Origin of the sequence: Paracoccus beibuensis (genome assembly GCF_026162625.1) — a bacterium.
In the GTDB taxonomy this organism is placed as follows: Bacteria; Pseudomonadota; Alphaproteobacteria; order Rhodobacterales; family Rhodobacteraceae; genus Paracoccus; species Paracoccus beibuensis.
This window is the reverse complement of sequence record NZ_JAOTBD010000017.1, coordinates 1-55,035: the sequence shown is the minus strand read 5'-3', so window position 1 is coordinate 55,035 and position 55,035 is coordinate 1. Positions and strand designations below refer to the sequence as shown.

The window sequence follows — 55,035 nt, the reverse complement described above, 5'->3', positions numbered from 1 at the left end:
TGCGGCGGCCTCCGCTGCCGTCCAGAGGGTCATATCCGCCCGTCCAGTGCCGCAACCGCGACCGAGGCCTGCTCGGCATCGTCGAAGGGATAGACGTCGTGGCCGACGATCTGGCCTGTCTCGTGGCCCTTGCCGCAGATCAGCAACGCGTCGCCCGGCTGCAGCGCATCGACGCCGCGCAGGATTGCTTCGGCCCGGTCGGGAACCTCGGTGGCCTCGGGTCCGGCACCTTCCATGACGGCGGCGCGGATCAGGGCCGGGTCCTCGGTCCGGGGGTTGTCGTCGGTGACGATCACCACGTCGGCATGTTCGCGCGCGGCCTGCCCCATCAGCGGGCGCTTGCCTCGGTCACGGTCGCCGCCCGCGCCGATGATGCAGACGATCCGGCCCATCACGTGCGGACGCAGCGACTGCAGCGCCGCGATGACCGCACCGGGCTTGTGGGCATAGTCGACGAAGACCGCGGCTCCGTTCTCGCGCTGCGCAGCCAGCTGCATGCGCCCACGCACCGTGGTCAGGCCGGGCAGCACGCGCAGGATGTCGTCCGCCGCATCGCCCGTCGCCAGGCACAGACCCACCGCCGCCAGCACGTTTTCCGCCTGGAAGCCGCCGATCAGCGGCAGCCGCGCCATGTGCGCCTGGCCCATCAGCGAAAAGCGCAGGTCCTGGCCCGTCGCGTCGTAGCGCTGCCCCAGGATGCGCAGCATCGCCGCGCCGTCCGTGCCGACCGTCGTCAGCGCCAGCCCGCGGTCCGTGGCGACGTCGGCCATGCGGCGCCCACGCTGGCTGTCGATGTTGATGACGGCCGCCGCGCCGTCCTCCAACACGCGGTTGAAGAGCAGCGCCTTGGCGGCAAAGTATTCGTCGAAGCCCGCGTGGTAGTCCAGGTGGTCCTGGCTGAAATTTGTGAAGGCCCCCGCCTCGACCCGAACACCATCCAGGCGCCGCTGGTCGAGGCCGTGGCTCGAGGCCTCCATGGCGGCATGGGTGACGCCCGCGGCCACCGCATCGGCCAGGACCGAGTGCAGCGTCAGCGGATCGGGCGTGGTATGGGCAAGCTTCGCGTGGTGATCGCCCTCGACTCCCATCGTGCCCAGACTTATCGTCTTGTGACCAAGCGCCTGCCAGATCTGGCGGGTAAAGCTGGCGACGCTGGTCTTGCCGCTGGTTCCGGTGACGGCCACGACATGGTCGGGCTGATCGCGGAACCACAGCGCGGCCGCGCCGGCCAGCGCCGCGCGCGGGTCCTCGACCACGACAAGCGCGCCATCCCATCCCCCCAGTTCGTCGGCGGCGATCTCGGCCCCCTCCCGGTCGGTCAGGATGGCTGCGGCCTGCATGCGCAGCGCGTACTGGATGAACTCTCCGCCGTGGACCGCCGAACCGGGCAGCGCCGCGAACAGGTGCCCCGGCTTGACGGTCCGGCTGTCGACGGACAGCCCGGTGATCGCGGGGTCCCGCCCGTCCCGTGCCCGCAGCCCCAGCTGCGACAGCCTCACATCGTCCTTGGTCACAGTCCCACCCGTCATTGATTTGCAACGAGCTTTATCTCAGCCGCTTCGCCGGGTTCAACACGCGGCGCGAACCGCGCGGCTATCGTCGGCAGGATTTCGTCGGTCGCGGGCTCCAGCCCCAGGAGCGGCGCGACGCGGCGGATCACCTCGGCCGCGACGGGAACGGCGGTATAGCCGGCGGCGCGGCTCTCCCCCGCGGCGGTTTCCACGGACGGTTCGTCCAGCGCGACGATCAGCACGTATTCGGGATCGCTGGCCGGAAAGACCGAGGCGAAGGTCGCGATGACCTTGTTCTTGTAGTACCCGCCCGACGCGCGCGGCTTGTCGGCGGTGCCGGTCTTGCCCGCAACCTCGTAGCCCTCGACATTCGCCTGGCGCGCGGTGCCCCGCGTCACCACCTGGCGCAGCATGTCGACCGCCATGGCCGCGGCGCGGGGTGACAGGACCTGTTCGCCCTCGGGGCGCTGGCGGCCGTGGACCAGCGTCGGCGTCACGCGCCTGCCGCCGTTGGCGATGGTCGCATAGGCCGCCGCAAGGTGCAGCGGGCTTGCCGCGAGGCCGTGGCCGAAGCTGACCGTGGCCGAGGTGACGGCGGGCCAGCGCGACGGAACCAGCGGCTGGCCGGTCGCGCCCTCGACCATCTCGATCGGTGTGGGCACGAACAGGCCCAGTTTTTCCAGGAAGTCCTTTTGCCGGTCCACCCCGATCATCTGCGCGATCCGCACCGTGCCGACGTTCGAGGACTTCACGATGACGTCGGTCGCGCTCAGCTCGTTTCCATAGTGGTGGAAGTCGTTGATCAGAAAGCGACCGATCCGCATCGGCGCCTGCGCGTTGATGCCGCTGGAGGGGTTGATCAGCCCCAGGTCCAGCGCCTGCGCGACCGGGAAGATCTTGAAGGTCGATCCCAGTTCGTACTGGCCCTGGACCGCGCGGTTGAAAAGCGGGCTGTCCGACGGCTCGCCCGTCAGCAGGGGGCGGGGGCGGTCGTTGGGATCGAAGTCCGGAAGGCTGGCCATCGCCAGCACCTCGCCCGTCTCGACCTCCATCAGGATGCCCGTCGCACCCTTCGCGTTCATGACGAGCATGCCCGAGGCCAGGACATCCTCCATCGCGTGCTGCAGCGTCAGGTCGATCGACAGCGACAGCGGCGCGCCTTCGTTGGCCGGATCGCGCAACCAGGCGTCGAAAGCCTTTTCCACGCCCGCCACGCCGATCACCTCGGCGCTGCTCACGCCCTCGTTGCCGAAGCCCGACCCGCCCAGGATGTGGCTGGCGATGTCGCCGTTGGGATAGATCCGCATCTCCCGCGGGCCAAACAGCAGTCCCGGCTCGCCCAGGTCATGGACGGCCTGCATCTGTTCGGGGCTGATCTTGCGCTTGATCCACATGAACTTGCGGCTGCCGGTGAAGTCCTTCGTCAGCCGCTCCTCGTCCAGGTCCGGGAATATCTGCGCCAGGCCCTGCGCGGCCGCCATCGGGTCGACCATCTGGTGCGGATGGGCATAGACGGAATGGGTCAGCAGGTTCGTCGCCAGCACCCGGCCCTGCCGGTCGGTGATGTCGGCGCGCTGCGACATGATCTGGGCCGACAGGACCTGCGTGCGTGGCTCGGCCGGCTCGCTCGACGCCAGCGCCCCCATCCGGACGCCCACTGTCCCGAAGGCCAGGATGAAGCAGCCGGCCATCACGATCAGGCGCCCCTCGGCCCGGCGGCGGGCGCGGTCCTGGATCTCCTCGTGGCGGCGGCGGCGGTTCTCGGCCTCGATGTCGTCGGGGTTCTCGCCTCGTTCGCGCGCACGAAGAATGCGGGCCAGTGGGCGCAAGGGCGTGCGGATCATGGCTGAGGCTCCGTGTTGTCAGGCAAGGTTGAGAGGTCGACGATGGGTTCGGGTTCGGGCGGCTTGGGATAGTCGACCTGGTCCAGGTCGATGAACTGGTCCGGCGCGACCGGCACCAGCTGCAGCCGGTCGAAGTTCAGGTCGACCAGCTGGCGCAGGCGCTCGGGGCGGTTGAGATAGGCCCATTCGGCCCGCAGGACGCCCAGCTCTTCGCGCAGCTCGGCGATCTCGCGCCGGACCTGTGCCATCTGGCCGATGGCCGCCTGCGTGGCGTAGTTTTCGCGATAGGCCCAGAAGGCCAGGCCCATCACCACCAGAACGCAGGCCAGATAGGTCAGTGACCGCATCAGGACACCCCCTTGGCCGGAAGGCTGGGCATGGCCAGCGACCTTGCGTCGACCTGCCCCGCCGGAGCGTCAGTCCGGATCGCGACGCGCAGCAGCGCCGACCGGGCGCGCGGATTGTCCTGCAGCTCTTCGGGATCGGGGCCGATGCCGCGCCGATGGGGCTGGCGGAAGGCCGGCTGCACCGCCTCCTGCACGGGGGCGTAGCGGTTGCCGCCGCCGCCGGCATCCGACCGGGCCTGCATGAAGCGCTTGACGATCCGGTCCTCGAGCGAGTGGAAGCTGACGACCGCCAGCTGGCCGCCGGGCTTCAGCGCCCGTTCGGCGGCAGAGAGCCCCGCGACAAGCTGACCGAACTCGTCGTTGACCCAGATGCGGATCGCCTGGAAGCTGCGGGTGGCGGGATGGCTCTGGCCCGGCTTGGGGCGCGGCAGGCAGCCGGCAACGATCTCGGCCAGCTCGGCCGTGCGGGTCAGCGGTCGCGCCGCGACGATGGCCTTCGCGATGCGACGAGAGGCGCGTTCTTCGCCATAATGGTAAAGCACATCGGCGATGGCGGCTTCATCCGCGGTGTTCAGCAGGTCGGCGGCCGAGGGGATGTCGCCCCCCATCCGCATGTCCAGCGGCCCGTCGCGCAGGAAGGAAAAGCCGCGATCCGCCTGGTCCAGCTGCATCGAGCTGACGCCCAGGTCTAGCACCACCCCGTCGACAGGTTGCCCGGCCAGGCGGTCCAGGTCCGAAAACGTGCCCTCGACCAGGTGCAGGCGGTCGCCATATTGGGCGCGCCAGGTTTCGGCCATGCGGAAGACCGACGGGTCGCGGTCGATGCCGATGACTCGGTCCGCCCCGGCCTCCAGCAGGCCGCGGGCATAGCCGCCGGCCCCGAATGTGCCGTCGACCCAGGTGCCGCCGACGGGCGCCACAGCGCGCAGCAGCGGCCGCAGCAGGACGGGGATATGGGGCACCGACATCGCCTACCCCTCGTTCGTCTGCTGCAGGAAGACGCGCGGGTCGAATTCCGGACCATAGCCAGAGGCGAAGTCCTCAAGCGCCTCGACGTCCTTGGGACGCGAGTCCGGGTGATAAACCTGAACATAGTCACCGCGCGATTCGAAGATCGTCTCGGCACCGTCGGACAGGTTCAGCTTGTCGCGCAACCTGGCGGGCAGGACCAGGCGTCCCTCACGGTCGATCTCCAGCTCGACCGACTGGCCGTTCATCAGAAGCTCCAGCCAGCGGCGCTGCTGGCTGCCGCGCGGAAGCTGATCGATCTGCTCGTCGATCTGCTCCATCGCCTCGATGCTGTAGAGTTCGAGCCAGTTCCACCAGTCGGGGCCATAGACGGCGACGATCTGCGTGCGGGCCGTGGCCGAGCTTGCGAAGGACGGGTCGCCGGCGTCGAAAACGCGACGAAGGCGGGCCGGGATCGACATGCGACCCTTGCCATCCACCTTGACGGTTTCGGTGCCTCTGAACTTCCGCGCCACCTTGCGCCCGCCCTCACTGTCCTGCTCTTTCGACCAGCCGAAAGAGAAAGGGCGGATCGGGCCGCTGCCACTGCCCGATCCGCCGCCCTCGTTCCCGATTACCCGGGCCCCTTTGCGGGGTTGGTTGCCGACCCGTCACGCGCCACCTGGGGGAGGTGCTGCTCGCGCATGCGGGTCGGCTATGTTGGAAAACGGATGCCTGTATGAAGTCTGCTTCGCCTTCGTTGGGGTCTTGGCGCCCCGTTTTGCTGCCCGTTTTCGTGATCTGGTTTTGACACGGGAATTCACGGGAAGCAACGGTCTTCTTCGCCGCCAACAGAAGTGAAATATGCGTCTCGACCGTAGATTTTGGTTGCGAATCGCCCAAACACGCCATTCAACCACCAATTGTGGTGCAGTTGCTGTAAAGTCACACCAGATTTAGAAGATGTTGCGCAGGTAGCTTTTTGCGCCACCTGCGGCGAGATCGCCACACATCCCGCCGATGCAAGCAGGGAAGGCAGTGACTTTAACATTAAATGCGGAAGATGCTCACGTATTCTCACGGATCCGTGAGCTGGTTCCGATGGCGTTCCCGCGCTTTCCCAGATGTCCCGGAAAATCCCGTGGTCCGGCAGGTGGTCAGGCGATGCCGCCCTTGACCAGACGGTCCGCCAGGCTTGCATAGGCCGCCGCGACCGCACTGTCGCCCAGGGCGGCAGGACGGCCCGAATCGCCGGCCAGGCGAACCTCGAGCTGCAGCGGCAGCGCACCGAGGAAGGGCAGGCCCAAGGCATCGGCCTCGGCTGCGACACCGCCATGGCCGAACAGGTGCGCCTCGTGGCCGCAATTGGGACAGATATAGGTGGACATGTTCTCGACCAGCCCCAGGACCGGGGTTTTCAGCTTGTTGAACATGTCAATCGCCCGGCGCGCATCCAGAAGCGCCACGTCCTGCGGTGTGGACACGATGATCGCCCCGGTGACCGGCGCCTTTTGGCACAGGCTCAGCTGCACGTCGCCGGTGCCGGGCGGCAGGTCGATCAGCAGCACGTCCAGCTCGCCCCAGTTCACCTGCTGCAGAAGCTGCTGGAGCGCACCCATCAGCATCGGGCCGCGCCAGACCAGCGCCTCGCCCTCCTTCAGCATCAGGCCGATGGACATGACGGTGACGCCATGCGCGTGCATCGGTTCGATCCGCTGGCCGTCGGGGCTGGCGGGACGGCCCGACACGCCCATCATTCGCGGCTGCGACGGGCCATAGATGTCGGCGTCCAGCAACCCGACCCGGCGTCCCGCCCGCGCCAGCGCCACCGCCAGGTTCGAGGTCACAGTCGACTTGCCGACCCCCCCCTTGCCCGATCCGATGGCGACGATGCTGCGCACGCCCGGGATCGCCTGGGGACCGGCCTGGGGCTTGGGATGTCCGCCCACCTTCAGCGACGGCGCAGCACCCGACACGGCCTTGGGCGGCTCCGGACGCGCGGGGGCGGTCATGACGATCTGGACCTTGCCGACTTCCGGCAGCCGCTCCAGCCGCGCACGTGCCTCGGCCTCCACGGGCTGCATGGCGCGCGCGGTGGCGGCGTTCTCGACCTCGATGACGAATCGCACGGTGTCGCCGTCTACCATCACGGCGCGAACAAGGTCCGCCTCTCCCAAGGTTCCGCCCTGCGGCAGGGCAATGCCGGAGATTGCCGTAAGAATCGTTTCGCGGGTGACGGGCATGTTAGCGACCTCTGTCTTGTGTGCCCGGCAGCATGAAGCATAGATGTGCGGGTCTCAACACCCCCTGCGACATTGCGTACCGCGCGAACGTAACCACCCGAAGATACGCGGCTTTTCGCAGCCGCAGCGTGATCGCTAACGGATGTATCGTGTCAATTTTGTGACGTATTTTCAGCACACAAGCACGTGAAAGGTCAGCCTTACCCATGCATTTGCTGCATGGCAGCATTCCGAAACCGTCCGTTGTGCATCCGCGGCGTTGGGGCCATCTTGGGTTCAACGAAGCGCCGGGCCAATCCGGGAACGGCGAAGACGAGACGAAAGGATAGAACGATGGCTGTTATCGCACATGCACAGAACGCCGCCGCCGACTCCGGCCTGCGTGGCCGCCTGCTGACCGCGATCCACCGCGTTCAGGAAAACCGGGCCCGCCGGGCCGTGTACCGCCAGACCGTGCGTGAACTGAACGCCCTGACGACCCGCGACCTGGACGATCTGGGCATCAACCGCTCGATGATCACCCGGCTGGCCCACGAAGCGGCGTGGGGTTCGGCACAGTAAGAATTCCCATTCCCGGCCCTCTCCTCCTCCCTGGGTCCGGGAACGGCGACATCCTCCCCTCCTCCTCCCTGGAGGATGTCGCCCAAAGATACGCAGGAACCCACTCCTCCTCCCAGGGTTTCGTGCGGACCGCGGCGGCTCCGATCCTCCTCCCCAGGGGCCGCCGCATGTAACATAGCCGCCCCATCTGCGGCACCCGAATGCGCCGGACCCTCTCCTCCTCCCTCCCCGGGTCCGCGCAAGCGGTGAAAGCCCTCCTCCTCCCTGGCTGACACCGCACCCCATACGCGGCCCCTCCTCCTCCCTGGGCCAGCGTTGCGCGGCGACCCCCTCCTCCTCCCTGGGGTCGCCGCATCACATAGCCGCCCCGTTTGCGGCAAAGCGATGCGCCGGGTCCCTCCTCCTCCCTCCCGGATCTGGCGTTCGCGGTGGTGGCCCTCCTCCTCCCTGGCCGGCACCGCACCCCATGCGCGGCCCCTCCTCCTCCCTGGGCCAGCGTTCAGCGGCGGCACCCCTCCTCCTCCCTGGGTGCCGCCGCGTTTCGTTTCAGCACCCGGAACCCGATCGCGTCCTGCGCATTTTCCTGCGACCATCGCAGCAGGGGACGCAGCAGGGGACGCAGCATGTTTCGCAAGGGAACCAAGGTCGAGTGGAACTGGTCGGGCAGCACCGCCACCGGCAAGATCACCGAGGTCTTCACCGACGACGTCGAACGCACGATCAAGGGCAGCAAGATCAAGCGCAAGGCCAGCAAGGACGAGCCGGCCTACATGATCGAACAGGACGACGGCGACCGCGTCCTGAAGAGCAGGTCCGAACTGAAACGCGTCGACTGACCGCTTCCCCCGCCCGCCCCGCCGCGATAAGGCTGTCCGATGCTCAGCTATCAACATGCCTATCACGCCGGGAATCTGGCCGACCTGCACAAGCACGCACTTCTGGCGTCGGCGCTGGATTACCTGACGCGCAAGGACAAGCCATTGTCCTATATCGAGACGCATGCGGGCCGCGGACTTTACGACCTGCAAAGCGAGCAGTCTCGCAAGACCGGAGAGGCCGCGACAGGCTTTGCCCGCGCCGAGGCCGAAGGATGGCTGCCCCGCGACCATCCGCTTCTGCGCGCGGTGGCGAATGTCCGGGCGGTTCACGGACCGCGGTCCTATCCCGGCTCTCCGCTGATCGCGGCGCAGTTCCTGCGCTTCGAGGACCGCACCCACCTGGCAGAGCTTCACCCCGCCGAATACGAGGCGCTGCGGCAGGTCGCGGGCTTTGCCACGCTTCATGCGCGCGACGGCTTTCAGGTGGCGCAGGCCGTCTGCCCTCCGACACCCCGCCGCGGACTGATGCTGATCGATCCCAGCTTCGAGGTGAAGGACGACTATGCCGCGATCCCACGCCAGATCGCGCTGATCGCCCGCAAGTGGAACGTCGGCGCGATCGCGCTGTGGTATCCGATCCTGACCGACCATCGCCACATGGCCATGACCGCGACGCTGGCCATCCAGTTCCCCGACGCCCTGCTGTCAGAGGTCCGCTTCCCGCCGGCGCGCCAAGGGCATGGGATGCTTGGGTCGGGAATGTGGGTGCTGAACCCGCCCTGGGGTCTTGCGGACGAGGCGAAGCGGATCGAGGCGATCTTCCGCGACCGCGCCTGAGGGGGATTCCCCGCCGGCACGGGCTGTGGCATGATCCGTCCACAAGAAGGAATCCCCGATGCCCCAACGCCTGTCGATCGGCGCCACCGTCTTTCTGGTCCTGACCGCCGCGCTGGGGCTCTATTTCGCCTTCGCCGCCGTGCAGGGACCGTCGGGCATCCTGCGCCGCATCCAGATCGACGCCGAGACGGCCGAGTTGCGCATCGCCCGGGACGACTTGCGCGACGATGTTTCCCGCATGCAGAACCTGACGCACCGCATGTCCGACGACTACCTCGACATCGACCTTCTGGACGAGCGCGCGAGGGAGGTCCTGGGCGTCGTCCGCGCCGATGAAATCATCCTGAAATAGCGCCCGCCGACCCGGCATCCGGTGGCATTGCACGGCTGGCGGCGATGCGCTACGAATTAGTTTAACGCTGAACTATCCCGACCACCCTGCCAAGAGGACATGCCGCATGGCCAGGAAACCCAGCCCCCAGATGGAGGCACCTTCGAACATCTCGAAGGACGAGTTGCTGAAATACTATCGCGACATGCTGCTGATCCGGCGATTCGAGGAAAAGGCCGGCCAGCTGTACGGCATGGGCCTGATCGGCGGTTTCTGCCACCTCTACATCGGCCAGGAAGCGGTTGTCGTGGGGCTGGAAGCCTGCGCCAAGGATGGCGACAAGCGGATCACCTCCTATCGCGACCATGGCCACATGCTGGCCTGCGGCATGGAGGCCCGCGGCGTCATGGCCGAGCTGACCGGCCGCGAGGGCGGCTACTCCCGCGGCAAGGGCGGCAGCATGCACATGTTCAGCCGCGAAAAGCATTTCTACGGCGGCCACGGAATCGTCGCCGCGCAGGTGCCGCTTGGCGCCGGCCTCGCCTTCGCCGACAAGTACCTGGGCAATGATAACGTCACCTTCACCTATTTCGGCGACGGCGCGGCCAACCAGGGCCAGGTCTACGAGACCTACAACATGGCCGAGCTGTGGGACCTTCCGGTCGTCTTCGTGATCGAGAACAACCAGTATGCCATGGGCACCTCGGTCAAGCGGTCGACGAAATCGACGACCTTCTTCGGTCGCGGCGAGGCCTTCGGCATCCCCGGCGAACAGGTGGACGGCATGGACGTCCTGGCCGTGAAGGCCGCCGGCGAAAAGGCCGTCGCGCACTGCCGCGCCGGCAAGGGCCCCTATATCCTTGAAATCATGACCTACCGTTATCGCGGGCACTCGATGTCCGACCCGGCCAAGTATCGGACGCGCGAGGAAGTGCAGAAGATGCGCGACGAGCGTGACCCGATCGAGAACGTGCGCGAACTGCTGCTGCAGGGCAGCCACGCCTCCGAGGAAGAGCTGAAGGCGCTCGACAAGGAAATCAAGGACATCGTCAACGACTCCGCCGAGTTCGCCAAGGAAAGCCCCGAGCCCGCGCTGGATCAGCTGTGGACCGACATCTATGCCGACGAGCTGCCGCAGGGCAGCGCCGAAGAGAACGCCTGAGGGGGTGACGTAACATGGCAACCGAAATCCTGATGCCCGCCCTGTCCCCCACGATGGAGGAAGGCACGCTCGCGAAATGGCTCAAGAAGGAGGGCGACGAGGTCAAGTCCGGCGACATCATCGCCGAGATCGAGACCGACAAGGCCACGATGGAGTTCGAGGCCGTCGACGAGGGCATCCTCGGCAAGATCCTGATCGCGGAAGGCACGCAGGGCGTCGCCGTCAACACGCCGATCGCCGTCCTCGTCGAGGAAGGCGAATCCGCCGACGACGTGCAGGCCGAGAAGGCCCCCGCGCAGGTCGCCTCGCCTTCGACCAAGGAAGGACCGGACGACAAGGGCCAGCCCGGCGAATCCGCCGTCGAGCAGGTCAGGACGCCCGAGCCCGACCGCAGCCCCGACTGGCCCGAGGGCACCAAGATGAAGACCATGACCGTGCGGGAAGCCCTGCGCGAGGCCATGGCCGAGGAAATGGAGCGCGACGAGACCGTGTTCCTGATGGGCGAAGAGGTGGGCGAATACCAGGGGGCCTACAAGATCAGCCAGGGCCTGCTGGACAAGTTCGGTCCCCGCCGCGTCGTGGACACGCCCATCAGCGAAATGGGCTTTGCCGGCATCGGCACCGGCGCCGCTCTTGCCGGCCTGCGCCCCATCGTCGAGTTCATGACCTTCAACTTTGCCATGCAGGGCATCGACCACATCATCAACTCGGCCGCCAAGACGCTTTACATGTCGGGCGGGCAGATGGGCTGCCCCATCGTCTTCCGCGGCCCGAACGGCGCTGCCGCCCGCGTGGGCGCACAGCACAGCCAGGATTACTCGGCCTGGTATTCGGCGATTCCCGGCCTCAAGGTCGTGATGCCCTATTCGGCGGCCGACGCGAAGGGCCTGATGAAGCAGGCGATCCGCGACCCGAACCCGGTGATCTTCCTTGAGAACGAGATCCTCTATGGCCGCTCTTTCGAGGTGCCGGATCTCGAGGACTTCACCATCCCCTTCGGCAAGGCCCGCATCGCGCGGTCCGGCAGCGACGTGACCATCGTCAGCTTCGGCATCGGCATGGCCCATGCGCTGGAGGCCGCCGACAAGCTGGCCGGCGAAGGCATCGAGGCCGAGGTCATCGACCTGCGCACCCTGCGCCCGCTGGACTATGACAGCATCTTGGCATCGGTGAAGAAGACCAACCGCCTTGTCACGGTCGAGGAAGGCTTCCCCGTCGGCTCGATCGGCAACCACATCTCGGCCTGGGTGATGGAGAACGCGTTCGACTATCTGGACGCGCCGGTCATCAACTGCACCGGCAAGGACGTGCCCATGCCCTATGCCGCGAACCTTGAAAAGCATGCGCTTATCACGCCTGACGAGGTCGTCGAGGCGGTGAAAAAAGTCACCTACAAGTAACGGAGCGACGCGATGCCCACGCAAATCCTGATGCCCGCGCTGTCGCCCACCATGGAGGACGGCACACTGGCCAAGTGGCTGGTGAAAGAGGGTGACGAGGTCAAGTCAGGCGACGTGATCGCCGAGATAGAGACCGACAAGGCCACGATGGAGTTCGAGGCCGTCGACGAAGGCCGCATCGGCAAGATCCTGGTCGCCGAAGGCAGCGCAGGCGTGAAGGTCAACACGCCCATCGCCGTGCTGCTGGAGGACGGCGAGGACGCGTCCGAAATCTCGGACGCCCCACCCGCCAGGACCGACAAGGAACCCGAGCCGGCCGAGAAGGGCTATGGCGGTCCCATCGACGCCCCCGTTGCCGGTGAAGACGGCAGCAAGGCGCCGGGTGGCGGCAAGCCCGCCCCTGCGGCGACATCCAAGGAAGGCGGCCGCATCTTCGCGTCGCCGCTGGCGCGGCGTATCGCCGCCGACAAGGGGCTGGACCTTGCCGACATCGTCGGATCGGGCCCGCGCGGTCGGATCGTGAAGGCGGACGTCGAGGTTGCGAAGCCCGGCGCCAAGCCGCAAGCCGGCGACAAGGCCGACACGTCCCCCGTGGCCGAACCCGTCGCCGCCAAGGAACCTGCCGCCGCGCAGGTGCCCAAGGGCCTGTCCACGGATGCCGTCAAGAAGATGTTCGCCGACCGCGAGACCGAGGAGGTGCAGCTGGACGGCATGCGCCGCACCATCGCGGCCCGCCTCGGCGAAGCCAAGCAGACCATCCCGCACTTCTACCTGCGCCGCTCGGCCAAGCTGGACGAGCTGATGGCGTTCCGCGCCACGCTGAACAAGCAGCTGGAAGGCAGGGGCGTCAAGCTGTCGGTCAACGACTTCGTTATCAAGGCATGCGCCCTGGCACTGCAGCAGGTGCCGGACGCGAACGCGGTCTGGGCCGGTGATCGGATCCTGAAGCTGAAGCCGTCCGATGTCGCGGTGGCCGTCGCGGTCGAAGGCGGCCTCTTCACCCCGGTCCTGAAGGACGCGCATCAGAAGACGCTGTCGACCCTGTCGGCCGAGATGAAGGACCTGGCCGGACGCGCCAAATCGAAGAAGCTCGCGCCGCACGAATACCAGGGCGGCAGCTTCGCGATCAGCAACCTGGGCATGTTCGGAATCGAGAACTTCGATGCGGTCATCAACCCGCCGCATGGCGCGATCCTGGCGGTCGGCGCCGGCATCCAGACCCCCGTGGTCGAGGATGGGCAGGTCGTCATCCGCAACGTGATGTCGATGACGCTGTCGGTCGATCACCGCGTGATCGACGGGGCGCTGGGTGCGCAGCTTCTGCAGGCCATCGTGGAGCACCTGGAAAACCCGATGGGCATGCTGGCCTGACCTGACGAAAAGGGCGGCGGACCTGTCAGGTTCCGCCGCCCCCTCAATGGCCCGCTGCCGCAGGACAGGAAAATCCCGCCCCGATCAGGCCACGGCCTTTTCGATGGCGGCCACGAAGTCGTCCAGGTCATCGGGGTTGCGGCTTGTGATCACGCCCCGATCCTCGACCACCGACTGATCGACCACCTCGGCGCCGGCGTTCTGAATGTCGCTGCGGATCGACTTGAAGCTGGTCATCCGGCGGCCCTGCACCAGCCCCGCCTCGACCAGCAGCCAGGGCGCGTGGCATATCGCGGCGACGGGCTTGCCGGCATCGGCGAACCCCTTGATCAGCGCGACGGCCTTGTCGTCCACCCGAAGATTGTCGGGGTTGATCACGCCGCCCGGCAGGACCAGCACATCGAACCCGTCCGGAGACTGGTCCGAAATCGCCAGATCGGCCTCGACCGTCTTGCCCCAGTCATCCTTGTCCCAAGCCCTGATCGTTCCCGCCTTGGGGGCGGCGATGTGGACGTCGTGGCCCGCTTCCTTGAGTTTCTCCAGCGGCGTGAACAGTTCGGACTGCTCGAACCCGTCGCTTGCCATGATCAGAATCCTGGCCATCCTGGTCTCCTTTCGCATTGCGATCGTCTGCCAATGCAAACTGCCGCGACGCGGTTCCTTTCAGAACGAGACCGTGACCCCCGGCAGGTTCAGTTCCGCGATCAGGTCGCGCAACTCTTGCCGGGCGGCGATGTGCGACATGCTCATCGTCTCGGTGCCGGCGTCCTTGAGGTCCAGAAGGGTCAGGCCGCGCGGGAACAGTTCGCGAAAGATCACGCGTTCGGAAAAGCCCGGCGCGACGCGGAACCCGATGCGGTTGGACAGGCTGGCCAGGGCGCCGCCGACCTTGCGCTTGTTGTGCATCTGCTGCGTGCCAAGGCGGTTTCGCAGCACCAGCCAGTCGATGGGACCGGCGCCGGCCTGGGCGCGCATCTGGCGCGCGCTCCACACCATCTCGGCATAGATGGACGGCCCCAGCACGTCTCCGTCAGGCGACAGGCGGGCCAGCAGGTCAAAGTCGACGAAGCTGTCGTTCAGCGGCGTGATCAGCGTGTCGGCCAGGGTGTGGGCCATCTGGCTCAGCTTGGTGTGCGATCCAGGACAGTCCAGCAGGATGAAGTCGCATTGCTGCTCCAACTGCTCCAGCGCCGGGGTCAGCGGGTCGGACCCGTCGCCCAGCCCGGCGATGGCCGGCATCGGCAGGTCGATCCCCGACCGCGCGCAAAAGGCGGCACGGTTTTCCAGATAGCGGCCGAAGCTGCGCTGCCGCACGTCGAGGTCGAGCCCCCCGACCCGGTGCCCCATCCGCGCCAGCGCGGTCGCGACATGCATCGTGGTGGTCGACTTGCCAGAGCCGCCCTTTTCGTTCCCGACCACGATGATATGCGCCACTGGCGGCCTCTTGTCCTGTCCCGTCGCGGAAACCTAACGATCGCGTGAGGCGAAGGGAACCCGCGCCACGCGACCGGGCCGCGAATGGCCGGCGCTGTGTCGCGCCCATCACGCCGCTCAGTTCGGCGGCGCCTGCCGCCCGATCAGGCGCCCGTCGATCATGGCCAGCCCCAGCCCGATGACGCCCATTCCCAGGATCTGCGTCGGCCCCAGGTTTTCATCCAGGAACAACCACCCCAGCAGGATCGCCGACACCGGCACCAGAAACGTGACCAGAGAAATGTTCGTCGCCCCCGCCCGCGCCAGCACCCTGAAGAACAGCACATAGGCCAGCCCCGTGCAGATCACGCCCAGCACGGTCAGCGCCAGCCAGACATGCCCCGGCGCGGCCGGCGGCGGCCCCGCCGTCAGCAATGCCAGCGGCAGCAGCACCGCGCTCGATCCGCTGACCATCCCCGCCGCCGTCACGAAGGGGTCGATCCCCCGCGCCCTGAACCGCCGCCCGTATGCGGCCGCGCAGGCATAGCTGAGCGCGGCGCCCAGCATCGCCAGCTGTGGCAGCACGCCATGGCCCTGCCCCGCAACCTCGTCCACGCCGATCATGACCGCCACACCGCCAAGGCCCAGGCCCACCCCCGCCAGCCGCGTCAGGCCGGCCCTCTCGTCCGCCAGCGCCAGCGAAGACACCAGCACCGTGAACAGCGGCGTCGTCGCGTTCAGGATCGAGGCGAGCCCCGACGGAATCGACGTCTGCGCCCACACGATCAGGCCGAAGGGGATGGCGTTGTTGACGATGCCCATCACCAGGAACGCGCCCCAGAGGCCGGGGCCGCGCGGCACCGCCCGCCCGGTGATGCGGACGATGATCCAAAGCACCAGCGACGCGATCGACACCCGCAGCGCGACGATCCACAGCACCGGCAGGTGCCCCACCATCGTCGCGATCAGGAAGAACGATCCGCCCCAGATCAGCGACAGCAGCAGCAGAAGCGACCAGTCGCCCGCGCCCATCCGCGCGCTGATCGTGGGCGAGAGCGTCATCGACCCAGCATCAGGAAGTCGTCGTTGGGGCGGATGTCGCCCGCGTTGACCAGCCGGTTGGACATGGCGAAGAAAGCCGCGATGGCGCCGATGTCCCACACCTCGTCCGGGCTGAACCCCGCCTGCGCCAGCGCCTCGTGGTCGCCGTCGACGATGTCCTGCGCGGCCAGCGCGACCTTTTCGGCAAAGGTCAGCATTGCCCGCTGCCGGTCAGTCAGGTCGGCCTTGCGCCAGTTCACCGCCACCTGGTCCGCGATCAGCGGGTTCCCGGCCCGGATGCGCAGGATCGCGCCATGCGCGACGACGCAGTACTGGCAGCGGTTCAGCCCGCTGGTGGCGACGACGATCAACTCGCGCTCGGCCTTGGTCAGGCCCTCGTCCTTGTCCATCAGCGCGTCGTGATAGGCGAAGAAGGCGCGAAACTCGGCCGGGCGGTGGGCGAGCGCCAGGAAAATGTTGGGAACAAAGCCCGACTTCTCCCCGACCGACAGGATGGCATCGCGGATGTCGTCGGGCAGATCGGCCAGATCGGGCACGGGAAAGCGGCTGATGGGATGGGTCATGAGGTTTCCTCCGGCGCGCAATCTGCCCGGCGGACGTGCGGCCCGCAAGTGGGATCAGGCCGGTTCCCGCAGCGCCGCCAGCGCGGCCTGGACCTTGGGCGTGCGGTGCAGGTCGACATGCGTGACCAGCCACAGCTGCGATTCCCATTCCGGAAGCGACAGCGCCGGAACAAGGCCCGCGGCCCGGTCCTTCGACAGCGCACCGACGGCCAGCCCGGCGCGGATGACCGCCTCGCGCGCGGCTTCCTCCTTGGCGACCAGCAGAACGTTCTCGGGGTCGATGCGGTCGTGCAGCCAGCGCATATAGGGCGCGCGCTGCGCCTCGGCACCGGGCAGCGCGAAGACGTGGCGGCGCGGGTCGCTTACCTCTCCGTGCCGCGCAAGATAGTCGGCCGAGGCATAGAGCATCGTGCCCGCCCGCCCCATGTCGCGCACGACATAATCCGGCTCGGTCGGGCGGGCGCCGCCACGGATGGCGACATGGGCCTCTCCGGTGTCCAGCCGGAACAGGCGCACGTCGGTGGCATAGGTCAGCCGCAGGTCGGGATGCCGGCGGATCAGCGAAACCAGGCGCGGCATCACCATGTCGGTCAGTTCCGGCAGCGCGGTCACCACCAGGTCGCCCTCGACGCGGTCACCGGCTCCGGCGATCTGAGCGGCCATCTGGGCGAAGCGCTCGTCGGCGGCGGCAGCGGTGGCCAGAAGCGTGCGCCCGGCCTCGGTCAGGGCATAGCCCCGCGGGTGGCGCTGGAACAGGCGGGCCCGCAGCGCCGTCTCCAGTGCGTCGATGCGGCGGATGACGGTGGCGTGGTGGACGCCAAGCGCGGTCGCGGCGCCGCTGACGGTGCCCGTGCGCGCCACGGCCAGCGCCACGCGGATATCGTCCCAGCTTTCGATCTGCATGTGCATCCCCGCACAGATGATGCGCAGTTATCGCCCTTACGTTCGCGCTTTCATAGCCCTAAATCAGTCCCAACAAAGCCATGCAGACGACGGAGATCATCATGCACATCCTTCACCTCGACAGCGCCATCACCGCCGACGCATCGGTCTCGCGCCAGCTGACCGCCGACATCGTCGCCCGCCTGAAGGACGGCGACCCCCAAGCGACTGTCAGCTATCGCGACCTGAACGAAGGCGTGCCCGCCATCGACACCACGTGGTTCAGGGCCGTGCGCGTCGGAACGGAGACCCCCACCCCCGAGGAAGAGGCCCGCGTCGAGACGTCCGACAAGCTGCTGGCCGAGGTGCAGGACGCCGACGTCCTGGTGATCGGCTTGCCGGTCTACAACTTCTCGATCCCGGCGCAGCTGAAGAACTGGCTGGACCAGATCGCGCGGGCGGGCGTCAGCTTCCGCTACACCGCCGAAGGCCCCGAGGGGCTGTTGAAGGGCAAGCGCGCCTTTGTCGCCTATACCGCCGCCGGCACGCCGCTTGGTTCGGATCTGGACCACGCATCGGGGTACCTGCGCCACATGCTGGGCTTCCTCGGCATCACGGACGTCACCTTCGTTCCGGCCGACGGGCTGGCCATGGACCGCGCGGCCGGAATGGCCCGCGCACAGGCGGCACTGAACAAGATCGCGGCCTGATCCCGCTTCGACGGCCCCCGAGGTTGACTCGGGGGCCGTTCTTGCGTAAGTCGACCCTCAATTTCCGGAAGCATCGTCTTCCGGTCCCTGCACTGCGCGGGGATCGCCCCCCGTCAGCGCGTTGCGCCCACGGGGGCAAAACCGTTTTGGACCTTAAGGAGGCCCGGCCATGTTCGAGAATCTCTCCGACCGTTTGGGCGGCGTCTTCGACCGGCTGACCAAGCAAGGCGCGCTGACCGAGGACGACGTCACCGCCGCCATGCGCGAGGTGCGCGTCGCCCTGCTGGAGGCTGACGTGTCGCTGCCGGTGGCGCGCAACTTCGTCAAGGCCGTCACGCAGAAGGCGACGGGCGCGGCGGTAACCAAGTCGGTCAGCCCCGGCCAGCAGGTCGTCAAGATCGTCCATGACGAGCTGATCCGCGTCCTGCAGGGCGACGACGCGCCCGAGGCGCTGCGCATCGACAACCCGCCCGCCCCGATCCTGATGGTCGGCCTGCAGGGTTCGGGCAAGACCACGACCACGGCGAAGCTGGCCCTGCGCCTCAAGGACCGCGAGAAGAAGCGCGTCCTGATGGCGTCGCTGGATACCAACCGCCCCGCCGCGATGGAGCAGTTGGCGATTTTGGGCCAGCAGATCGGCGTCGACACGCTGCCCATCGTGCCGGGCCAGACAGCCCCGCAGATCGCGCAGCGCGCCAAGACCCAGGCCAGCCTTGGCGGATACGACGTCGTGCTGCTGGACACCGCCGGCCGCCTGCACATCGACCAGACCCTGATGTCCGAGGTCCAGCAGGTCCGTGACATCGCCCAACCGCGCGAGACGATCCTGGTCGTCGATGGCCTGACCGGCCAGGACGCGGTGAACGTGGCAACCGAATTCGACGGCAAGGTCGGCATCTCGGGTGTGGTGCTGACGCGGATGGACGGCGACGGTCGCGGCGGCGCCGCCCTGTCGATGCGCCAGATCACCGGCAAGCCGATCCGCTTCGTCGGTTTGGGCGAGAAGATGGACGCGCTGGAAACCTTTGATGCGCAGCGTGTCGCAGGCCGAATCCTTGGCATGGGCGACATCGTGGCACTGGTCGAAAAGGCCCAGCAGGTGCTGGAGGTCGAGCAGGCCGAGCGCATGATGAAGCGGTTCCAGAAGGGCCTGTTCAACATGAACGACCTGAAGGGCCAGCTGGAACAGATGCAGAAGATGGGCGGCATGCAGTCGGTCATGTCGATGATGCCCGGCATGGCCAAGATGGCCAAGCAGGCCGAGACCGCGGGCTATGACGACAAGGTCGTCCGCCACCAGATCGCGCTGATCAACTCGATGACCAAGAAGGAACGGGCGAACCCCGACCTTCTGCAGGCCAGCCGCAAGAAACGCATCGCGGCCGGTGCGGGGATGGAGGTCGCCGAGCTGAACAAGCTTCTGAAGATGCAGAAGCAGATGGCCGACACGATGAAGAAGCTGGGCAAGATGGGCAAGGGCGGCATGATGAAGCAAGCCATGCGCGCCATGACCGGCAAGGGCGGCGGGCTGCCCGACATGGACAACCTCGACCCCGCCAAGATGGCCGAGGCGCAGAAGCTGCTGCAGGACCCCAAGGGACTTGGCGGTCAACTTGGACGCGCCGGCCTGCCCGGCGGCCTTGGCGGGCTGTTCGGCAAGAAATGACCCGCGTGCTGTTCATCAAGCGGCAGCCCCTCGTGGCAAGACGCGCCGGGACCGGCGCGCAAGGCCTGCGGCGCGCGCAGTCGATCAGGGGTGAAGCATGATCTCGCTGGCCCCCACTCCCATCCTGCAGACGGAACGCCTGACGCTGCGCGCTCCGAAGGGCAGCGACTGGCCGCACTGGCGCAGCTTCCACCATTCGGACCGCGCCCGCTTTGTCGGTGGCGGTCCTGATCAGGAAGCCGGCGCCAGCTGGCGGGGCTTCGGCCACATCATCGGCCACTGGGCGATGCGCGGCTTTGGCATGTTCGTCTTCACCTTGAAGGGCGACGACACGCCGCTCGGCCTGACCGGACCCTGGTTCCCCGAGGGCTGGCCCGAACGGGAACTCGGCTGGACCGTCTGGTCCGAGGCCGCCGAGGGCCGCGGCCTCGTGTCCGAAGCCGCCCGCGCCGCGCGGCACCACGCCCTTGCGACGCTCGGCTGGGACACGGCGGTCAGCTATATCGACCCGGACAACGCCCGTTCGATCGCGCTGGCCGAACGGCTTGGCGCGACGCTGGACCGCGATGCCCGACGCCCTGCCTGGGACAAGCCCTGTCTCGTCTATCGACACCCTTCGGAGGACGCATGACCGACGCCGCCGCCCGCGCCGCAAGCCTTCTGAAGGACCACCGCGCCAGCATCGACAGGCTGGACGCGATCCTCGTCTATACGCTGGCCGAAAGGTTCAAGCACACCCAGTCCGTCGGTCGCCTCAAGGCCGACCACGACCTTCCGCCGTCCGATCCGATGCGTGAATCGCAGCAGATCCAGCGGCTGGAACGCCTCGCGCGCGAGGCCGATCTCGACCCGGAATTCGCGCGCAAATTTCTCAACTTCGTGATCGCCGAGGTTATCCGGCATCACGAGCAATACCAGTCCTGAGGGGCCACCGCCCCCGACCGCCATTTCAAAGGAGAAGACCCCAATGGCCATGAAGATCCGCCTCGCCCGTGGTGGCAGCAAGAAGCGCCCGCATTACGCGATCGTTGCGTCCGATTCGCGCATGCCGCGCGACGGCCGCTTCCTCGAGAAGCTGGGCACCTACAACCCGCTGCTGGCCAAGGACAGCGAAGACCGCGTCAAGATGGACATCGAGCGTGTGCAGTACTGGCTGGGCCAGGGCGCGCAGCCGACCGACCGCATCGCCCGCTTCCTGGAAGCCGCCGGCGTCAAGGAAAAGGCCGAGCGCGCCAACATGAAGAAGGCCGAGCCGGGCAAGAAAGCCAAGGCCCGGGCCGAAGAGCGTGCGAAGAAAGCCGCCGCTCCGGCCGAAGCCGAGTAAGACATGGACGGCCCGCCCCATCTGGCGGGCCGTCTTCCCCCGAGGGGATGCCCTGGACGCAAAATGCGGCGTTTTCGGCCGCGGGCGGGTATCCGCGGCCCTTGTTCAGGCCCGGCGGCCTGAACAGAGGTTCATCGATCAACAGACATATCGGCAGCCGCGCCGGTGATATCCCGGGGCGGCACGATCCAGAGGCCCAGTTTTGCGAGGATTGGCGTGACAAGTGAACGTATCTGCGTAGGCGCCATCGCTGGGGCCTTCGGCGTCCATGGAGAGGTGCGGCTGAAAAGTTTCTGTGCCGAGCCTGCCGACATCGCCTCCTATGCCCCCCTGACGTCCGAGGACGGCAGCCGCGCCTTCACCGTCACCCTGACCCGTCCGGTCACCGGCGGCCTGGGCGCGCGCGTGTCGGGCGTCGGCACGCGGGAAGAAGCCGAGGCGTTGAAGGGCGTGACGCTCTGGGCGCCGCGCAGTGCCCTGCCCTCGCTTCCCGACGACGAGTTCTATCATGCCGACCTGATCGGCCTGCAGGTCGTGGATACCGGCGGCGCGCCGCTTGGCCGCGTGCGGGCCATCTATGACCACGGTGCCGGTGATATTCTTGAAGTCGTAGGCGGCCAGCAGGTGCTGATGCTGCCCTTCACGCGGGCGGTGGTGCCGACGGTGGATCTGGTCGCGGGCCGTGTCGTGGCCGATCCTCCCGGCGACGGCGAATGACCGACGCGCCGAAATCGCACGGGCGCCTGTCGATCCGCCCCAGCCTCAAGCCGCGCGAGCTGATGGCCGAACCGCAGGTGCAGGGCGCTTGGACCGCACGAATCGTGACCCTGTTCCCCGAGGCGTTCCCCGGCATCCTTGGCCTGTCGCTGACCGGCAAGGCGCTGTCGCAGGGTCTGTGGAACCTGCAGACGATCCCGCTGCGCGACTTCGGCGTCGGCAGGCACCGCAACGTCGACGACACCCCCGCAGGCGGCGGCGCGGGTATGGTGATCCGTGCCGACGTGATGGACGCCGCGCTGCGCGAGGCCGGTCCCGGCCTTCCGGTCGTCTACATGTCGCCCCGCGGCAAGCCCCTGACGCAGGCCCGCGCCCGCGCGCTGGCCCAGGGCCCCGGCGTCACCCTGATCTGCGGCCGGTTCGAGGGCGTCGACCAGCGCGTCTTGGACGCCCACGACGTCGAGGAGATCAGCATCGGCGACTATGTCCTGACCGGAGGAGAGATCGCCGCTCAGGTCTTGATCGACGCGACGGTCCGGCTTATACCGCGCGTGCTGGGGAATCAGGATTCTCTGGCCGAGGAATCCTTTTCCATCGGCAATAGGGGCCTTCTGGAAGCCCCCCAGTTCACGAAGCCCGCCCTTTGGGACGGCCGCGAGATCCCGCCGGTTCTGCTGTCGGGCAATCACGCGGCCATTGCCGATTGGCGGGGACGTGAGGCCGAAAGGCTGACCAAGGAACGCCGCCCCGATCTGTGGCGGGCACATGCGGAAACGTCTGTGGACCCGGCAAAGGACCGACAGCGCTCGGGCGCATCAGACCAATCGCGGAACCACCGCGAGCAACCATAGGAACCAGCGATGAACTTGATCGCAGAACTCGAAGCCGAGCAGATCGCCGAGCTTGGCAAGACCATTCCCGACTTCAAGGCGGGTGACACCGTCCGCGTCGGCTACAAAGTGACCGAAGGCACGCGTTCCCGCGTCCAGAACTATGAAGGCGTCTGCATCTCGCGCAAGGGCGGCAGCGGCATCGCGGCCAGCTTCACCGTGCGCAAGATCAGCTTCGGCGAAGGCGTGGAACGCGTGTTCCCGCTCTATTCGACGAACATCGACTCGATCGAGGTCGTGCGTCGCGGCAAGGTGCGTCGCGCCAAGCTGTACTACCTGCGCGACCGTCGCGGCAAATCCGCCCGCATCGTCGAGAAGACCAACTACCGTCCGCTGTCGGACGCGAAAGCCTGAGCAGAGGTCACGCCATGAAAAAAGAGATTCATCCCGACTACCACCTGATCGAGGTCAAGATGACCGACGGGACGACCTACCAGACGCGGTCGACCTGGGGTGCCGAAGGCGACAAGATGTCGCTGGACATCGACCCGACGTCGCACCCGGCCTGGACCGGTGGTTCCTCGCGCCTGATGGACGCCGGTGGCCGCGTGTCCAAGTTCAAATCGAAATACGCCGGCCTGGGCTTCTGATCCCAAGCCAGCATCAGCTGCGAACGCCGCCCCTTCCGGGCGGCGTTCTGCTTTTTGCCGATCGCCTCAGGTCACCACCCGCAGTGACGCCCCCTCACGAGAAGGCGAATCAAAGGGGCGACCTGCCCTAGGCTGACGCCCACAACGAACGCGAACTGGGTGTACGCTCCAATCCAAAGTTCGATTGCCAGAGAGACGAGGTGGATGTGGATGAAGTGGGCGCAGGCAGCAATGCCGGACACGCACCCCGAAGCGGCGGGATCATCTCCACGCAATGCGGCAGGTACAGCGCCCTCCAGACTTCATGAAGCACTGACAGTCGCAGAAAACATCAGGCTCGCCGCCGGACCATTGTGCCAAAGTGGAAATAGCAGGCAAGGATGGTAGAGATCCGCACGGACACGCACCTCCGGCGGATCCGGACGACTTAAGATCCCGCTTCCTTGATAAGAGCGACAAAAAATCCCGGAGACACAAATGGCAGGCGCCTGTCACATATAACAGAGCGAACTGCGGAGGCCGGCGGCAGCATTTGCCGATCCGCTGTTCGCACCTTCCGACCGCAGGCGGAGGCGACCTGGTTGACCAACAGCGCCAGTCGCACCCACACACCGCGAAAACTCGGTTACGCTGCCGCTGCGCCAGGCTCCACCAGTTCGACGATGTCCTTCATGATCGTGTTCAGCTGGAAATCCTTGGGCGTATAGACCCGCGCCACGCCCATCGCCGTCAGGCGCCTGGCGTCCTCGTCGGGAATGATCCCGCCCACGATCACCGGCACATGACCCAGGCCCGCCTCCTGCATACGGCCCATCAAGTCGCCGATCAGCGGCAGATGGCTGCCCGACAGGATCGACAGACCGACGACATGCGCCTCCTCCTCCTGCGCGCGCCGGACGATCTCGTCCGGCGTCAGGCGGATGCCCTCGTAGGTGATGTCCATCCCGCAGTCGCGGGCGCGGCAGGCGATCTGTTCGGCCCCGTTGGAGTGACCGTCCAGCCCTGGCTTGCCGACCAGGAACTTCAGCCGCCGCCCCAACCGCACGCTGACCGCGTTCACCGCATCGCGGATGTCCTCCAGCCCCTCGGTCCGGTTCGAAAGGCTTGCGGATACGCCCGTCGGGCCGCGATACTCGCCATGGACCGCCCGCATCACGCCTGCCCACTCGCCGGTCGTCACGCCGGCCTTTGCCGCCGCGATCGAGGGCGCCATCACGTTTTCGCCCCTCTGCGCCGTCAGGCGCAGCGCGGCGAGGGCGGCCTCGACGGCCCCCTCGTCCCGAGCTTGGCGCCACGCCTGCAGCCGCGCGATCTGGTCCGCCTCCACCTCGGGATCGACCACCATGATCGCCCCATCGCCCGAGGTCAGCGGCGACGGCTCGCCCTGCTGCCAGCGGTTCACGCCGACGACAACCGTCTCGCTCGCCTCGATCCGGCTCAGCCGCGCGGCATTCGCGTCGACCAGCCGCGCCTTCATGTGCTCGATTGCCGCGATGGCGCCGCCCATCTGGTCCAGCAGCGCCAGTTCGTCACGCGCGCCCTGCTTCAGTTCCTCGACCTTGGCGGCCACCACCGGATTGCCGTCGAAAAGGTCTCCGAACTCCAAAAGGTCGGTCTCATAGGCCAGGATCTGCTGCATGCGCAGCGACCATTGCTGGTCCCAGGGGCGCGGCAGGCCCAAGGCCTCGTTCCAGGCCGGCAACTGCACCGCACGCGCGCGGGCGTTCTTGGACAACGTGACGGCCAGCATCTCCAGCAGGATGCGATAAACGTTGTTTTCCGGCTGCTGCTCTGTCAGCCCAAGGCTGTTGACCTGCACGCCATAGCGGAAGCGGCGGAACTTCTCCTCCTCGATGCCATAGCGGTCGCGACAGATCTCGTCCCACAGCTCGGTGAAGGCGCGCATCTTGCACATCTCGGTCACGAAGCGGATGCCGGCATTCACGAAGAAACTGATCCGCCCGACCATGGCCGGAAACTCCGCCTCCGGCACCTTGCCCTTCAGGTCGTCCAGCACCGCAATGGCGGTCGCCAGCGCATAGGCCAGTTCCTGCTGCGGTGTCGCGCCCGCCTCCTGAAGGTGATAGGAGCACACGTTCATCGGGTTCCACTTGGGCAGGTGCTCTCGCGTGTAGGCCGCCACATCCGTGATCATCGCCAGCGAGGGCTTCGGCGGGCAGATATAGGTCCCGCGCGACAGGTATTCCTTGATCAGGTCGTTCTGCACCGTCCCCTGCAGCTTCGAGATATCCGCCCCCTGCTCCTCGGCCACCGCGATGTACAGCGACAAAAGCCAAGGCGCCGTCGCGTTGATCGTCATCGAGGTGTTCATCTGCTCCAGCGGGATCTGGTCGAACAGCGTCCGCATGTCGCCCAGGTGGCCGATCGGGACGCCCACCTTGCCGACTTCGCCCCGCGCCAGGACGTGATCGCTGTCATAGCCGGTCTGGGTCGGCAGATCGAACGCCACCGACAGCCCGGTCTGCCCGCGCGACAGGTTGCTGCGATAGAGTGCGTTCGATTTCTCGGCGGTGGAATGCCCCGCATAGGTGCGGAACAGCCAGGGCTTGTCCTTCTCAGTCATGACGGCACCTCGATGGTTGCGCAATTTTATGTCGCCACAGGATTGCTATGGCAAATAAACAAACTCGTCAATGCCGCGCCCTAGAATTGCGTTGACGCAGGGCGTGCGCGCCCGTCTAATCCCTCGGTGTCACGAATTTCCGGTTTCCCATGTTCCCACCTTCGGATCATCCCAAGGCGCCCCCCGTTGGCGCGCTGGAGACGTCTCGCCTGGTCGCGGTGGTTCTTCTGGTCCTGTATCATGTGATCGGGCCGGGCTCGGATGCGGGACTGAAGCTGCCCGACACGCACCCTGCGCGCATGTTCGCCGATTACTTCGCGGACCTGCGGATGCCGCTCTTTGCGTTCATCGCGGGCCATGTCTATGGCCTCAGGCCGGTTGATCCCGCGCAGTGGAAATCCTTCCTCGCTGGCAAGTTCCGCAGACTGGCCGTTCCCGGCGCCGTGGCGATCACCGTCTTCATGCTGCTGGCGCTGATGCTGCACCTGCGCTTCGCACCCGATGCCGACTGGTGGCGGAACTATGTCATGCCCTATGCGCATTTCTGGTTCCTTCAAGCGATCCTGCTGATTTTCGTGGTCTTCGGCACGTTCGACACCTTCGGCCACGGCCGAGGGAGTGCAGTGATCCTCGCGCTCAGCATCTTGTGGACCATGTCCGGGTGGCGACTGCAGACGAACATCATGGCCGCGAACCACGCGCTTTATCTTCTGCCCTACTTCGTGGTCGGCGTGATGGTGGCAAGACAACGGAGCATCGTGTTCTCGAACCGCTTGGCGATCATTCTGATGGCCGTCACCGTCGTCGCACTGACGACGTGGATCAACATCCTCGACCTGCAGGAGACCGGCCGCTTTTCGCAGAACCGGCGCGACCTTCAGAGCCTGGCCTTCGGGATCTCGGGCTCGATGCTCTGCTACCTGGTGCTGCCCCGGATCGACAGCCGCGTCTTCGGCAGCTTCGCCTTCACCATCTACCTCTATCATGTCCTCGGGACGTCGGGGATGCGACGGCTTCTTTATGCCATCGGCATCGACGACACCGGCACGCATCTTATAGCAGGACTGGTCGCGGGCCTTGCCGTCCCGGTGATGTTGCACATCGCCTCCCTGCAGAGTCCCGCCGCAACGCGGCTCGTTCTCGGCCAACGGCCAAATCCACCACGACACAAAATTGCCGAAGCTTCCACCTGACGGTTGCAAAATTGCTGGCGCAACTTTATTTCTCGTTCCGGAAGCGCCTGATTCTGCGCTGCGGCAACAGGAAGGAGATCTCGATGGCCCTCGACGCCCCGACCCCGATTGCGCCCTATTCGGCGCCCGTCAAAGACCTTTACGACATCGGCGAGATGCCGCCCCTGGGCCATGTGCCTGCGCAGATGCATGCATGGGCGATCCGCCGCGAACGCCAGGGCGAGCCTAACCAGGCCATGCAGCAGGAAGTCGTCGACACCCCCAAGATCGACAGCAACGAGGTGCTGGTCCTGGTGATGGCGGCTGGCGTCAACTACAACGGGATCTGGGCGGGCCTGGGCAAGCCGATCAGCATGTTCGACGTGCACCAGCAGCCCTACCACATCGCTGGATCGGATGCGTCTGGGATCGTGTGGGCCGTCGGGGACAAGGTCAAGCGCTGGAAGGTCGGCGACGAGGTCGTGATCCACTGCAACCAGGACGACGGCGACGACGAACACTGCAACGGCGGCGACCCGATGTATTCGCCCACGCAGCGCATCTGGGGCTACGAGACGCCCGACGGCAGCTTCGCCCAGTTCACCCGCGTCCAGGCCCAGCAGCTGATGGAACGTCCGCGCCACCTGACGTGGGAGGAATCCGCCTGCTATACGCTGACGCTGGCGACCGCCTATCGGATGCTCTTCGGTCACGAGCCGCACGAGCTGAAGCCCGGCATGAACGTGCTGGTCTGGGGCGCGTCGGGCGGGCTGGGGTCCTATGCGATTCAGCTGATCAACGCGGCTGGCGGTAACGCCATCGGCGTCATCTCCGAGGAGGACAAGCGCGACTTCGTTATGGGGCTGGGCGCCAAGGGCGTCATCAACCGCAAGGAGTTCCGCTGCTGGGGCCAGTTGCCGACCGTGAACACGCCCGAATACAAGGAGTGGTTCAACGAGGCGCGCAAGTTCGGCAAGGCCATCTGGGACATCACCGGCAAGGGCAACAACGTCGACATCGTGTTCGAGCATCCCGGCGAGGCGACCTTTCCGGTCTCGACCCTGGTCTGCAAGAAGGGCGGCATGGTTGTCATCTGCGCTGGCACCACGGGTTTCAACTGCACCTTCGACGTGCGCTACATGTGGATGCACCAGAAGCGCCTGCAGGGCAGCCACTTCGCGCATCTGAAGCAGGCCAGCGCCGCCAACAAGCTGATGCTGGAACGGCGTCTGGACCCCTGCATGTCCGAGGTCTTCCCCTGGGCAGAGATCCCGGCCGCGCACATGAAGATGTACCGCAACGAGCACAAGCCCGGAAACATGTCCGTTCTGGTCCAGTCCCCGGTCACAGGCCTGCGGACGTTCGAGGACGCGCTGGAGGCCGGCCGCCGCTGAAGTTCTTTTCGGTGTTGCCGGCCCGCTCGACAACGCCAGCTTGCGACACACTGGCGCGGATGGGATATCACCCACTGCGCCAGTTGCCCCTGCCGCTCACCATGAAGCCCATCAGGCCGAATGACATTGCGAAACAGGAGGGTCTGGTCGCGGAAACTTGTGGAAGCGGCGCTGGGGCAGGCGATAACGAGGAGCTCGATCAGGAGGACACTCCGGCCCTGCCCCCCGACTTGATCCCATGCGTCAGTTGAAGCGCCGGGCGCGATCACGACGCGGCGGCAGCGGGCTGTTGCCGTCCTCGGTGCCGGACCGCAGCCGTTCAACGGCAGAGACTACGCCTTTCGGTCGGCCTCGCCGGCATAGCGGCATTCCCATTCCCGCACCTTTTCGGCCGGATGGGTGGCGACCCATCGGGCCAGTTCGCTCTGGCTCTGGATCATGCAGGTAAAGAGGCCGTTCTGCTCCTCAAACAGAAGGCTGTGGTCGGTGCAGCGGTCCGGCTCTGTCAGAAGGCAGGTGACGAAGAAGAGTTCGATCATCGTGACGCTCCTTGCATGGCTCGATTCACTTCACGCGCCAGGCCGGGTAAAAGTTGCAGGGCGCTTCGCTTTTCCTTTCCCGCAGGGTAAGGGAACACCATGAACGCCCCCGCCCCGACCCTTTCGCCCGATCAGGCCGACGCATGGGATGCGTTGGCCGATACGTTCGGTGCCGCCGGCATCGACATCATCGCAGAGGAAGTGCATCCGCCCGAGTCGGGAAAAGGTCGCGTCATGGCGGTCATCGGCAAGGCCGGTTCCGGCAAGACGCTGATGCTGTCGCAGATCACCAAGGCGCTGCTGGCCGCGGGGGTCGACCTGATCAGTCCCGATTATGAGGGCAAGAAGCGCAAGGACCGGCGCAGCGTCGCGATCCTGGCGCCGACCAACAAGGCGGCCTTCGTGCTGCGCATGCGGGGCGTGCCGGCCACGACGATCCACCGCATCCTCTATACGCCCGTCTATGACCCGGAATATGAAAAGATCGCCGAATGGCTGACCGGCCAGGGCAACCGTCCCGCCATCGAGGGGCTGACGGACACCGCAATGGACAAGGCCAAGGCGTTCTTCGACGTTCACGCCTCGATCCCCGGTGCGCTGGCGACGGCGGGCCTGCGGGGGTCGGACTTCATCCGCGGCTGGAAGCGGCGAGAGGACGGGCTGGATGTCGGGCTGATCGACGAGGCCTCGATGCTGGACGAAAAGCAGTTCGAGGACCTGCGAGAGATCTTCCCCGTGCTGGTCCTGTTCGGCGACCCGGCGCAGCTGGCCCCGGTGGGACAGTCCGGCGAGATGGTCTTCGACAAGCTGGCCGCCCCGCAGCGGCTGATCCTGAACCGCATCCACCGGCAGGCCGACGACAGCCCGATCCTGGACCTTGCCCATGCGCTGGCCGACGACCAGCTTGGTTTCGACGACTTCGAAAGCATGATCCGCGCCGCCGCCCGCAAGGACGATCGCGTGGTCTGGGCGGAGCGGGTCGAAAGCGACCTGATGGCGCGCAGCCCGGTCCTGGTCTGGCGCAACGCCACGCGCATCCGGCTGATCCATGCCTTCCGCACCGCCTTCGGTGCGCCTGGCGACGCCCTTCTGCCGGGGGAACCCCTGATCTGCGACGGGCTGGAGCTGCCGCTGAAGCACCGCAAGAAGCGGATCGACCTCGAGGCGCGCGGCCTGATCAAAGGGGCGCAGGTCGTCTACCTGGGACCGGGCCGCAAGCCCGGCTTCTCGCGCCTGCACGTCATCGGCGCCGAGGACCCGCGCCTGTCGGCCGCCAGCATCGTGAAGATCGAGATGCCGGACGAGGAGGAGCCGTTCATCCCCTATGCCGCCCGCATGGGCGCGGCCTTCCTGCACGGCGCGGCGGTGACGATCCACAAGGCACAGGGCAGTCAGTGGCCAGAGGTGCAGGTCTTCGGCCCCGACATCAGCGCCGCCGCGTGGTCGAACCGGTCGGAAGCCGGTGTGCCGCTGTGGAAGCGGCTGACCTATGTGGCGATCACCCGGGCGCAAGAGCGGCTTTACTGGGTGACGAAGTCGCGGCTGGCGCGGCCCGCGCGCCCGCTGAACACCGACCACCTGGCCGCGCCGGTTGCGCCCCTGGCGCTGGACGCCGAGGAGGAATAAGCGACACGTCAGCCGCGGTTGCGGCGGGCGATGGCGAGGCGCAGCGCCTCGGTCAGGGCTTCGCGCGGAAGGCCTGTTTCCTGCGACAGGCGCATGATCCCGAAATGGACTCGCGCCATTTCCTGGTAATAGCGGGCGAACGTGTAGTTGATCGTCGCACCGACCACGGCACCGAACACGGGCGCCGCCTGAGCCGCCATCTTCTGCCCCAGCGAAACCGACAGGCGCGGCGCGACCTTGCTGACCAGCCCCTGCACCGTCTGCCCCGTGACGGACAGGCGCGCCGCCAGAAAGCCCAGTTCGGTCGCGTCATCCTCGGCCATGGGACCGGCGGCGGCGAAGATGCGCAGGCATTCGAGGCGCACCTCCTCGCTGTCGGGGTCGAGCCCGTGTTCGGCCGCGATCTCCAGCATCGCGCGCAGCAGAAGCGTGACGGTGAAGGGCAGCTCGACCAGCGCTCCGGCGAAGCCGCCGACGCCGCCTGCGGCACCGCTGACGGTCGAGGTCATCCGGTTGAACCAGTCGCCCCGGTCCCGCACCACCCGCCGACTGCGCGATGCGGCAGCGAAGGCGCGGGTCAGGGCCGCGCGGGTGGCGCCGTCCAGTCGGCTGCGCACGAAGCCCGGCAGGCGCTGGACCAGCCCTTCGGCACTGCTGCCGATCCGGGCCATCGCCTGCATGCCAAGCCCTGACGCCTCGTCGTGGCGGCGGGCCAGCCGGTCGATCTGGGCCAGGACGGTCTGGTCAGCGATGGGCGGAAGGATCGATTGTGTCATGGGCGGCTTCCTTGGGTGACGCGACCGTGGCGCAAGGCTGGGCGACCGGCGCGTGCGAAGGTGTCGTCGGGGCGGCCGGCGCACGTGTCACCTGCCCCGCCACACCAACCCAGGCCCCCGGCCGGAGTTCCAGCCCCAGCACTCGGTCCGGGTTGGTCGGCGGCGGCATGAGGACATCGTCCAGCCGCTGAAAACCGAAGCGCGAATAATAGGGCGCATCGCCGACCAGCAGCACGCGCGAGAACCGCATCCTGCGCGCCCGCGCAAGGCTGTCGCGCATCAGCAGGCCCCCCAATCCTTCGCCCTGCGCCGTCGGATGGACTGCAATCGGCCCCAGCAGCAGCAGGTTGCGGCGTCCGATGCGGGCGGGCCAATACCGGATTGCGGCCATCAGCGTGCAGCCGGGATCGCGCAGGACGAGGCACAGCTCGGCCACGCGCGGGACACCATCGCGCAGGCGATAGGAAGACAGCGCGGTGCGGCCCGGGGCGAAGCACAGGTCGTAGAGCGCCTCGACCTCGGGTTCGTCGGCGGGGGTCTCGGGGCAAATTTCGAACATCGCGCCTCCTGTCGATCCTGCGGCCGCTTAACATGGGTTTGCGACAGGCGGAACATTGCGCCGCGTGAAAAGCGGTGGCAGGTTGGCCGCGCAACCCAGAAGGAGGCCGCCCATGTTCTATCGCCCCGAAGCCGGACACGGCCTGCCGCACAACCCGTTCAATGCCATCGTCGCGCCCAGGCCCATCGGCTGGATCTCGACCCGCGGAACACAGGGCGATAACCTGGCGCCCTATTCCTTCTTCAACGCGGTGGCTTATGTCCCGCCGCAGGTCATGTTCGCCTCGACCGGCAAGAAGGGCGACCGGCAGGGAACCAAGGACAGCGTTGCCCAAATCATTGAAACAGGCGTCTTCTGCGTGAACATTGCCACGGGCGACCTGCGCAATGCCGTCAACGCCAGTTCCGCCCCCCTGCCTGCCGGCAGCAGCGAGTTCGAGGTTGCCGGCATCGAAAGCACGCCCTGCACCACCATCGATTGCCTGCGCGTCGCCGGTGCGGCGGCGGCACTGGAATGCCGGATGACGCAGATCGTGCCCTTGGCGGGAGAGGCGAACTTCGCCGTCTTCGGTGCCGTCACGGGCGTTCACCTGCGCGACGACTGCGTCGTCGACGGCCGCTTCGATCCGCGCGCGGCGGGCGGCTGGATTGCGCGGCTGGGATACAAGGACTATGCCGCCGTGCAAGATCTTTTCGAAATGGACCGCCCTACATGAGCCGCAGCGTCAAGGACTATGTCCGCTCCATCCACGACTTCCCGCATGAAGGCATCATCTTCCGCGATGTGACGACCCTGTTTGCGGACGCGCGCGGGTTCCGCATGGCGGTGGACCAGATCCTGCACGCCTATGCCGGGACGCGGATCGACAAGGTCGTGGGCCTCGAGGCGCGCGGCTTCATCCTGGGCGGGGCGGTGGCGCACCAGTTGTCCACCGGCTTCGTCCCGATCCGCAAGAAGGGCAAGCTGCCCGGCACCGTGATCTCGGAAGCCTACCTGCTGGAATATGGCGAGGCGATCATGGAGATCCATGACGACGCCCTGCGCGCGGGCGAAAAGGTGCTGATCGTCGACGACCTTCTGGCGACCGGCGGCACGGCTGCCGCCGCGATCAAGCTCTGCCAGCGGCTGGGGGCCGAGGTGATCGGCTGCGCCTTCGTGATCGACCTGCCGGAGCTGGGCGGCCGCAAGGTGCTGGAGGGACTGGACATGCCTGTCCATGCGCTCTGCGAGTTCGAAGGCGCCTAGGCCAGCACAGCGCCGGGGTTCATGATGCCAAGGGGGTCAAGCGCCCCCTTGATGGCGCGCATCGCCGCCAGCCGCACCGGGTCGCCCCACCGTGCCAGGTCCGCGGCCTTCAGCCGGCCCACCCCGTGTTCGGCCGAAAATGACCCGCCCCGCGCGATCACCAACTCGTGGATCTTCCGCGACAGATCTCGGCGGATCTCGTCATATTCCTCGCGCCGTCGACCCTCGGCCGGGAACAGGTTGTAATGCAGGTTGCCGTCGCCCAGATGGCCGAAGCAGTTGATCCGCATGTCGCCCTGCTGCGCAATCTTCGCCCCGGCATCGGAGACGAAGCGGGCGATTTCCGACAGGGGCAGGCTGATGTCGTGGCTGGCGATCGCGCCGACATGGCGGTTGGCCAGCGGAATATGCTCGCGCAAGCTCCACAACTCGGCCGCCTGCTGGCCCGATTGGGCGATGATGCCGTCATGGACCAGCCCGGCCTCGGCGCCTGCGGTGAACAGTCCTTCCAACGCCGCATCCGCGGACAGGCCGGCGGGCAGCCCGACCTCGACCAGCACCAGCCAGTCGGGGCGGGGGTCGAAGGGCTGGCGCATGTCCGGGAAGGCCGCATCCAGAAACCGCAGCCCCTGCCCCGAGATCAACTCGAACGCGGTGACGCCGCCCGCCATGCGCGCCTGCGCCAATGACAGCAGTGACAAGGCCGCCGCCGGGCCGTCGACGACCATCAGCGCGACGCCTGTTTCGGCCGGCACCGGCGCCAGCACCAGGGATGCCGCCGTGATGATCCCCAGCGTCCCCTCGGCCCCGATCAGCAGGTCACGCAGGTCGTATCCGGTATTGTCCTTGCGCAGCCGCTTGAGGTCGCGCATCACCTCTCCGTTCGGCAGCACGGCCTCGATCCCCAGGCAGAGCGCGCGGGCGTTTCCGTATCGCAGCACGTTCACGCCCCCCGCGTTGGTGGACAGCACGCCGCCGACCTGCGCCGACCCCTGCGACGCCAGCGACAGCGGGAACTGCCGCCCGACTGCGGCTGCGGCCTGACGGGCATCGTGCAGCGTCACGCCGGATTCGGCGATCAGCACCGCTTCCTCGGGCCAGATGTCGCGGATGGCGGTCATCCGCTCCAGCGACAGGACAAGGGGTGCGGGGCCGTTCGCGACAAGCTGCCCGCCGACCAGACCCGTGCCGCCGCCGCGAGGCACCACCGGAACGCGCGCGTCCGCGCAGGCGCGGATGATGGCCGCGCATTCCTCGACGTCCCGCGGGGCCGCGACCAGTCCCGCCTGGCCCATGATGCGGCCCCGGGGTTCCTCGGTATAGGCGGGCGCGATGTCGCGCAGGACGCCCTGCGGCAGGTGCGCGGCCAGAACAGCATCGGCGGGATTCAGCATCAGCGCACCTCGGTCTTTCCGCGCCGGTCGCTGCGCAGGTTGGCGTAGAGCACGTGGTTCCGCCAGCGGCCGTCGATCTGCAAATAACTCTGGGCGACGCCTTCGTACTTGAAGCCCGACTTCTCCAGCACTCCGCGCGATGCGGCGTTCTCGGGCAAGCAGGCAGCCTCGATCCGCGACAGGTCCAACGTGTTAAAGGCATGATGCACCAAAACGCCGATCGCCTCGCGCATGTAGCCCTGTCGCGCATGGGCCTGCCCGATCCAGTATCCGATGGTGCCGGATTGCGCCGGGCCGCGGCGGATGTTGTCCAGCGTGATCGCGCCCAGCAGCACGCCGTCGCGGCGCAGCAGGAACAGCGGGAACGACGTGCCGGCCTTGCTGGAGCGGCCGGCCCAGTAGACGCGGTTGGTAAAGCTTTTGCGTGACAGATGGTCGGGCGACCAGACCGGCTCCCACGGGGTGAGGAAGGCGCGGCTCTCCATCCGCAGCGCCGTCCAGGCGTTATAGTCGGAATGCATGGGAAGGCGCAGCACGATCCGCTCGGCATCCAGCCGGAATGGACGGCGCCGCGCCAGGATCATGCAGCCAGTCTTTCGGCAAGGGCATCCCGCGAGGGGGCCCGATCCACAGGGCCATAAAGTGCCAGCGCCGGCCGGGCATTGGCCAGCAGCGCCTCGGCATGGGTGCGGATGTCGGCGCGGGTGACGGCGGCGATCTTTTCGGCCACCTCGGCCGGGTCGGGAACCCGGCCCCAGATCGCCAGGCTGCGGGCCATCCGCTCGGCCTGGCCCGACGGGCTTTCCAGCCCCATCAGCAGGCCCGCGCGCAGCTGCGCCTTGGCGCGGGCGATCTCGGCCTCGGACATGTCGTCGGCGGCGCGTTTGATCTCGTCGATGGTCAGGGTCGCCAGGTCGGCAAGATCATCGGCGCCGGTGCCGGCATAGATGGTCAACATGCCGGTGTCGTCGTGGAAGCCCGACTGCGCGAAGATCGTATAGCAGAGGCCGCGCTCCTCACGGATCTTCTGAAACAGCCGCGAGGACATGCCGCCGCCAAGGGCAGAAGAAAAGATCTGCGCGGCATAGAAGTCGGGCGCAAGGAACCCCGGCCCCTCCAGCGCCAGCGCGAAATGCGCCTGCTCCAGCGGCTTGACGCTGCGGGTTTCAAGCCCTTGCCAGCGCGGGGCCTCGCGCGGACCCTGCGCGATGGGCGTCATGCGGCCCAGCACCTTTTCGGCCAGCCGGACGATGCGGTCGTGATCGACCGCGCCCGCCGCGGCGACGACCATCTGGCCGGGACCATAGTTCTCGGCCACGAAACCCGACAGGTCGGCGCGGTTGAAATGGCTGACGCGCTCGGCCGGGCCCAGGATGGTGCGGCCCATCGGCTGGTCGGGATAGGCCGCCTCCTGCAGCCAATCGAAGATGATGTCGTCGGGCGTGTCCATGGACTGCCCGATCTCCTGCAGGATCACGCCGCGCTCGACCTCGATCTCGCGCGGGTCGAAGACCGGGTTCAGGACGATGTCGCTGATTACGTCGAAGGCCAGGTCGACGTCATCCTCCAGCACACGGACGTAATAGGCGGTCGCATCGCGCGAGGTGTAGGCATTGATATAGCCGCCCACATCCTCGATCGCCTCGGCGATCTGCAGGGCGCTTCGGGTGGCGGTGCCCTTAAAGGCCATGTGTTCCAGGAAATGGGCGATGCCGTTCTGTTCGGCACGCTCATTCCGGCCACCGGCGCTGACCCAGATGCCCAAGGCCGCGGAATGCAGCCCCGGCATCTGGCGGGTGACGATGGACAGGCCGTTGGAAAGGGTCGTCAGGCGCGGGGTGGGATCTTGGCTCACTGGGTCCTCCGGTCGAGGATCAGCGACTTAAGCGCGTCCACGTCGTTTTCAACCCGGGTCACACGCTCGGGTAGATCGAACAGGTCGGCCATGTGCGGCGGCAGCGCAGGACGGATGCCGATGGCGCGTTCCACCGCGTCCGGGAACTTGGCCGGATGGGCGGTGGCCAGCGTCACCATCGGCACGCCGGGCTCCAGATGGCGCTGCGCCACGGCCACGCCCACGGCGCTGTGCGGGCAGAGGATCTCTCCGGTGCGCTCGCGCATGTCGCGGATGGTGGCCAGCGTCTCCTCCTCGGACACGCGGCCCGACAGGTATTGCTCGCGCAGCGTCTGCAGCGCGCCCTGGCTGATCGTGAAGCCGCCGGCCTTCAGCTCGTCCATCAGCTGGCGGATCGCGCCGGCATCCTGCCCATAGGCAAGATACAGCGCGCGCTCGAAGTTCGAGCTGACCTGGATGTCCATCGACGGGCTGATCGAAGGCTCGACCTGTCCGGTGCGGTATTCGCCCCCGGTCAGCGCACGGTGCAGGATGTCGTTCTGGTTCGTGGCGACGATCAGGCGGCGGATCGGCAGGCCCATCTCGCGCGCGACCGAGCCCGCGAAGATGTCGCCGAAATTGCCGGTCGGCACGCAGAAGTCCGTGGGGCGCATGCCAAGGGACGCGCAGGCGGTGAAGTAATAGACGATCTGCGCCACCACGCGCGCCCAGTTGATGCTGTTCACGCCGGCCAGCCCGACCTGATCGCGGAAGGCGTGGTCGTTGAACAGATCCTTCAGCCGCGCCTGGCAGTCGTCGAAGTGGCCTGTCACGGCCAGCGCATGGACGTTTTCGGCAGGCGGCGTGGTCATCTGGCGGCGCTGCACCTCGCTGACGCGGCCATGCGGATACATGATGAACACGTCGACATTGTCGATGCCGCGGAACGCCTCGATCGCCGCCGATCCGGTATCGCCCGAGGTCGCGCCGACGATGGTGATCCGCTGACCCGACCGCGTCAGGGCGATCTGGAACAGCTGCGCGATCAGCTGCATCGCAAAGTCCTTGAACGCCAGCGTGGGCCCGTGGAACAGCTCCAGCAGGTGATGGCCCGGCGCCAGCTGGACCAGCGGTGCGCGGGCGTCATGGGCGATGCGCGCGTAGGCCCGGTCGATGGCGCCGCGCAGTTCGTCGTCGCTGAAGCTTTCGCCGGTGAAGGCGCGCACGACGCGGAAGGCGACCTCCTCGTAGCTCAGCCCGTCCAGGTCCGAGAGGCCCTCGAAGGCCGGGATCGTCTCGGGCAGATACAGGCCGCCGTCACGTGCCAGCCCCGACAGCATGGCCTGTTCGAAATCCAGAACCGGGGCCCGGCCCCGCGTCGAGACGTAACGCATCGGTCTTCCTTCAATAGCTGCGCTGCCTGATACGCCAGATCAGCGCCAGTGTCATTACCGCCCATGTCGCCGCGATCAGGAACCATTGCACGGCATAGGACAGGTGGTTGTTGGGAATGCCCTCGACGGCCACGGGAACTGGCTCGGCCCCCTGGTTGTCGCCGGTGATGAAGCTGGCCACGACCAGGACCGGCTGCGTATCCAGGGCTTCGGCCATGGCGTCGACATCGCGGGCGAACCAGATGTTCTCCTCAAGGTTCGGCGCGGGGGTCGAACTGCTGGCGTCCTGCGGCCAGTGCAGGTTGCCCTGCACCTCCAGCCGGACGGGCGGACGGTCGGCATGGCGCAGCTCCTGCGGGACGAAGCCGCGGTCGAGAAGGATCGCCCGCCCGTCATCGGTGACGAAGCGAGAAACGACCTGATAGCCCGCGCCCTGGTCGCGATCATGGGACAGCACGTCGATCTCGGCCCCGGTGGTGGTGCCGGAGACGGTTACCGGCAGGTACTTCATCGACAGGTCGATCTGGTCCGGCAGCGGCACGGGGTCGCTCTCAATCCCGGCGCGGATCTCGTCCAGCATGCCTTCCTTCCACCGCAGCCGGTCCAGTTGCCACAGGCCCAGCTGCAGCAGGATGGCGCAGCCGACGATGCCAAGGATCAGGGGGAACAGATAGCGGCGCATGGGCATGCTCCTGGGGCAACGCAAAACGCGCGGAGGTGTCCCCCCGCGCGCCCTTGGTCTCAGGTCGGGGAGGTCAGCTGCCCCAGACGTAGATGACGGCGAACAGGACCAGCCAGATCACGTCGACGAAGTGCCAGTACCAGGCGGCAGCCTCGAAGCCGACATGCTGGTCGCGGGTCATCTGGCCGCGGCTGAAGCGCAGCAGGCAGACGGCCAGGAAGATGGTCCCGATGATGACGTGAAGGCCGTGGAAGCCGGTCGCGATGTAGAACGCAGAGGCATAGGCCGTGTCGGCCAGGCCAAAGGCGGCGTGGCTGTATTCGTAGGCCTGCAGGCCGGTGAACGCGAGGCCCAGGACGACTGCGATGGCCAGGCCGTTGATCGCGACCTTGCGGTCGCCTTCATGCGCCCACGCATGGTGGGCCCAGGTGACGGCGACGCCGGACAACAGCAGGATCAGCGTGTTGATGAACGGCAGGTGCCAAGGGTCGAAGGTGACGATGCCTTCCGGCGGCCAGACGCCGTCGACGATCGGGCTTTCCTCGCCCATCGGATACATCGCATGCTTGATGAAGTTCCAGAACAGCGTGACGAACAGCATCGCCTCGGACATCACGAACAGGATGAAGCCGTACTGAAGGCCGAGGCGGACGACCGGGGTGTGGTCGCCCTGCTCGGCCTCGCGCACGATGTCCGCCCACCAGGCGAAGGCGACATAGGTCGTGGCGACCAGGCCGATCGCGAACATCCAGGGGCCGGTGATCGAGGCGCCCATCAGCGTCACCTCGCCCGTCATCCAGGCAACGGCGCCAAACAGCATGACGAAGACCGCGACGGCCGCCAGGAACGGCCAGACCGAGGCCGGAAGAATGTGATAGTCGTGGTTCTTAGCGTGCGCCATGGCGGATCCCCGTCGGCTCCCTCGAATTCGTCTCAGTTGATGGTGTCGGCCGAGCGCGTGTCAAGCGCGGCCTGCCGCGGCTCGGTCCTGTGGAAGGTATAGGACAGCGTGATGTCGCGGACAAAGTTTGCGTCGCGGTCGCTGACCAGTTCCGGATCAACAAAGAAGCTGACCGGCATCTCGACCCGCTCGCCGGGTTGCAGCGTCTGCTCGGTGAAGCAGAAGCACTCGACCTTGATGAAGTAGTAGCCCGCGACCTCGGGTGCGACGTTGTAGCTGGCGGTCCCGGTGATCGGCACGTCGGAGTTGTTGATCGCCTCGTAGAAGGCCAACCCGTTCTCGCCAATCTTCAGGTCCATGCGCGTCTGCATCGGCCGGAAGGTCCATTCCAGATTTTCGTCGGTATTGGCGTCGAAGCGCACCCGCACGACCTCGTCCAGAACCTCGTCCGAGACGCTTTCGGAGACCTGCGTGGTGCCGCCGAAGCCGGTGACGCTGCAGAACCAGTTGTAGAAAGGAACCGCGGCCCAGGCCAGCGCGCCCATCGTGACGACGATGCCCAGCAGCATGGCAACCGTACGGCCCTCGGGGCTCAAACGCTTCATGGAGCGGCCTTCGGCGCAGGCTCGACCGGGGTCAGCGAGACGCGGGGCTGGTGGTCGAAGGCCTCGACCAACCCACCCTGGCGCACCTTGACCACCGTCAGCGCGAAGACCAGCGCCACGAAGGCCAGAAGCACGATGCCCAGGCCCGTGTTGCGCGACCGGCGCCGCGAATGCAGATCGTGTTCGGCATGCAATGCCATCACCAACCTCCTATCCAGCCCTGCACCAGCAGGGCGAGGAAATGCAGGAACAGAAAATAGAGCGACAGCTTGAAGACGCGCTTTTCCACCGCGTAGCCGTCGGCGACCGCCTCATCCTCGGCCCGGCGCATGATCTGCCAGCCGCCGCGGATGAAGGCCGCGTTGAGCACCACCGCCACCGCCATGTAGAGTGGCCCGCCGATCGAGGTCAGCCCCAGCCAGACCGCGAAGGGCGCAAGGACGAGCGTATATGCGAAGATGTGCACCCGCGTGGCGCGGCGACCGTGGGTGACGGTCAGCATCGGCACGCCAGCCTTGTGATAGTCCTCCTTCATGAACAGCGCGAGCGCCCAGAAATGCGGCGGCGTCCAGAAGAAGATCAGCGCGAACATCAGCAGCGATTCGACCGTGATGCCGCCCGTTGCGCAGGCCCATCCGATCATCGGCGGAAACGCCCCGGCGGCGCCGCCGATGACGATGTTCTGCGGCGTCCAGCGCTTGAGCCAGACCGTGTAGACGACCGCATAGAAGAAGATCGTGAACAGCAGGAAGCCTGCCGCGAACCAGTTCGCCACCAGGCCCAGCATCATCACCGAGATCAGGCCCAGCACGATGCCCAGCCCCAGCGCCTCGGTCCCCTGGACACGGCCCGAGGGGATCGGGCGGCCCTGCGTGCGGTTCATCACCGCGTCGATGTCGCGGTCGTACCACATGTTGAGCGCGCCGGAGGCCCCGCCGCCAAGCGCGATGAACAGGATCGAACAGAAGCCGATGAACGGATGCACGTCGACCGGTGCGACCCACAGGCCCACGAAGGCCGTGAAGACCACAAGCGACATCACCCGCGGCTTGAGCAGGGCGACATAGTCGCCGAACTCGGCCTCGGGCGCGGTCTCATATGCGTTGATATCGGTCATCGCACCTTCGTTCGGTTGGCCTGGGTCGCGCGGCTCAGGGATCGGCGCGACCTGGGGGTTTGTCTTACTCAGCGCGGGCCAGCTCCACCTCGGCGGCGGGGTCCAGGCTTGCGGTCGCGGCCTCGGGCTCGCCCAGGGTGCCGCCCTGCTCGGCGACCCAGGCGGCATAAATTTCAGGGCTGACAGCCTTCACCACGATCGGCATGTAGGCGTGGTTGATGCCGCAAAGCTCGCTGCACTGGCCGAAATAGACGCCTTCCTGTTCCACGTTGAACCAGGCCTGGGCGATCCGGCCGGGAACGGCGTCCTGCTTCACGGCGAAGGCCGGGATGGTCCAGGAATGGATCACGTCGCTGGCGGTCACCTGCAGCAGCACGGTCTGGCCCACTGGCACGACCACGGCGGTGTCGGTCGCCAGCAGGTATTCATCCTCGGAATAGCCGTACTCCGCCAGTTCTTCCTTGGGCAGCAGCAGCGAATCGAATGCGACCCCGTTATCGGGGTATTCATAGGACCAGTACCACTGGTGGCCGGTCGCCTTGATGACGATGTCGGGGTCGGGCGGCATTTCCTGGCTGCGGAACAGGATCGGCAGCGAGAACGCGCCGATACCGACCAGGATCAGCACCGGGCCCAAGGTCCAGCCGATTTCCAGGACGGTGTTGTGGGTGAACTTCGCGGGAACCGGGTTCGACCGGGCGTTGAAGCGGAAGATCACGATCAGGATCAGAAGGCAGACCAGCACCGTCACGGCGGTGATCAGGATCAGCACATAGTGGTCCAGCCATTGCTGATCGCGCGCCAGTTCGGTCGCAGGCGGCTGAAAGCCGGTCGCCCCGTTCTGCGGTTTGCCGATAACGGGCAGTTCGCCCAGCACATCCTGCGCCAGTGCAGTTCCGGCCAACATGCCCGCAGTTGCGAACCCCGTAGCTGCCGCGACTGCACGGCGAATCATCGCTCTTGCCATCATTCCATCCCGTTGCGTTGGCCCGACCGTCATGGCCGCAAGGGCCGCCGCAAGGCTGCCCCTTTTCCTTTCACAGTGACCGCTCTATGACCATATCTCGCCCTCACGGGCAAGTCATACCTATAGCAATTCCCGCCGAAGTGGGAACGCGACCCGCTGCCGCGCCCGACCGAACCCGGTCCCGTCCCCCGCACAGGAGCCCCGCATGAGCCGCCAGACCTTCGACCCCTTCGCCGCACATCTGGACCGCGACCGCGCCCTGGCCATCCTGCGCGACGCGGTCAATGGCGCCGACGACGGAGAGCTGTTCTTCGAGCGCAGCCAGTCCGAGTCGCTGGTCTTCGACGACGGCCGGCTGCGCAACTCCAGTTTCATGGCGGGCCAGGGCTTCGGTCTTCGCGCGGTGCGGGGCGAGGTTTCGGGCTATGCCCATTCGACCGAGATTTCCGAGCCCGCCCTTCTTCGCGCCGCCGAGACCGCGCGCCTGGCCGTGGGCCAGGGGGGCGGCATCCTTGCGCCGGCCCCGGCCATGCAGCCGGTAAACCTCTATTCCGCCATCGACCCGGCCGAGGGGATCTCGGTCGCGCGGCGCATCGCGCTGCTGCGCGAAATCGACGACTATGCCCGGGCGCTGGACCCGCGGGTGGTTCAGGTCACCGTTTCCATGGGCAGCAGTGTGCAGGAGGTCTCGATCCTGCGCCCCGAGGGCGCGCTGGCCACGGACACCCGGCCGATGACGCGGCTTAATGTCACAGTGATCGTCGAAAACAACGACCGGCGCGAAAGCGGCAATGCGGGCGGCGGCGGGCGGCATGCGCTGGAACAGCTGATGGCGCCGGACCATTGGCAGGGCCTGGTGCACGAGGCGCTGCGCATCGCGCTTGTCAATCTGCGTTCGGTCCCCGCGCCTGCGGGGGTGATGGACGTGGTACTTGGCCCCGGCTGGCCGGGCATCCTGCTGCACGAGGCGGTGGGCCACGGGCTGGAGGGTGATTTCAACCGCAAGAAGGCCAGCGCCTTCGCGGGCCTGATGGGTCAGCGCGTCGCCGCGCCCGGCGTCACCGTCGTCGACGACGGCACCATCCCCGACCGCCGCGGCAGCATCAACATCGACGACGAAGGCACGCCCCCTGCCCGCAACGTGCTGATCGAGGACGGCATCCTGACCGGTTACATGCAGGACCGCCAGAACGCGCGGCTGATGGGCGTGACCCCCACAGGCAACGGGCGGCGCGAAAGCTTCGCGCATGTGCCGATGCCGCGGATGACCAACACCTACATGCCGGGCGGCGATGCCGATCCGGCGGCGATTCTGGCCGACCTCAGGGACGGGATCTATGCCGTGGGCTTCGGCGGCGGTCAGGTGGACATCACCAACGGCAAGTTCGTGTTTTCCTGCACCGAAGCCTATCGCGTGACGAACGGCGTCGTGGGCGACCCGATTCGCGGCGCAACCTTGATCGGCGACGGCGCGACGGCACTGCAGCAGGTGCGCGCGATCGGCAACGACATGGCGCTGGACCCGGGCATCGGCAATTGCGGCAAGCAGGGCCAGTGGGTTCCGGTGGGCGTGGGCCAGCCCACGCTGATGATCGGCGGGCTGACGGTCGGTGGTTCCGCCACCTGACGCCCTGACGCTAACCGGTTGTTAACCTTCGTTGGGCTAGTCCTTCCTTCTGACAAGCAGGAGGCGACATGGACAGCGCGCGATTCGGCATGCCCGCCCCGATAACGGCGGACGACGACATGTCGGTGCTGCGGCTGATCCGGTCGCGCCGCGTCGGACCCGCGACCTATCACCGGATGATCGCGGAACATGGCTCGGCCCGCGCGGCGCTGGAGGCGCTTCCCGGTATCGCGGCCGCCGCCGGGATCGCGGACTATCGCACCTGTCCCGAAGCCGTGGCCGCGGCCGAACTGGCCGCCGGGCGCCGGGCGGGGGCGCTGCTGCTGCGCTGCGATTCGCGTGACTATCCGGACGCGCTGCGCGAAATCGACAGCGCACCTCCGATCCTCTGGGTCCGGGGGGATCCGTCATGGCTGTCGCGGCAGGTGGTGGCGGTGATCGGGGCGCGCAACGCCTCGTCGCTGGGGCTGCGGATGGCGCGTGGCATGGCGGCCGGTCTGGGAGAGTCCGGCTTCACCGTCGCGGCGGGTTTGGCCCGGGGCGTCGACACCGCCGCCCACACCGCCGCCCTTTCCACAGGCACCATCGCCGTCATGGCCGGCGGGGTCGACGTGATCTATCCGCCCGAAAACGCGGCGCTGGCCGCGCAGATCGCCGAAGCCGGCGTGATCGTGTCGGAACAGCCGCCGGGGACCGAACCTCAGGCCCGCCATTTCCCGACCCGCAACCGCATCGTCTCGGGTTTGTCGGCGGCGGTCGTCGTCATCGAGGCCGCCCATCGCTCTGGCACCCTCATCACCGCCAAGAACGCGCTGGATCAGGGGCGCGAGGTGATGGCGGTTCCCGGCCATCCGATGGATGCCCGCGCCTCGGGCTGCAACGCGCTGATCCGTGACGGTGCAACCTTGGTGCGCAGTGCCGCCGACGTCGCGGACGCGCTGGCCGCCATTGCGCCTGCGCCCGAACGCCGGCGGACGCGGCAGCCCGCGCTGCTCGACACCGCTCCGGCCCCGCCGCGCCCGACCCCGCCCCTGCAGCTGGAGGGCCGGATCCTGTCGCGCCTGACCCCCTCCCCCACCGAGGAGAACGACCTGATCCGCGACCTCGGCGTACCCGCCGCATCGGCCAGCGCGGCGATCCTGTCGCTGGAACTGCAGGGCCGGGTGACCCGCATGGCCGGAGGCCGCGTAGCGCTGTCCTGAACGGCGCCCCGTTGACACCGCGCCGCCCGGCACCCATGTTGCCGCCCCATTGCAGTTGCCCGAGGTCACCATGCCCGTCGTCGTCGTCGAATCCCCGGCCAAGGCCAAGACCATCGAGAAATATCTCGGCGGGGACTATCGCGTTCTTGCCAGCTTCGGCCATGTCCGCGACCTGCCACCCAAGGACGGCAGCGTCGATCCCGACCACGAATTCGACATGAAGTGGGAAGTCGCGGCGGACAGCAAGAAGCACCTCAAGGCGATCAGGGACGCGCTGAAGGACGACCAGACGCTGATCCTGGCCACCGACCCCGACCGCGAGGGCGAGGCGATCAGCTGGCACCTGCTGGAAGCGCTGGCCCCCGCCCTGAAGAAGGGCAGCGACGTCAGCCGCGTGACCTTCAACGCGATCACCAAGGCCGCCGTGACCGAGGCGATGGGCAAGCCCCGCCAGATCGACCAGCCGCTGGTCGACGCCTATCTGGCGCGCCGGGCGCTGGACTATCTGGTCGGCTTCAACCTGTCGCCGGTCCTGTGGCGCAAGCTGCCGGGCGCCAAGTCGGCGGGCCGGGTGCAGTCGGTCTGCCTGCGGCTGATCGTCGACCGGGAAATGGAGATCGAGGCCTTCAAGGCCCGCGAATACTGGTCCGTGCATGCCCGGCTGGCCACGCCCTCGGGTGCGGAATACGACGCCCAGCTGGTGCAACTGGCCGGAGCCAAGCTGGACCGCTTCGACCTGGCCACCGCGGAACAGGCCGCCATGGCCGTCAGCGCCGTCTCCAGCCGCGCGCTGACCGTGACGGGCGTCACCGCGAAGCCCGCGAGCCGCAATCCATGGCCACCCTTCATGACCTCGACCCTGCAGCAAGAGGCCAGCCGCAAGATGGGCATGGGCGCCAAGGCCTGCATGTCTGCGGCGCAGCGTCTGTACGAGGCCGGACTGATCACCTACATGCGGACCGACGGCATCGACATGGCGCCCGAGGCCGTGATGGCCGCCCGCGACGCGATCAAGGCCAAGTTCGGCGAGAAATACCTGCCGAAATCGCCGCGCATGTACAAGAACAAGGCCAAGAACGCGCAGGAAGCGCATGAATGCATCCGGCCTACGGACATGATGCTGTCGCCCGACCAGCTGAAGGTCAGCGCCGACGACCAGCGCAAGCTTTACGACCTGATCTGGAAGCGGACCATCGCCAGCCAGATGGAAGCCGCCCGGATGGAGCGCACGACGGTCGAGATCGCCAGCCCCGACAACCAGGTCGGCCTGCGCGCGACTGGCCAGGTGATGCTGTTCGACGGCTTCTTGCGCGTCTACGACCAGGGCCGCGACGATGACGAAGGCGAAGACAGCGCCCGCCTGCCCGCCATCACCGAGGGAGAGGCCGCGAAGCTCGTCGGCCATGCTTTTGACGGCGAATTCACCAAGGCCGGTGATCGGACCGTTCCGCTGCCGCGGGCCCCGAATGGCCAACGTGCCGCGCCGGGCCTGCTGATGAACGACCAGGGACAGGTTGCGGCGCGCCAGCATTTCACCCAGCCTCCGCCCCGCTATACCGAGGCGACCCTGGTCAAGCGGATGGAGGAACTGGGCATCGGGCGGCCGTCGACCTATGCCAGCATCGTCACGACGATCCAGGATCGCGATTATGTCCGCAAGGACAAGAACCGCCTGATCCCCGAGGACAAGGGACGGCTGGTCACGATCTTCCTGCTGAAATACTTTCCGCGCTATGTCAGCTATGACTTCACGGCCGACCTGGAGAACGAGCTGGACGAGATCAGCGCCGGCGACCGGCTGTGGCGCGAGGTCCTCGGTCGTTTCTGGAAGGATTTTTCGAAGGCGCTGGAAGGCACGTCCGACCTGCGCATCACCGAGGTGCTGGATGCCATCGACGACGCGCTGGCGCCCCATCTGTATCCGCCGCGCGCGGATGGGGGCGATCCGCGTGTCTGTCCGCTCTGCGGCCAGGGTCGGCTGAACCTGAAGACGGCGCGCTCGGGCGGGGCCTTCATCGGCTGCACGAACTATCCCGAATGCCGCTATACGCGTCCGCTGTCGGCCCCCGATGGCGAGGCCCCGGTAGGCGACCGCGTGCTGGGCGAGGATGCCGGCGATCCGATCAGCCTCAAGACCGGCCGCTTCGGCCCCTATGTCCAGCGCGGCGAGGCCACCGAAGAGACCCCGAAGCCGCCCCGCGCCTCGATCCCGAAGGGTTGGGATGCCGGCAGCCTCGACCTGGAAAAGGCCGTCCAGCTCTTGTCCCTGCCCCGTCCCATCGGCCCCCACCCCGAGGATGGGGTGCTGATCGAGGCGGGCATCGGGCGCTTTGGCCCCTACGTCAAGCACGGATCGAAATACGCCAACATCGCCGACGTGGACGAGGTCTTTACCATCGGCATGAACCGCGCGGTCGAGGTGCTCGCCTCGAAGCAGACGCGCGGACGTGGCGCGGCCGCGGCCCCGCTGCGCGAGATGGGCGAACATCCGGACGGCGGCCCGATCCAGGTGATGAACGGGCGCTATGGTCCCTACGTAAAATGGGGCAAGGTCAATGCGACGCTGCCTCGCGATGCCACGCCCGAAGATCTTACCGTCGAGCAGGCGCTGGAGCTGATCGCGGCCAAATCAGCGAAATCGCCGAAGAAGGCGGCGAAGAAGCCGGCGGCCAAGACTGCCGCCAAAAAGCCTGCCGCGAAGAAGCCTGCCGCCAAAAAGGCCGCACCGCAGAAGGCAGCGCCCAAGGCGGACGACTGATCGTGCCCTTCCGATCATCTCCGACCTTTGGCGGATTTCCGGGCGGCGCCGATGCGCTAGGCTGAAGGCTTCCAGGTTGGAGGCCGGGCCAGATGTTCAGGATCAGGATGGCGGCCCTGCTGTGGCTGGCGGCATCGCCCGCAATGGCCGAGGGGGTGGCGATCTTTCCGCCGAAGCTGCTCGACACCTCGCACGAGGCCCGCGACCAGAGCGCCGATCATCAGCGCCGCCTGGACTTGCTGGCCGGGATCCTGTCCGAGAGCCTGACCCCCTCGGTGATAATCCGCAGCGGGCAGGTCGCATCGGCCTGTTCGCCGGAAACGACCGGATGCCTTCTGGCGCTGGCACGTGACAGCCAGGCCGACCGGTCCCTGTTCGTCGTGGTCCAGAAGACCAGCACGCTGATCATGCAGATATTCACGACCCTGGTCGACACCAGCAGCGGAGAGCTGATCGCCAGCCCCAGCCTCAACTTCCGCGGCGACACCGATGAAGCGTGGCGGCGCGCGGGACGCTTCCTGGCGCGGGACCTGAAGGACGATCTGTAAGGGACGCAGGCCGTGACAGGCGCAGCAAACCGAGCTGTTCCCTCATCGGGCCGCGTTTAGCCGAAGCCCCTCAGATCCAGTGCTTCCAGCGCAGGAACAGCCAGGTGCCAAGCGTGGTCAGCCCCATCAGCGCCAGCGCGAAGCCATAGCCCCAGGGTTCGTCCAGTTCGGGCATATGGGTGAAGTTCATGCCATAGATGCTGGCGATCAGCGTCGGCGGCAGGAACAGCGCGGCAATGACCGACAGGATGCGGACGGTGTTGTTCTGCTGCAGGTTGATCATGCCGAGCGTCGTGTCCACGGCCAGGCTGACGCGGCTGCCCAGGAAGTCCGCGTGGACCTCCAGCGCCTGAACGTCGCGGATCTGGGCGCGGATCGCCGGGCGCAGCCGGCCGGCATCGGGGCGGTCCTCGATGACGGCGGTATAGAAGGCCAGGATCCGTTCGATCGTCAGAAGCCCGAGACGCACGCGCGCCATCGTCTCGGCCTCCCGGCCAACGGCCTCCAGCGCGGACTGCAGGCGGTCGGGTCCGGTGCGTGCCGTCCGACGCTCGAAGATGCCGGCGGTGGTATCGTCCAGAAGCCGTCCCGCCCCTTCCAGGATGTCGGCCATGCGCGCGATGATCTCCTCGAGCAGGCCGAGAAACAGACGGTCCGGCGCGCCGCAGCCCAAGGTGGACCGTTCGGCCCGCGTCGGGAAGGTCAGGAACGGTCGCGGCGAATGGTGGCGGACGGTGACCAGCCGCGCCTGGGACAGCACGAATGTCACCGGCATCGAGGCGCGGTCGCCGCCCGCCTTCTCGCCCGGCAGCACGGCCGTCATGTAGTCCAGCCCACCCTCTCTATAAAGCCTGTTCGACAGCTCGATCTCTTCCATCTCGGCCAGCGACGGCAGGACCACGCCCATGTCGTGCAGCAGCCGCATCTCGGCGTCCGACGGCTGGACCAGGTCGATCCACATCGCGCCCGTCAGATCATTGTCACGGTCAAGGCGCACGAGCCGATTGCCGGTGACGTTGTAGGCATAGAGCATCGGCTGATCCTTGACCGGGATGGGCCTGCGGCCCGAGCACCTTGGTGCCAAAGCAGCCGGAGGCATTCAAGCAGGCGGAACGAAAAATGGCGCCCCTAGGGGCGCCATTTCCCGTCACCACGTCCGGCGATCACTTGTCGCGGAAGTAGTCGTTGATCTGCTGGTCGGCCTCTTCCTTGGTCCAGCCGTATTTTTCCTGAAGCTTGCCGGCCAGGCGGTCCTTGTTGCCGTCCACCTGGTCCAGCTCGTCATCGGTCAGCTCGCCCCATTTCTCCTTGGCGGCGCCCTGAAGCTGCTTCCACTTGCCCTGAATGATATCCCAGTTCATGTCGCACCCATATGCTGCGGTTGATCTGGGAAAGAACCCGGCGCGCCGGGGTGGGGTTCCTCTGCTACACGATCATGTCAGGAGGATGCTGCCCTTCGGCAAAGGCGACAAGGTTCCTCAGCGCGCGCAGGCCCATCAGCGTCCGCGTCTCGTCGGTGGCGGTGCCCAGGTGCGGCAGCAGCGTGGCGTTCGGTGCCTCCAGCAGGGCTTGGGGGACATGGGGTTCGCGGGCATAGACGTCCAGTCCGGCACCGGCGATGGCACCCGACTGCAGCGCCGCAATCAGCGCGCCCTCTTCGACGACGTCGCCGCGTGCGATGTTGATCAGGACCGATTGCGGACCCAGCGCGCGCAGCTCGGGGTCGCCGATCATGCCGCGCGTGCCCGCCCCGCCCGGGACGGCGATGACCGCCACGTCGCAGGCCCACAGCATCCGGTGCAGATCGGCGATCTGGCGCGCCGGAATGTCCAGCGCGGACACGGGAGAACGGTTGAAGAACACCACGTCCATGCCGAAGCCCAGGTGACAGCGGCGCGCGATGGCCTTGCCGATGCGCCCCATGCCGACGATGCCGACGATGCGGCCGGTCATCTCGTGCCCCAGCAGCTGGGTCGGGTTCCAGCCGGTCCACTGCCCGGCGCGCAGCAGGCGTTCACCCTCGGACGCGCGGCGCAGCGTCATCAGCATCAGCGTCAGCGCGATGTCGGCGGTGGCGTCGGTCACGACATCGGGCGTGTTCGTGACAGTGATCCCGGCGGCCTTGGCGGCGGCGATGTCGATGTGGTTGAAACCCGCCCCGAAGTTCGCCAACATCCGGCAACGCAGATCGCCCTGGAACGCCTTTGCGGTGAACGCATCGCCAAGCGTCGGCAGGACTGCGTCGAAGTCGCGCATGGCCTGCCCGGCCTCTGCCTCGGTCAGGGGCGTGTTGTCGCGGAAGGTGGCGTCAAAGCGGCCGCGGATGGCGGTGGTCGCGCGCGCGGTCATGGGGCGGGTGACGAGCAGCTTCAATAGAGCCTCCCTCCGTCGGGGACGGGCAGGTCGGGGCGGATCAGCACGACCTCTCCGTCCGGGTCGGGGACGCCCAGAACCAGCACCTCGGACATCATGGGGCCGATCTGGCGCGGCGGAAAGTTCACGACGCACAGCACCTGCCGCCCGACCAGCGTTTCCGGATCGTAATGCCGGGTGATCTGGGCCGAGGAGTTGCGCTCTCCCAGTTCTCCAAGGTCGAGCCACAGCTTGATCGCGGGCTTTCTCGCCTCGGGGAAGGGTTCGGCGCGGGTGATCGTGCCCACGCGAATGTCGACCCTGAGGAAATCGTCGAAGCCGATCGTCATGCCTCGCCCCGTCCCAGGGCGCGGCCACGTTCTGTCGCGGCGGTGACGGTGCGGACCATCAGCGGCGGCAGGCCGGTGTCTTCGTCCATCAGGACCTTCAGGCCCGCCGCCGTCGTCCCCCCGGGCGAGGTGACGTTCTGGCGCAGGATCGCCGGGTCCTCGTCCTCGTGGACCGCCAGCGCGCCCGCGCCCGCGACGGTCGCGCGCGCCAGTTCCAGCGCAAGCCGGGGCGACAGTCCCTGCGCCTCTCCGGCCTGGGCCATCGCCTCGATCAGGTGGAAGACATAGGCCGGCCCGCTGCCCGAGAGGCCGGTGACGGCATCCATCTGGTCCTCGCTGTCCAGCCGGACGACGCGGCCCACCGCGCGCATCAGCACTGCGGCCAGGTCCAGCTGCGCGGGCGTCGTCCTGCGGTTGCCGATCATGGCCGAGATGCCCTGCCCGATGGCGGCAGGCGTGTTGGGCATCACGCGGACGATGGGCGCATCGGGGAACGCGACCTCGAAGCTGGCGATGGTGGTGCCCGCCGCGACCGAGATGACCAGCGCGTCCGCAAGCTTCGGCACCTGGCCCAGGGCGTCGGTCATCATCTGCGGCTTGACGGCCAGCACCAGGACGGCGGGATTTTCCGGCAGCGCCGCGTTCACGCGCAGGCCCTTGTCCTGCCATTCGGGGGCCAGCCGGGGATCGATGACCGTGACCGCGCCGGGCTGCAGCCCGCGGGCCAGCCAGCCCTTCAGCATCGCCCCGCCCATGCGGCCGCAGCCGACCAGGACCAGCCCGCGCGCGTTGATGTCGTCGAAATCCGTCATCGCCTTCCCCTTGCCAGCCGGGGACAAAGCGCCCCCTCAGGCCCGTCCGTAGGCCTGCCCAAGCGCGATGTCCAGCGCAGCCGCAGGACCCGTATCAGCCCAGCCCACCAGTTGGAACGAGGGGTAGAACCGCTCGCACGCGGCGACGGCGTTGCGGATCATCTGGTCGACCTGTTCCGGCAGCGCGATCGCGTCGCCGGCCAGCACCAGACCATAGCGCCAGACCATCAGCTGCTGCGCCGCCCAAAACGTGAAGCTGCCGTCCCAGACCTGGTCGTTGGCCAGGTTGATCGCCTCGTAGATCATCGGCAGCTTGTCCTTGGGCGGGTCCAGGTCGAAGGTGCAGACCAGCCTCAGGACTTCTTCCCGCGGGGACCAGGCCAAGGTAAGCGAATAGCTGCGCCACTGCCCCTCGACCACCATGGCGATCTGGTCGTCGGCCAGCCGGTCGAAATCCCATTCGTGATGGGTCGCCACGGCTTCGACGATGTCGATCGGATGGATCTCGTCGCTGGCGATGAAATGATCGGTCTGTGCCATGGCTGCCTCCTGCCGAGAGAGGTGCGGGGAAGCCCCGCCCCTTGGTGGCTACACAACACCGGGCAGGGCCGCCCGGTTGCGCTTACCATATATCGTGGTCGCGTTGATCTGGACTGTAAAGCGATAATTCCGTGACGGATTGCGAGGGGCCCGTCCCTGCCCTACCAGAGGCTGAGGAAGCGAAAGGGCGGGCAACATGGCAAGGGATCACGGGGGAAATGCCGATGTCGCGCGCAGCCAGTATGGCGGCGACGACTGGATCGACCTGTCGACGGGAATTAACCGCCGACCGTGGCCGGTGCCAGCCCTGCCCGATTCCGTCTGGCGCGACCTTCCCACCGCAGAAATCCAGGCGCAGGCCACCAAGGCCGCCGCCGCATGGTTCGGCTGCCGTCCCGAGCAGGTCCTGCCGATGGCCGGTGCCTCGGCTGCGATCCAGCTGCTCCCGCGCTTGGGGGCGCGGGGGCGCGCAGCGGTTTTGTCGCCAAGCTATAACGAACACACCGCCAGCCTGTCTGCAGCCGGCTGGCAGGTCGGGCCCGCGACCGACACAGCCGCGATGGAGGGGGCTGACCTGGCGGTGGTGGTGAACCCGAACAACCCCGATGGCCGGGAATGGTCGCCCGACGCGCTCGCGCGGCTGGCCACGGGGGTCGGGCGCCTGATCGTGGATGAAAGCTTTGCCGATCCCCGCCCGGACCTGTCGCTGGCCCCTGCTCTGCCCGCCAATGCCGTTGTGCTGCGCAGCTTCGGCAAGTTCTGGGGCTTGGCCGGGCTGCGGCTCGGCTTCGTCATCGGCGCGCCGGACCTGCTGGAAGAGCTGCGAGAGGCGGCGGGGCCGTGGTCGGTGAACGGCCCCGCCCTGGCCATCGCCACCGCCGCCATGGCCGACAGGAGCTGGGCCGACGATACGGTCGGCTATCACAGCGAGGCCAGTCTGCGTCTGGACATGCTGGCCGCAGGCGCGGGATGGGCCTGCGTCGGCGGCACGCACCTGTTCCGCCTCTACGAGACGCCGGACGCGCGCGCAGCGCAGGACAGGCTTGCGCGGGCGCGGATCTGGACGCGGCGGTTTCCCTATTCCGACCGTTGGCTGCGGCTTGGCATTCCCGGCAACCGCACCGAGTGGGACCGTCTGGCCGCCGCCCTGCACGCCTGATGCAACCGCGGCCATGTCCGCCGCCTCGAAGGATACACGCCATGCCCCGTCCCATTCGCCTCGCGATCGTTCTTGCGCTGACACCGCTTGCCGCGCTGGCGGACGCGGCGCTGATCGTGATCGACCGCACGCAGCTGCCTTTCGAGCTGGGACCGGGCCATCCGGCGAACACCCCCGCCCGCACCGGGAACCAGCCCAACGCGGCGGCCAATTCCGCCGGGAACACCGCGAACTCTCCGGCGGCGTGGGAAAACAGGCCCTCGAACCCCGCGAACGAGGCGCGACTGATCTTCACCGCCGACGGCGAGGTCAGGGGATATTACGCGCCAAGCGCAGCCGGGGTGCTGAACCTGTTCGACATCTCCGGACGCCGCATCGCCTATCGCCCCGCCCGCGGCACGCAAAGCCTGTTTTCGGTCCAGGGCGCGTGGTGCGGCACGGTGGACCAGACGCCCGAGGGGCTTGTCATGGCCGTCACGCCCCAATGCGCCGCACTTTTCGGCAACTGACGTAAGACCGTTACATTCGCCCCCTAGACCCCGCGACAGCCCTGCCGGAGAAGACGATGAACACCTATCACGATTGGCTGGAAGCCGAGCTTCAGGAAACGCTGGACGAGGACATGGAGATCGACCTCGAGGATGCCGTCCTGTCCGAAGAGATCCGGCGCATCTATCGCGATCATCATCCGGACCAGATGAACCGGAAGGAATACTTCCACGAGCTGCTGCGGTTGCAGTCCGAACTGATCCGCCTGCAGGACTGGGTCAGCCATCACAAGGAAAAGGTCGTGGTGGTCTTCGAGGGCCGCGATTCCGCCGGCAAGGGCGGCGCGATCAAGCGGATCACCCAGCGCCTGAACCCGCGCGTGGCGCGTGTCGTGGCCCTGCCCGCGCCGTCCGACCGGGAAAAGACGCAGTGGTATTTCCAGCGCTATGTCCCCCACCTGCCGGCGGGCGGCGAGATCGTGCTGTTCGACCGCAGCTGGTACAATCGCGCGGGCGTCGAGCGGGTAATGGGTTTCGCCTCTGAAGACCAGGTCGAGCAATTCTTCCAGGACGTCCCGGAATTCGAGCGGATGCTGGTCCGGTCGGGCATCCGGCTGATCAAGTACTGGTTCTCGATCACCGACGAGGAACAGCAGATGCGGTTCCAGATCCGCATCCACGACCCGCTGAAACAGTGGAAGCTGTCGCCCATGGACCTGCAGTCCCGCATCCGGTGGGAGGCCTATACCAAGGCCAAGGAAGAGATGTTCGAGCGCACGAACATCCCCGAGGCGCCCTGGTACATCGTTCCCGGCAACGACAAGAAGCGGGCTCGGCTGAACTGCATCAGCCACCTGCTGGGGCTGATCCCCTACGGCGACGTTCCGCACGAGGAGATCCGCCTGCCCGAGCGGGTCTTCAATCCCGACTACGAACGGGAGGTGCTGCCGCGCGAGCTATACGTGCCGCAAAAGTACTGAGGGGTTCCATCAGCTTCGACCGACCCTCGCGCAGCATCTCGAACAGCCTGCTGAAGAAGTCGGTGCTCGACCCGGTTCGAGGAACATGGTTCCCCGTCGGGGGGCAAGGGGGGGGGCCGGGGCGGGGGTGATGATGCGGGGCACGGACGAGACGAGCGGGTCGCTGTTCAGCTGTGTCGATCCCGAGGAGCGCATCCGGCACGGCATCCGGCTCGCGCAAGATCCGGCAGGTGGTGAACG

60 protein-coding genes (1 of these 60 only partly in view) are annotated in these 55,035 nt (G+C 67.1%); 28 read left to right on the top strand and 32 right to left on the bottom strand.

Features of this window, described 5'->3' with window-relative positions:
- The 7 genes from OC159_RS11890 to OC159_RS11860 form a co-directional block, all read right to left on the bottom strand.
- A protein-coding gene (locus tag OC159_RS11890) for a UDP-N-acetylmuramoyl-tripeptide--D-alanyl-D-alanine ligase (protein ID WP_265501382.1) crosses the window boundary here: on the bottom strand, positions 1-33 show its beginning. Its footprint begins 1,338 nt before the window's first position; only the first 33 of its 1,371 coding nucleotides appear in the window; the start codon lies at positions 31-33; the stop codon falls past the left edge of the window.
- Positions 30-1,529 carry a UDP-N-acetylmuramoyl-L-alanyl-D-glutamate--2,6-diaminopimelate ligase gene (locus OC159_RS11885; protein WP_265501380.1) on the bottom strand — a complete coding sequence of 500 codons (1,500 nt, stop codon included), beginning with the start codon at positions 1,527-1,529 and terminating at the stop codon, positions 30-32. Before OC159_RS11885 ends, OC159_RS11890 begins: the two co-directional genes overlap by 4 nt.
- Entirely contained in the window at positions 1,526-3,355 is a 1,830-nt protein-coding gene (locus OC159_RS11880; protein WP_265501378.1) for a peptidoglycan D,D-transpeptidase FtsI family protein, read from the bottom strand. The genes OC159_RS11885 and OC159_RS11880 overlap by 4 nt, the downstream gene beginning before the upstream one ends.
- Complete coding sequence (ftsL, locus tag OC159_RS11875; protein WP_265501377.1) at positions 3,352-3,702, bottom strand: cell division protein FtsL; 351 nt, start codon at positions 3,700-3,702, stop codon at positions 3,352-3,354. The genes OC159_RS11880 and ftsL overlap by 4 nt, the downstream gene beginning before the upstream one ends.
- Positions 3,702-4,670, bottom strand: a complete 969-nt coding sequence (gene rsmH / locus OC159_RS11870) for a 16S rRNA (cytosine(1402)-N(4))-methyltransferase RsmH (RefSeq protein WP_265501375.1) — start codon at positions 4,668-4,670, stop codon at positions 3,702-3,704. Before rsmH ends, ftsL begins: the two co-directional genes overlap by 1 nt.
- Positions 4,671-4,673: 3 nt before the next feature.
- A complete protein-coding gene (locus OC159_RS11865) occupies positions 4,674-5,186 on the bottom strand; it encodes a division/cell wall cluster transcriptional repressor MraZ (RefSeq protein ID WP_265501374.1) in 513 nt (170 codons plus the stop codon).
- A gap of 621 nt (positions 5,187-5,807) precedes the next feature.
- Positions 5,808-6,893, bottom strand: coding sequence for an Mrp/NBP35 family ATP-binding protein (locus tag OC159_RS11860; protein WP_265501373.1), 1,086 nt, complete (start codon positions 6,891-6,893; stop codon positions 5,808-5,810).
- 333 nt (positions 6,894-7,226) lie between these two features.
- On the opposite strand from OC159_RS11860, the gene OC159_RS11855 reads away from it, so the two are divergent.
- The 7 genes from OC159_RS11855 to OC159_RS11825 all read left to right on the top strand — a co-directional run bounded on the left by OC159_RS11855 (position 7,227) and on the right by OC159_RS11825 (position 13,373).
- Positions 7,227-7,454: a DUF1127 domain-containing protein gene (locus OC159_RS11855; RefSeq protein WP_265501372.1), complete on the top strand. Its 228-nt coding sequence runs from the start codon at positions 7,227-7,229 to the stop codon at positions 7,452-7,454.
- A 623-nt stretch (positions 7,455-8,077) separates the two neighbouring features.
- Entirely contained in the window at positions 8,078-8,290 is a 213-nt protein-coding gene (locus tag OC159_RS11850; protein ID WP_265501370.1) for a hypervirulence associated TUDOR domain-containing protein, read from the top strand.
- Between the two features lie 39 nt (positions 8,291-8,329).
- Complete coding sequence (locus OC159_RS11845; protein WP_265501369.1) at positions 8,330-9,109, top strand: 23S rRNA (adenine(2030)-N(6))-methyltransferase RlmJ; 780 nt, start codon at positions 8,330-8,332, stop codon at positions 9,107-9,109.
- A 58-nt stretch (positions 9,110-9,167) separates the two neighbouring features.
- Positions 9,168-9,461, top strand: coding sequence for an FtsB family cell division protein (locus tag OC159_RS11840; RefSeq protein WP_265501368.1), 294 nt, complete (start codon positions 9,168-9,170; stop codon positions 9,459-9,461).
- Positions 9,462-9,567: 106 nt separating this feature from the next.
- Positions 9,568-10,602 (top strand): pyruvate dehydrogenase (acetyl-transferring) E1 component subunit alpha, encoded by a 1,035-nt coding sequence (gene pdhA, locus OC159_RS11835; protein ID WP_265501367.1) that lies wholly within the window; start codon positions 9,568-9,570, stop codon positions 10,600-10,602.
- A 14-nt stretch (positions 10,603-10,616) separates the two neighbouring features.
- Entirely contained in the window at positions 10,617-12,002 is a 1,386-nt protein-coding gene (locus OC159_RS11830) for a pyruvate dehydrogenase complex E1 component subunit beta (RefSeq protein WP_265501366.1), read from the top strand.
- A 12-nt stretch (positions 12,003-12,014) separates the two neighbouring features.
- Complete coding sequence (locus tag OC159_RS11825; RefSeq protein ID WP_265501365.1) at positions 12,015-13,373, top strand: pyruvate dehydrogenase complex dihydrolipoamide acetyltransferase; 1,359 nt, start codon at positions 12,015-12,017, stop codon at positions 13,371-13,373.
- A gap of 84 nt (positions 13,374-13,457) precedes the next feature.
- Here the strand turns inward: OC159_RS11825 and OC159_RS11820 are convergent, their stop codons facing one another.
- The 5 genes from OC159_RS11820 to OC159_RS11800 form a co-directional block, all read right to left on the bottom strand.
- The gene (locus OC159_RS11820; protein ID WP_265501364.1) at positions 13,458-13,976 is read right to left on the bottom strand and encodes a type 1 glutamine amidotransferase domain-containing protein; all 519 of its coding nucleotides are present in this window, start codon (positions 13,974-13,976) and stop codon (positions 13,458-13,460) included.
- Positions 13,977-14,036: 60 nt separating this feature from the next.
- Positions 14,037-14,807: a division plane positioning ATPase MipZ gene (locus OC159_RS11815; protein ID WP_265501362.1), complete on the bottom strand. Its 771-nt coding sequence runs from the start codon at positions 14,805-14,807 to the stop codon at positions 14,037-14,039.
- 117 nt (positions 14,808-14,924) lie between these two features.
- Positions 14,925-15,848, bottom strand: coding sequence for a DMT family transporter (locus OC159_RS11810; RefSeq protein WP_265501361.1), 924 nt, complete (start codon positions 15,846-15,848; stop codon positions 14,925-14,927).
- A complete protein-coding gene (locus OC159_RS11805; protein WP_265501360.1) occupies positions 15,845-16,411 on the bottom strand; it encodes a peroxidase-related enzyme in 567 nt (188 codons plus the stop codon). The genes OC159_RS11810 and OC159_RS11805 overlap by 4 nt, the downstream gene beginning before the upstream one ends.
- Before the next feature lie 54 nt (positions 16,412-16,465).
- The gene (locus tag OC159_RS11800; RefSeq protein WP_265501359.1) at positions 16,466-17,314 is read right to left on the bottom strand and encodes a LysR family transcriptional regulator; all 849 of its coding nucleotides are present in this window, start codon (positions 17,312-17,314) and stop codon (positions 16,466-16,468) included.
- 98 nt (positions 17,315-17,412) lie between these two features.
- Here OC159_RS11800 and OC159_RS11795 point away from each other — a divergent pair, with 98 nt between their 5' ends.
- From OC159_RS11795 to rpmE, 9 genes are all read left to right on the top strand, one after another.
- On the top strand, positions 17,413-18,003 hold the full coding sequence (locus tag OC159_RS11795; RefSeq protein WP_265501403.1) for an FMN-dependent NADH-azoreductase: 591 nt from the start codon (positions 17,413-17,415) through the stop codon (positions 18,001-18,003).
- Positions 18,004-18,172: 169 nt separating this feature from the next.
- Positions 18,173-19,669, top strand: a complete 1,497-nt coding sequence (gene ffh / locus OC159_RS11790) for a signal recognition particle protein (RefSeq protein ID WP_265501358.1) — start codon at positions 18,173-18,175, stop codon at positions 19,667-19,669.
- Positions 19,670-19,766: 97 nt separating this feature from the next.
- Positions 19,767-20,300 (top strand): GNAT family N-acetyltransferase, encoded by a 534-nt coding sequence (locus OC159_RS11785; RefSeq protein ID WP_265501356.1) that lies wholly within the window; start codon positions 19,767-19,769, stop codon positions 20,298-20,300.
- Positions 20,297-20,593, top strand: coding sequence for a chorismate mutase (locus OC159_RS11780; RefSeq protein WP_265501354.1), 297 nt, complete (start codon positions 20,297-20,299; stop codon positions 20,591-20,593). The genes OC159_RS11785 and OC159_RS11780 overlap by 4 nt, the downstream gene beginning before the upstream one ends.
- 43 nt (positions 20,594-20,636) lie before the next feature.
- A complete protein-coding gene (gene rpsP, locus OC159_RS11775) occupies positions 20,637-20,993 on the top strand; it encodes a 30S ribosomal protein S16 (RefSeq protein WP_265501353.1) in 357 nt (118 codons plus the stop codon).
- Positions 20,994-21,209: 216 nt separating this feature from the next.
- A complete protein-coding gene (rimM, locus tag OC159_RS11770; protein ID WP_265501352.1) occupies positions 21,210-21,710 on the top strand; it encodes a ribosome maturation factor RimM in 501 nt (166 codons plus the stop codon).
- Positions 21,707-22,561 (top strand): tRNA (guanosine(37)-N1)-methyltransferase TrmD, encoded by an 855-nt coding sequence (gene trmD / locus OC159_RS11765; protein WP_265501351.1) that lies wholly within the window; start codon positions 21,707-21,709, stop codon positions 22,559-22,561. The genes rimM and trmD overlap by 4 nt, the downstream gene beginning before the upstream one ends.
- A gap of 9 nt (positions 22,562-22,570) precedes the next feature.
- A complete protein-coding gene (rplS, locus tag OC159_RS11760; RefSeq protein ID WP_265501350.1) occupies positions 22,571-22,954 on the top strand; it encodes a 50S ribosomal protein L19 in 384 nt (127 codons plus the stop codon).
- Between the two features lie 14 nt (positions 22,955-22,968).
- Positions 22,969-23,190, top strand: coding sequence for a 50S ribosomal protein L31 (gene rpmE, locus OC159_RS11755; protein ID WP_265501349.1), 222 nt, complete (start codon positions 22,969-22,971; stop codon positions 23,188-23,190).
- Between the two features lie 625 nt (positions 23,191-23,815).
- On the opposite strand, the gene OC159_RS11750 is transcribed toward rpmE, so the two are convergent.
- Positions 23,816-25,774, bottom strand: a complete 1,959-nt coding sequence (locus OC159_RS11750) for a protein meaA (RefSeq protein ID WP_265501348.1) — start codon at positions 25,772-25,774, stop codon at positions 23,816-23,818.
- A gap of 149 nt (positions 25,775-25,923) precedes the next feature.
- On the opposite strand from OC159_RS11750, the gene OC159_RS11745 reads away from it, so the two are divergent.
- Positions 25,924-26,967 (top strand): acyltransferase family protein, encoded by a 1,044-nt coding sequence (locus tag OC159_RS11745; protein WP_265501347.1) that lies wholly within the window; start codon positions 25,924-25,926, stop codon positions 26,965-26,967.
- Positions 26,968-27,050: 83 nt separating this feature from the next.
- Positions 27,051-28,340, top strand: coding sequence for a crotonyl-CoA carboxylase/reductase (gene ccrA / locus OC159_RS11740; protein WP_265501346.1), 1,290 nt, complete (start codon positions 27,051-27,053; stop codon positions 28,338-28,340).
- A gap of 332 nt (positions 28,341-28,672) precedes the next feature.
- Here the strand turns inward: ccrA and OC159_RS11735 are convergent, their stop codons facing one another.
- Positions 28,673-28,879 (bottom strand): hypothetical protein, encoded by a 207-nt coding sequence (locus OC159_RS11735; RefSeq protein WP_265501345.1) that lies wholly within the window; start codon positions 28,877-28,879, stop codon positions 28,673-28,675.
- A 99-nt stretch (positions 28,880-28,978) separates the two neighbouring features.
- On the opposite strand from OC159_RS11735, the gene OC159_RS11730 reads away from it, so the two are divergent.
- Positions 28,979-30,505 (top strand): ATP-dependent DNA helicase, encoded by a 1,527-nt coding sequence (locus tag OC159_RS11730; RefSeq protein WP_265501344.1) that lies wholly within the window; start codon positions 28,979-28,981, stop codon positions 30,503-30,505.
- A gap of 8 nt (positions 30,506-30,513) precedes the next feature.
- Here OC159_RS11730 and OC159_RS11725 read toward each other — a convergent pair whose 3' ends face one another.
- Both OC159_RS11725 and OC159_RS11720 read right to left on the bottom strand, forming a co-directional pair.
- Positions 30,514-31,281, bottom strand: coding sequence for an EcsC family protein (locus tag OC159_RS11725; RefSeq protein WP_265501343.1), 768 nt, complete (start codon positions 31,279-31,281; stop codon positions 30,514-30,516).
- Entirely contained in the window at positions 31,250-31,840 is a 591-nt protein-coding gene (locus OC159_RS11720; RefSeq protein ID WP_265501342.1) for a GNAT family N-acetyltransferase, read from the bottom strand. The genes OC159_RS11725 and OC159_RS11720 overlap by 32 nt, the downstream gene beginning before the upstream one ends.
- A gap of 112 nt (positions 31,841-31,952) precedes the next feature.
- Between OC159_RS11720 and OC159_RS11715 the strand changes: the two genes are divergently transcribed.
- Together OC159_RS11715 and OC159_RS11710 are read left to right on the top strand one after the other, a co-directional pair.
- Positions 31,953-32,555, top strand: a complete 603-nt coding sequence (locus tag OC159_RS11715; RefSeq protein WP_265501340.1) for a flavin reductase family protein — start codon at positions 31,953-31,955, stop codon at positions 32,553-32,555.
- Positions 32,552-33,085 (top strand): adenine phosphoribosyltransferase, encoded by a 534-nt coding sequence (locus OC159_RS11710; RefSeq protein ID WP_265501338.1) that lies wholly within the window; start codon positions 32,552-32,554, stop codon positions 33,083-33,085. Before OC159_RS11715 ends, OC159_RS11710 begins: the two co-directional genes overlap by 4 nt.
- Here OC159_RS11710 and OC159_RS11705 read toward each other — a convergent pair.
- From OC159_RS11705 to coxB, 10 genes are all read right to left on the bottom strand, one after another.
- Entirely contained in the window at positions 33,082-34,479 is a 1,398-nt protein-coding gene (locus tag OC159_RS11705; protein ID WP_265501337.1) for an FAD-binding oxidoreductase, read from the bottom strand. The two genes, OC159_RS11710 and OC159_RS11705, sit on opposite strands and share 4 nt — an antisense overlap.
- A complete protein-coding gene (locus OC159_RS11700; RefSeq protein ID WP_265501401.1) occupies positions 34,479-35,060 on the bottom strand; it encodes a GNAT family N-acetyltransferase in 582 nt (193 codons plus the stop codon). Before OC159_RS11700 ends, OC159_RS11705 begins: the two co-directional genes overlap by 1 nt.
- Complete coding sequence (locus OC159_RS11695) at positions 35,060-36,268, bottom strand: M16 family metallopeptidase (RefSeq protein WP_407674110.1); 1,209 nt, start codon at positions 36,266-36,268, stop codon at positions 35,060-35,062. The genes OC159_RS11700 and OC159_RS11695 overlap by 1 nt, the downstream gene beginning before the upstream one ends.
- 62 nt (positions 36,269-36,330) lie before the next feature.
- Positions 36,331-37,707 carry a threonine synthase gene (gene thrC, locus OC159_RS11690; RefSeq protein WP_265501335.1) on the bottom strand — a complete coding sequence of 459 codons (1,377 nt, stop codon included), beginning with the start codon at positions 37,705-37,707 and terminating at the stop codon, positions 36,331-36,333.
- Between the two features lie 10 nt (positions 37,708-37,717).
- Positions 37,718-38,389, bottom strand: a complete 672-nt coding sequence (locus OC159_RS11685; protein WP_265501333.1) for an SURF1 family protein — start codon at positions 38,387-38,389, stop codon at positions 37,718-37,720.
- Positions 38,390-38,462: 73 nt separating this feature from the next.
- Positions 38,463-39,290 (bottom strand): cytochrome c oxidase subunit 3, encoded by an 828-nt coding sequence (locus OC159_RS11680; RefSeq protein WP_265501332.1) that lies wholly within the window; start codon positions 39,288-39,290, stop codon positions 38,463-38,465.
- Between the two features lie 32 nt (positions 39,291-39,322).
- The gene (locus tag OC159_RS11675) at positions 39,323-39,895 is read right to left on the bottom strand and encodes a cytochrome c oxidase assembly protein (RefSeq protein ID WP_265501331.1); all 573 of its coding nucleotides are present in this window, start codon (positions 39,893-39,895) and stop codon (positions 39,323-39,325) included.
- A complete protein-coding gene (locus OC159_RS11670) occupies positions 39,892-40,095 on the bottom strand; it encodes a hypothetical protein (protein WP_265501329.1) in 204 nt (67 codons plus the stop codon). Before OC159_RS11670 ends, OC159_RS11675 begins: the two co-directional genes overlap by 4 nt.
- A complete protein-coding gene (gene cyoE / locus OC159_RS11665; RefSeq protein ID WP_265501327.1) occupies positions 40,095-41,012 on the bottom strand; it encodes a heme o synthase in 918 nt (305 codons plus the stop codon). Before cyoE ends, OC159_RS11670 begins: the two co-directional genes overlap by 1 nt.
- A gap of 64 nt (positions 41,013-41,076) precedes the next feature.
- Positions 41,077-41,982, bottom strand: coding sequence for a cytochrome c oxidase subunit II (coxB, locus tag OC159_RS11660; protein WP_265501326.1), 906 nt, complete (start codon positions 41,980-41,982; stop codon positions 41,077-41,079).
- A 202-nt stretch (positions 41,983-42,184) separates the two neighbouring features.
- Here coxB and tldD point away from each other — a divergent pair, with 202 nt between their 5' ends.
- From tldD to OC159_RS11640, 4 genes are all read left to right on the top strand, one after another.
- Entirely contained in the window at positions 42,185-43,606 is a 1,422-nt protein-coding gene (tldD, locus tag OC159_RS11655; protein ID WP_265501325.1) for a metalloprotease TldD, read from the top strand.
- Positions 43,607-43,674: 68 nt separating this feature from the next.
- Entirely contained in the window at positions 43,675-44,808 is a 1,134-nt protein-coding gene (gene dprA, locus OC159_RS11650) for a DNA-processing protein DprA (RefSeq protein ID WP_265501324.1), read from the top strand.
- 70 nt (positions 44,809-44,878) lie between these two features.
- Positions 44,879-47,566 carry a type I DNA topoisomerase gene (topA, locus tag OC159_RS11645; protein WP_265501399.1) on the top strand — a complete coding sequence of 896 codons (2,688 nt, stop codon included), beginning with the start codon at positions 44,879-44,881 and terminating at the stop codon, positions 47,564-47,566.
- A gap of 92 nt (positions 47,567-47,658) precedes the next feature.
- Entirely contained in the window at positions 47,659-48,114 is a 456-nt protein-coding gene (locus OC159_RS11640) for a DUF2380 domain-containing protein (protein WP_265501323.1), read from the top strand.
- Positions 48,115-48,184: 70 nt separating this feature from the next.
- Here OC159_RS11640 and OC159_RS11635 read toward each other — a convergent pair whose 3' ends face one another.
- From OC159_RS11635 to OC159_RS11610, 6 genes are all read right to left on the bottom strand, one after another.
- Entirely contained in the window at positions 48,185-49,147 is a 963-nt protein-coding gene (locus OC159_RS11635) for a magnesium transporter CorA family protein (protein ID WP_265501322.1), read from the bottom strand.
- 130 nt (positions 49,148-49,277) lie between these two features.
- Positions 49,278-49,475 (bottom strand): CsbD family protein, encoded by a 198-nt coding sequence (locus OC159_RS11630; protein ID WP_265501321.1) that lies wholly within the window; start codon positions 49,473-49,475, stop codon positions 49,278-49,280.
- 64 nt (positions 49,476-49,539) lie between these two features.
- A complete protein-coding gene (locus OC159_RS11625; protein WP_265501320.1) occupies positions 49,540-50,463 on the bottom strand; it encodes a 2-hydroxyacid dehydrogenase in 924 nt (307 codons plus the stop codon).
- 20 nt (positions 50,464-50,483) lie between these two features.
- On the bottom strand, positions 50,484-50,816 hold the full coding sequence (locus tag OC159_RS11620; RefSeq protein ID WP_265501319.1) for a tRNA-binding protein: 333 nt from the start codon (positions 50,814-50,816) through the stop codon (positions 50,484-50,486).
- Positions 50,813-51,628 carry a pyrroline-5-carboxylate reductase gene (gene proC, locus OC159_RS11615; RefSeq protein WP_265501318.1) on the bottom strand — a complete coding sequence of 272 codons (816 nt, stop codon included), beginning with the start codon at positions 51,626-51,628 and terminating at the stop codon, positions 50,813-50,815. The genes OC159_RS11620 and proC overlap by 4 nt, the downstream gene beginning before the upstream one ends.
- A gap of 36 nt (positions 51,629-51,664) precedes the next feature.
- Positions 51,665-52,168: a type III secretion system chaperone family protein gene (locus OC159_RS11610; RefSeq protein ID WP_265501317.1), complete on the bottom strand. Its 504-nt coding sequence runs from the start codon at positions 52,166-52,168 to the stop codon at positions 51,665-51,667.
- Between the two features lie 196 nt (positions 52,169-52,364).
- Here OC159_RS11610 and cobD point away from each other — a divergent pair, with 196 nt between their 5' ends.
- From cobD to ppk2, 3 genes are read left to right on the top strand one after another with little or no spacing between them, the layout of a single operon-like run.
- Positions 52,365-53,327, top strand: coding sequence for a threonine-phosphate decarboxylase CobD (gene cobD / locus OC159_RS11605; RefSeq protein WP_265501316.1), 963 nt, complete (start codon positions 52,365-52,367; stop codon positions 53,325-53,327).
- A 41-nt stretch (positions 53,328-53,368) separates the two neighbouring features.
- Complete coding sequence (locus OC159_RS11600; RefSeq protein WP_265501315.1) at positions 53,369-53,836, top strand: hypothetical protein; 468 nt, start codon at positions 53,369-53,371, stop codon at positions 53,834-53,836.
- A 56-nt stretch (positions 53,837-53,892) separates the two neighbouring features.
- Entirely contained in the window at positions 53,893-54,795 is a 903-nt protein-coding gene (gene ppk2, locus OC159_RS11595; RefSeq protein WP_265501313.1) for a polyphosphate kinase 2, read from the top strand.
- Positions 54,796-55,035: the final 240 nt, after the last annotated feature.

Excerpts from the sequence above, each read along its gene's own strand:
- OC159_RS11885 (WP_265501380.1), bottom strand. The coding sequence starts at position 1,529 with ATGACGGGTGGGACTGTGACCAAGGACGATGTGAGGCTGTCGCAGCTG.
- OC159_RS11880 (WP_265501378.1), bottom strand. The coding sequence starts at position 3,355 with ATGATCCGCACGCCCTTGCGCCCACTGGCCCGCATTCTTCGTGCGCGC.
- ftsL (WP_265501377.1), bottom strand. The coding sequence starts at position 3,702 with ATGCGGTCACTGACCTATCTGGCCTGCGTTCTGGTGGTGATGGGCCTG.
- rsmH (WP_265501375.1), bottom strand. The coding sequence starts at position 4,670 with ATGTCGGTGCCCCATATCCCCGTCCTGCTGCGGCCGCTGCTGCGCGCT.
- OC159_RS11860 (WP_265501373.1), bottom strand. The coding sequence starts at position 6,893 with ATGCCCGTCACCCGCGAAACGATTCTTACGGCAATCTCCGGCATTGCC.
- OC159_RS11855 (WP_265501372.1), top strand. The coding sequence starts at position 7,227 with ATGGCTGTTATCGCACATGCACAGAACGCCGCCGCCGACTCCGGCCTG.
- OC159_RS11850 (WP_265501370.1), top strand. The coding sequence starts at position 8,078 with ATGTTTCGCAAGGGAACCAAGGTCGAGTGGAACTGGTCGGGCAGCACC.
- OC159_RS11845 (WP_265501369.1), top strand. The coding sequence starts at position 8,330 with ATGCTCAGCTATCAACATGCCTATCACGCCGGGAATCTGGCCGACCTG.
- OC159_RS11840 (WP_265501368.1), top strand. The coding sequence starts at position 9,168 with ATGCCCCAACGCCTGTCGATCGGCGCCACCGTCTTTCTGGTCCTGACC.
- pdhA (WP_265501367.1), top strand. The coding sequence starts at position 9,568 with ATGGCCAGGAAACCCAGCCCCCAGATGGAGGCACCTTCGAACATCTCG.
- OC159_RS11830 (WP_265501366.1), top strand. The coding sequence starts at position 10,617 with ATGGCAACCGAAATCCTGATGCCCGCCCTGTCCCCCACGATGGAGGAA.
- OC159_RS11825 (WP_265501365.1), top strand. The coding sequence starts at position 12,015 with ATGCCCACGCAAATCCTGATGCCCGCGCTGTCGCCCACCATGGAGGAC.
- OC159_RS11820 (WP_265501364.1), bottom strand. The coding sequence starts at position 13,976 with ATGGCCAGGATTCTGATCATGGCAAGCGACGGGTTCGAGCAGTCCGAA.
- OC159_RS11810 (WP_265501361.1), bottom strand. The coding sequence starts at position 15,848 with ATGACGCTCTCGCCCACGATCAGCGCGCGGATGGGCGCGGGCGACTGG.
- OC159_RS11805 (WP_265501360.1), bottom strand. The coding sequence starts at position 16,411 with ATGACCCATCCCATCAGCCGCTTTCCCGTGCCCGATCTGGCCGATCTG.
- OC159_RS11800 (WP_265501359.1), bottom strand. The coding sequence starts at position 17,314 with ATGCAGATCGAAAGCTGGGACGATATCCGCGTGGCGCTGGCCGTGGCG.
- ffh (WP_265501358.1), top strand. The coding sequence starts at position 18,173 with ATGTTCGAGAATCTCTCCGACCGTTTGGGCGGCGTCTTCGACCGGCTG.
- OC159_RS11785 (WP_265501356.1), top strand. The coding sequence starts at position 19,767 with ATGATCTCGCTGGCCCCCACTCCCATCCTGCAGACGGAACGCCTGACG.
- OC159_RS11780 (WP_265501354.1), top strand. The coding sequence starts at position 20,297 with ATGACCGACGCCGCCGCCCGCGCCGCAAGCCTTCTGAAGGACCACCGC.
- rpsP (WP_265501353.1), top strand. The coding sequence starts at position 20,637 with ATGGCCATGAAGATCCGCCTCGCCCGTGGTGGCAGCAAGAAGCGCCCG.
- trmD (WP_265501351.1), top strand. The coding sequence starts at position 21,707 with ATGACCGACGCGCCGAAATCGCACGGGCGCCTGTCGATCCGCCCCAGC.
- rplS (WP_265501350.1), top strand. The coding sequence starts at position 22,571 with ATGAACTTGATCGCAGAACTCGAAGCCGAGCAGATCGCCGAGCTTGGC.
- rpmE (WP_265501349.1), top strand. The coding sequence starts at position 22,969 with ATGAAAAAAGAGATTCATCCCGACTACCACCTGATCGAGGTCAAGATG.
- OC159_RS11750 (WP_265501348.1), bottom strand. The coding sequence starts at position 25,774 with ATGACTGAGAAGGACAAGCCCTGGCTGTTCCGCACCTATGCGGGGCAT.
- OC159_RS11745 (WP_265501347.1), top strand. The coding sequence starts at position 25,924 with ATGTTCCCACCTTCGGATCATCCCAAGGCGCCCCCCGTTGGCGCGCTG.
- ccrA (WP_265501346.1), top strand. The coding sequence starts at position 27,051 with ATGGCCCTCGACGCCCCGACCCCGATTGCGCCCTATTCGGCGCCCGTC.
- OC159_RS11735 (WP_265501345.1), bottom strand. The coding sequence starts at position 28,879 with ATGATCGAACTCTTCTTCGTCACCTGCCTTCTGACAGAGCCGGACCGC.
- OC159_RS11730 (WP_265501344.1), top strand. The coding sequence starts at position 28,979 with ATGAACGCCCCCGCCCCGACCCTTTCGCCCGATCAGGCCGACGCATGG.
- OC159_RS11725 (WP_265501343.1), bottom strand. The coding sequence starts at position 31,281 with ATGACACAATCGATCCTTCCGCCCATCGCTGACCAGACCGTCCTGGCC.
- OC159_RS11720 (WP_265501342.1), bottom strand. The coding sequence starts at position 31,840 with ATGTTCGAAATTTGCCCCGAGACCCCCGCCGACGAACCCGAGGTCGAG.
- OC159_RS11715 (WP_265501340.1), top strand. The coding sequence starts at position 31,953 with ATGTTCTATCGCCCCGAAGCCGGACACGGCCTGCCGCACAACCCGTTC.
- OC159_RS11710 (WP_265501338.1), top strand. The coding sequence starts at position 32,552 with ATGAGCCGCAGCGTCAAGGACTATGTCCGCTCCATCCACGACTTCCCG.
- OC159_RS11705 (WP_265501337.1), bottom strand. The coding sequence starts at position 34,479 with ATGCTGAATCCCGCCGATGCTGTTCTGGCCGCGCACCTGCCGCAGGGC.
- OC159_RS11695 (WP_407674110.1), bottom strand. The coding sequence starts at position 36,268 with ATGCCGGGGCTGCATTCCGCGGCCTTGGGCATCTGGGTCAGCGCCGGT.
- thrC (WP_265501335.1), bottom strand. The coding sequence starts at position 37,707 with ATGCGTTACGTCTCGACGCGGGGCCGGGCCCCGGTTCTGGATTTCGAA.
- OC159_RS11685 (WP_265501333.1), bottom strand. The coding sequence starts at position 38,389 with ATGCGCCGCTATCTGTTCCCCCTGATCCTTGGCATCGTCGGCTGCGCC.
- OC159_RS11680 (WP_265501332.1), bottom strand. The coding sequence starts at position 39,290 with ATGGCGCACGCTAAGAACCACGACTATCACATTCTTCCGGCCTCGGTC.
- OC159_RS11675 (WP_265501331.1), bottom strand. The coding sequence starts at position 39,895 with ATGAAGCGTTTGAGCCCCGAGGGCCGTACGGTTGCCATGCTGCTGGGC.
- OC159_RS11670 (WP_265501329.1), bottom strand. The coding sequence starts at position 40,095 with ATGGCATTGCATGCCGAACACGATCTGCATTCGCGGCGCCGGTCGCGC.
- cyoE (WP_265501327.1), bottom strand. The coding sequence starts at position 41,012 with ATGACCGATATCAACGCATATGAGACCGCGCCCGAGGCCGAGTTCGGC.
- coxB (WP_265501326.1), bottom strand. The coding sequence starts at position 41,982 with ATGATGGCAAGAGCGATGATTCGCCGTGCAGTCGCGGCAGCTACGGGG.
- tldD (WP_265501325.1), top strand. The coding sequence starts at position 42,185 with ATGAGCCGCCAGACCTTCGACCCCTTCGCCGCACATCTGGACCGCGAC.
- dprA (WP_265501324.1), top strand. The coding sequence starts at position 43,675 with ATGGACAGCGCGCGATTCGGCATGCCCGCCCCGATAACGGCGGACGAC.
- topA (WP_265501399.1), top strand. The coding sequence starts at position 44,879 with ATGCCCGTCGTCGTCGTCGAATCCCCGGCCAAGGCCAAGACCATCGAG.
- OC159_RS11640 (WP_265501323.1), top strand. The coding sequence starts at position 47,659 with ATGTTCAGGATCAGGATGGCGGCCCTGCTGTGGCTGGCGGCATCGCCC.
- OC159_RS11635 (WP_265501322.1), bottom strand. The coding sequence starts at position 49,147 with ATGCTCTATGCCTACAACGTCACCGGCAATCGGCTCGTGCGCCTTGAC.
- OC159_RS11630 (WP_265501321.1), bottom strand. The coding sequence starts at position 49,475 with ATGAACTGGGATATCATTCAGGGCAAGTGGAAGCAGCTTCAGGGCGCC.
- OC159_RS11625 (WP_265501320.1), bottom strand. The coding sequence starts at position 50,463 with ATGACCGCGCGCGCGACCACCGCCATCCGCGGCCGCTTTGACGCCACC.
- OC159_RS11620 (WP_265501319.1), bottom strand. The coding sequence starts at position 50,816 with ATGACGATCGGCTTCGACGATTTCCTCAGGGTCGACATTCGCGTGGGC.
- proC (WP_265501318.1), bottom strand. The coding sequence starts at position 51,628 with ATGACGGATTTCGACGACATCAACGCGCGCGGGCTGGTCCTGGTCGGC.
- OC159_RS11610 (WP_265501317.1), bottom strand. The coding sequence starts at position 52,168 with ATGGCACAGACCGATCATTTCATCGCCAGCGACGAGATCCATCCGATC.
- cobD (WP_265501316.1), top strand. The coding sequence starts at position 52,365 with ATGGCAAGGGATCACGGGGGAAATGCCGATGTCGCGCGCAGCCAGTAT.
- OC159_RS11600 (WP_265501315.1), top strand. The coding sequence starts at position 53,369 with ATGCCCCGTCCCATTCGCCTCGCGATCGTTCTTGCGCTGACACCGCTT.
- ppk2 (WP_265501313.1), top strand. The coding sequence starts at position 53,893 with ATGAACACCTATCACGATTGGCTGGAAGCCGAGCTTCAGGAAACGCTG.